65 protein-coding genes and 1 tRNA gene (2 of these 66 cut by a window edge) are annotated in these 53,752 nt (G+C 63.6%); 13 read left to right on the top strand and 53 right to left on the bottom strand.

What is annotated here, in order from left to right; translation table 11 throughout:
• Both dxs and ACY8GK_RS18485 read left to right on the top strand, forming a co-directional pair.
• A protein-coding gene (gene dxs / locus ACY8GK_RS18490; RefSeq protein ID WP_462401771.1) for a 1-deoxy-D-xylulose-5-phosphate synthase crosses the window boundary here: on the top strand, positions 1–1,491 show its 3' portion. The gene continues 408 nt to the left of window position 1, outside the view; the window shows 1,491 of its 1,899 coding nt (coding positions 409–1,899); the start codon falls outside the window, past its left edge; it ends in the stop codon at positions 1,489–1,491.
• Between the two features lie 241 nt (positions 1,492–1,732).
• Complete coding sequence (locus ACY8GK_RS18485; protein ID WP_462401770.1) at positions 1,733–3,613, top strand: TonB-dependent receptor domain-containing protein; 1,881 nt, start codon at positions 1,733–1,735, stop codon at positions 3,611–3,613.
• Here ACY8GK_RS18485 and ACY8GK_RS18480 read toward each other — a convergent pair.
• From ACY8GK_RS18480 to nrdR, 11 genes are all read right to left on the bottom strand, one after another.
• Positions 3,591–4,400, bottom strand: a complete 810-nt coding sequence (locus ACY8GK_RS18480) for a cobalamin-binding protein (protein ID WP_462403041.1) — start codon at positions 4,398–4,400, stop codon at positions 3,591–3,593. The genes ACY8GK_RS18485 and ACY8GK_RS18480 overlap by 23 nt on opposite strands.
• Positions 4,401–4,455: 55 nt before the next feature.
• Positions 4,456–5,073: a GTP cyclohydrolase II gene (gene ribA / locus ACY8GK_RS18475; protein ID WP_196178221.1), complete on the bottom strand. Its 618-nt coding sequence runs from the start codon at positions 5,071–5,073 to the stop codon at positions 4,456–4,458.
• 145 nt (positions 5,074–5,218) lie between these two features.
• The gene (locus tag ACY8GK_RS18470) at positions 5,219–5,965 is read right to left on the bottom strand and encodes a substrate-binding periplasmic protein (protein ID WP_196178224.1); all 747 of its coding nucleotides are present in this window, start codon (positions 5,963–5,965) and stop codon (positions 5,219–5,221) included.
• Positions 5,966–5,980: 15 nt separating this feature from the next.
• Positions 5,981–6,484 (bottom strand): phosphatidylglycerophosphatase A family protein, encoded by a 504-nt coding sequence (locus ACY8GK_RS18465; RefSeq protein ID WP_196178226.1) that lies wholly within the window; start codon positions 6,482–6,484, stop codon positions 5,981–5,983.
• Positions 6,481–7,446 carry a thiamine-phosphate kinase gene (gene thiL / locus ACY8GK_RS18460; protein WP_462401769.1) on the bottom strand — a complete coding sequence of 322 codons (966 nt, stop codon included), beginning with the start codon at positions 7,444–7,446 and terminating at the stop codon, positions 6,481–6,483. Before thiL ends, ACY8GK_RS18465 begins: the two co-directional genes overlap by 4 nt.
• A 17-nt stretch (positions 7,447–7,463) precedes the next feature.
• Positions 7,464–7,964, bottom strand: coding sequence for a transcription antitermination factor NusB (nusB, locus tag ACY8GK_RS18455; RefSeq protein WP_196178230.1), 501 nt, complete (start codon positions 7,962–7,964; stop codon positions 7,464–7,466).
• Entirely contained in the window at positions 7,961–8,437 is a 477-nt protein-coding gene (gene ribH, locus ACY8GK_RS18450; protein ID WP_196178232.1) for a 6,7-dimethyl-8-ribityllumazine synthase, read from the bottom strand. Before ribH ends, nusB begins: the two co-directional genes overlap by 4 nt.
• Before the next feature lie 92 nt (positions 8,438–8,529).
• A complete protein-coding gene (ribBA, locus tag ACY8GK_RS18445; protein WP_196178234.1) occupies positions 8,530–9,621 on the bottom strand; it encodes a bifunctional 3,4-dihydroxy-2-butanone-4-phosphate synthase/GTP cyclohydrolase II in 1,092 nt (363 codons plus the stop codon).
• Positions 9,622–9,639: 18 nt separating this feature from the next.
• A complete protein-coding gene (locus ACY8GK_RS18440) occupies positions 9,640–10,305 on the bottom strand; it encodes a riboflavin synthase (RefSeq protein WP_196178236.1) in 666 nt (221 codons plus the stop codon).
• A gap of 42 nt (positions 10,306–10,347) precedes the next feature.
• Positions 10,348–11,478, bottom strand: a complete 1,131-nt coding sequence (gene ribD / locus ACY8GK_RS18435; protein ID WP_196178238.1) for a bifunctional diaminohydroxyphosphoribosylaminopyrimidine deaminase/5-amino-6-(5-phosphoribosylamino)uracil reductase RibD — start codon at positions 11,476–11,478, stop codon at positions 10,348–10,350.
• Positions 11,479–11,480: 2 nt separating this feature from the next.
• A complete protein-coding gene (gene nrdR / locus ACY8GK_RS18430; RefSeq protein ID WP_196178240.1) occupies positions 11,481–11,945 on the bottom strand; it encodes a transcriptional regulator NrdR in 465 nt (154 codons plus the stop codon).
• Between the two features lie 105 nt (positions 11,946–12,050).
• Here nrdR and ACY8GK_RS18425 point away from each other — a divergent pair, with 105 nt between their 5' ends.
• Genes ACY8GK_RS18425 through trxA form a run of 3 tightly spaced genes read left to right on the top strand, consistent with a single transcriptional unit; the run spans position 12,051 to position 14,067 of the window.
• Positions 12,051–12,503, top strand: a complete 453-nt coding sequence (locus ACY8GK_RS18425) for a YbaY family lipoprotein (protein ID WP_196178242.1) — start codon at positions 12,051–12,053, stop codon at positions 12,501–12,503.
• A complete protein-coding gene (locus ACY8GK_RS18420; RefSeq protein WP_462401768.1) occupies positions 12,504–13,163 on the top strand; it encodes a class I SAM-dependent methyltransferase in 660 nt (219 codons plus the stop codon). It begins immediately after the preceding gene.
• A gap of 31 nt (positions 13,164–13,194) precedes the next feature.
• Positions 13,195–14,067 carry a thioredoxin gene (gene trxA / locus ACY8GK_RS18415; protein WP_462401767.1) on the top strand — a complete coding sequence of 291 codons (873 nt, stop codon included), beginning with the start codon at positions 13,195–13,197 and terminating at the stop codon, positions 14,065–14,067.
• 44 nt (positions 14,068–14,111) lie between these two features.
• Here trxA and ACY8GK_RS18410 read toward each other — a convergent pair whose 3' ends face one another.
• Positions 14,112–14,462: a hypothetical protein gene (locus ACY8GK_RS18410; protein WP_196178248.1), complete on the bottom strand. Its 351-nt coding sequence runs from the start codon at positions 14,460–14,462 to the stop codon at positions 14,112–14,114.
• Between the two features lie 132 nt (positions 14,463–14,594).
• On the opposite strand from ACY8GK_RS18410, the gene ACY8GK_RS18405 reads away from it, so the two are divergent.
• The 5 genes from ACY8GK_RS18405 (at position 14,595) to ACY8GK_RS18385 (ending at position 18,505) form a co-directional block, all read left to right on the top strand.
• Positions 14,595–15,203 (top strand): DUF2796 domain-containing protein, encoded by a 609-nt coding sequence (locus tag ACY8GK_RS18405; RefSeq protein WP_462401766.1) that lies wholly within the window; start codon positions 14,595–14,597, stop codon positions 15,201–15,203.
• Positions 15,204–15,923 carry an ABC transporter ATP-binding protein gene (locus ACY8GK_RS18400; protein WP_196178252.1) on the top strand — a complete coding sequence of 240 codons (720 nt, stop codon included), beginning with the start codon at positions 15,204–15,206 and terminating at the stop codon, positions 15,921–15,923.
• Positions 15,923–17,188 (top strand): ABC transporter permease, encoded by a 1,266-nt coding sequence (locus ACY8GK_RS18395; protein WP_196178255.1) that lies wholly within the window; start codon positions 15,923–15,925, stop codon positions 17,186–17,188. Before ACY8GK_RS18400 ends, ACY8GK_RS18395 begins: the two co-directional genes overlap by 1 nt.
• Before the next feature lie 9 nt (positions 17,189–17,197).
• On the top strand, positions 17,198–17,713 hold the full coding sequence (locus tag ACY8GK_RS18390; RefSeq protein ID WP_196178257.1) for a DUF3299 domain-containing protein: 516 nt from the start codon (positions 17,198–17,200) through the stop codon (positions 17,711–17,713).
• A 108-nt stretch (positions 17,714–17,821) separates the two neighbouring features.
• On the top strand, positions 17,822–18,505 hold the full coding sequence (locus ACY8GK_RS18385; protein ID WP_196178259.1) for an OmpW/AlkL family protein: 684 nt from the start codon (positions 17,822–17,824) through the stop codon (positions 18,503–18,505).
• 48 nt (positions 18,506–18,553) lie between these two features.
• On the opposite strand, the gene ACY8GK_RS18380 is transcribed toward ACY8GK_RS18385, so the two are convergent.
• From ACY8GK_RS18380 to ACY8GK_RS18370, 3 genes are all read right to left on the bottom strand, one after another.
• Entirely contained in the window at positions 18,554–19,498 is a 945-nt protein-coding gene (locus ACY8GK_RS18380) for an NAD-dependent epimerase/dehydratase family protein (protein WP_462401765.1), read from the bottom strand.
• On the bottom strand, positions 19,491–20,375 hold the full coding sequence (locus tag ACY8GK_RS18375; RefSeq protein WP_196178262.1) for a sugar nucleotide-binding protein: 885 nt from the start codon (positions 20,373–20,375) through the stop codon (positions 19,491–19,493). Before ACY8GK_RS18375 ends, ACY8GK_RS18380 begins: the two co-directional genes overlap by 8 nt.
• Positions 20,376–20,500: 125 nt before the next feature.
• Positions 20,501–21,319, bottom strand: a complete 819-nt coding sequence (locus ACY8GK_RS18370) for a helix-turn-helix domain-containing protein (protein ID WP_196178264.1) — start codon at positions 21,317–21,319, stop codon at positions 20,501–20,503.
• 175 nt (positions 21,320–21,494) lie between these two features.
• Here ACY8GK_RS18370 and ACY8GK_RS18365 point away from each other — a divergent pair, with 175 nt between their 5' ends.
• The gene (locus ACY8GK_RS18365; protein ID WP_196178266.1) at positions 21,495–22,949 is read left to right on the top strand and encodes an alanine/glycine:cation symporter family protein; all 1,455 of its coding nucleotides are present in this window, start codon (positions 21,495–21,497) and stop codon (positions 22,947–22,949) included.
• 68 nt (positions 22,950–23,017) lie between these two features.
• Positions 23,018–24,007 (top strand): asparaginase, encoded by a 990-nt coding sequence (locus ACY8GK_RS18360; protein ID WP_196178268.1) that lies wholly within the window; start codon positions 23,018–23,020, stop codon positions 24,005–24,007.
• 11 nt (positions 24,008–24,018) lie between these two features.
• On the opposite strand, the gene ACY8GK_RS18355 is transcribed toward ACY8GK_RS18360, so the two are convergent.
• The 9 genes from ACY8GK_RS18355 to ACY8GK_RS18315 all read right to left on the bottom strand — a co-directional run bounded on the left by ACY8GK_RS18355 (position 24,019) and on the right by ACY8GK_RS18315 (position 35,345).
• Positions 24,019–24,114: transfer RNA gene (locus ACY8GK_RS18355), tRNA-Sec, on the bottom strand.
• Between the two features lie 6 nt (positions 24,115–24,120).
• Positions 24,121–26,040, bottom strand: coding sequence for a selenocysteine-specific translation elongation factor (gene selB, locus ACY8GK_RS18350; protein WP_462401764.1), 1,920 nt, complete (start codon positions 26,038–26,040; stop codon positions 24,121–24,123).
• A complete protein-coding gene (gene selA, locus ACY8GK_RS18345) occupies positions 26,037–27,467 on the bottom strand; it encodes an L-seryl-tRNA(Sec) selenium transferase (protein ID WP_196178272.1) in 1,431 nt (476 codons plus the stop codon). Before selA ends, selB begins: the two co-directional genes overlap by 4 nt.
• A gap of 66 nt (positions 27,468–27,533) precedes the next feature.
• Complete coding sequence (gene fdhE, locus ACY8GK_RS18340) at positions 27,534–28,460, bottom strand: formate dehydrogenase accessory protein FdhE (protein WP_462401763.1); 927 nt, start codon at positions 28,458–28,460, stop codon at positions 27,534–27,536.
• Between the two features lie 4 nt (positions 28,461–28,464).
• Positions 28,465–29,121 (bottom strand): formate dehydrogenase subunit gamma, encoded by a 657-nt coding sequence (locus tag ACY8GK_RS18335; protein ID WP_462401762.1) that lies wholly within the window; start codon positions 29,119–29,121, stop codon positions 28,465–28,467.
• Positions 29,118–30,068 carry a formate dehydrogenase subunit beta gene (gene fdxH, locus ACY8GK_RS18330; RefSeq protein WP_196178278.1) on the bottom strand — a complete coding sequence of 317 codons (951 nt, stop codon included), beginning with the start codon at positions 30,066–30,068 and terminating at the stop codon, positions 29,118–29,120. The genes ACY8GK_RS18335 and fdxH overlap by 4 nt, the downstream gene beginning before the upstream one ends.
• Positions 30,068–33,133: a formate dehydrogenase-N subunit alpha gene (gene fdnG, locus ACY8GK_RS18325; RefSeq protein ID WP_196178280.1), complete on the bottom strand. Its 3,066-nt coding sequence runs from the start codon at positions 33,131–33,133 to the stop codon at positions 30,068–30,070. Before fdnG ends, fdxH begins: the two co-directional genes overlap by 1 nt.
• A 250-nt stretch (positions 33,134–33,383) precedes the next feature.
• The gene (locus ACY8GK_RS18320) at positions 33,384–33,941 is read right to left on the bottom strand and encodes a single-stranded DNA-binding protein (protein ID WP_462401761.1); all 558 of its coding nucleotides are present in this window, start codon (positions 33,939–33,941) and stop codon (positions 33,384–33,386) included.
• Positions 33,942–33,950: 9 nt separating this feature from the next.
• Positions 33,951–35,345, bottom strand: a complete 1,395-nt coding sequence (locus ACY8GK_RS18315; RefSeq protein WP_196178284.1) for an MFS transporter — start codon at positions 35,343–35,345, stop codon at positions 33,951–33,953.
• A 129-nt stretch (positions 35,346–35,474) separates the two neighbouring features.
• Between ACY8GK_RS18315 and uvrA the strand changes: the two genes are divergently transcribed.
• Positions 35,475–38,309: an excinuclease ABC subunit UvrA gene (uvrA, locus tag ACY8GK_RS18310; protein WP_196178286.1), complete on the top strand. Its 2,835-nt coding sequence runs from the start codon at positions 35,475–35,477 to the stop codon at positions 38,307–38,309.
• Between the two features lie 41 nt (positions 38,310–38,350).
• Here the strand turns inward: uvrA and bfr are convergent, their stop codons facing one another.
• The 29 genes from bfr to rplC form a co-directional block, all read right to left on the bottom strand.
• Positions 38,351–38,815 (bottom strand): bacterioferritin, encoded by a 465-nt coding sequence (gene bfr / locus ACY8GK_RS18305; RefSeq protein ID WP_462401760.1) that lies wholly within the window; start codon positions 38,813–38,815, stop codon positions 38,351–38,353.
• Positions 38,816–38,973: 158 nt separating this feature from the next.
• Entirely contained in the window at positions 38,974–40,416 is a 1,443-nt protein-coding gene (locus ACY8GK_RS18300) for a catalase (protein WP_196178290.1), read from the bottom strand.
• A gap of 166 nt (positions 40,417–40,582) precedes the next feature.
• On the bottom strand, positions 40,583–40,969 hold the full coding sequence (gene rplQ, locus ACY8GK_RS18295) for a 50S ribosomal protein L17 (RefSeq protein ID WP_301423155.1): 387 nt from the start codon (positions 40,967–40,969) through the stop codon (positions 40,583–40,585).
• Positions 40,970–41,011: 42 nt separating this feature from the next.
• Entirely contained in the window at positions 41,012–42,013 is a 1,002-nt protein-coding gene (locus ACY8GK_RS18290; RefSeq protein ID WP_196178294.1) for a DNA-directed RNA polymerase subunit alpha, read from the bottom strand.
• A 22-nt stretch (positions 42,014–42,035) separates the two neighbouring features.
• A complete protein-coding gene (gene rpsD / locus ACY8GK_RS18285; RefSeq protein ID WP_181094250.1) occupies positions 42,036–42,656 on the bottom strand; it encodes a 30S ribosomal protein S4 in 621 nt (206 codons plus the stop codon).
• A 15-nt stretch (positions 42,657–42,671) separates the two neighbouring features.
• Complete coding sequence (gene rpsK / locus ACY8GK_RS18280) at positions 42,672–43,061, bottom strand: 30S ribosomal protein S11 (protein WP_060392320.1); 390 nt, start codon at positions 43,059–43,061, stop codon at positions 42,672–42,674.
• An 18-nt stretch (positions 43,062–43,079) separates the two neighbouring features.
• Positions 43,080–43,436 carry a 30S ribosomal protein S13 gene (gene rpsM / locus ACY8GK_RS18275; RefSeq protein ID WP_012316515.1) on the bottom strand — a complete coding sequence of 119 codons (357 nt, stop codon included), beginning with the start codon at positions 43,434–43,436 and terminating at the stop codon, positions 43,080–43,082.
• Between the two features lie 131 nt (positions 43,437–43,567).
• Entirely contained in the window at positions 43,568–43,684 is a 117-nt protein-coding gene (gene rpmJ, locus ACY8GK_RS18270; RefSeq protein WP_002555468.1) for a 50S ribosomal protein L36, read from the bottom strand.
• Positions 43,685–43,712: 28 nt separating this feature from the next.
• The gene (gene secY / locus ACY8GK_RS18265) at positions 43,713–45,044 is read right to left on the bottom strand and encodes a preprotein translocase subunit SecY (protein WP_462401759.1); all 1,332 of its coding nucleotides are present in this window, start codon (positions 45,042–45,044) and stop codon (positions 43,713–43,715) included.
• Entirely contained in the window at positions 45,045–45,479 is a 435-nt protein-coding gene (rplO, locus tag ACY8GK_RS18260; RefSeq protein WP_196178299.1) for a 50S ribosomal protein L15, read from the bottom strand.
• Positions 45,480–45,482: 3 nt separating this feature from the next.
• Complete coding sequence (gene rpmD / locus ACY8GK_RS18255) at positions 45,483–45,659, bottom strand: 50S ribosomal protein L30 (RefSeq protein WP_009397493.1); 177 nt, start codon at positions 45,657–45,659, stop codon at positions 45,483–45,485.
• Positions 45,660–45,661: 2 nt separating this feature from the next.
• Complete coding sequence (gene rpsE / locus ACY8GK_RS18250; RefSeq protein WP_023382626.1) at positions 45,662–46,162, bottom strand: 30S ribosomal protein S5; 501 nt, start codon at positions 46,160–46,162, stop codon at positions 45,662–45,664.
• A gap of 3 nt (positions 46,163–46,165) precedes the next feature.
• The gene (gene rplR / locus ACY8GK_RS18245; RefSeq protein WP_011531893.1) at positions 46,166–46,516 is read right to left on the bottom strand and encodes a 50S ribosomal protein L18; all 351 of its coding nucleotides are present in this window, start codon (positions 46,514–46,516) and stop codon (positions 46,166–46,168) included.
• A gap of 10 nt (positions 46,517–46,526) precedes the next feature.
• Positions 46,527–47,060 carry a 50S ribosomal protein L6 gene (gene rplF, locus ACY8GK_RS18240; RefSeq protein ID WP_196178301.1) on the bottom strand — a complete coding sequence of 178 codons (534 nt, stop codon included), beginning with the start codon at positions 47,058–47,060 and terminating at the stop codon, positions 46,527–46,529.
• A 12-nt stretch (positions 47,061–47,072) separates the two neighbouring features.
• Entirely contained in the window at positions 47,073–47,465 is a 393-nt protein-coding gene (rpsH, locus tag ACY8GK_RS18235) for a 30S ribosomal protein S8 (RefSeq protein ID WP_196178303.1), read from the bottom strand.
• Positions 47,466–47,674: 209 nt separating this feature from the next.
• On the bottom strand, positions 47,675–47,980 hold the full coding sequence (gene rpsN / locus ACY8GK_RS18230; RefSeq protein ID WP_196178305.1) for a 30S ribosomal protein S14: 306 nt from the start codon (positions 47,978–47,980) through the stop codon (positions 47,675–47,677).
• 13 nt (positions 47,981–47,993) lie between these two features.
• Positions 47,994–48,533, bottom strand: coding sequence for a 50S ribosomal protein L5 (rplE, locus tag ACY8GK_RS18225; protein ID WP_003257095.1), 540 nt, complete (start codon positions 48,531–48,533; stop codon positions 47,994–47,996).
• Between the two features lie 20 nt (positions 48,534–48,553).
• On the bottom strand, positions 48,554–48,868 hold the full coding sequence (rplX, locus tag ACY8GK_RS18220; RefSeq protein ID WP_023382629.1) for a 50S ribosomal protein L24: 315 nt from the start codon (positions 48,866–48,868) through the stop codon (positions 48,554–48,556).
• Between the two features lie 11 nt (positions 48,869–48,879).
• Positions 48,880–49,248 (bottom strand): 50S ribosomal protein L14, encoded by a 369-nt coding sequence (gene rplN / locus ACY8GK_RS18215; protein WP_003243907.1) that lies wholly within the window; start codon positions 49,246–49,248, stop codon positions 48,880–48,882.
• A gap of 23 nt (positions 49,249–49,271) precedes the next feature.
• Positions 49,272–49,538 carry a 30S ribosomal protein S17 gene (rpsQ, locus tag ACY8GK_RS18210; RefSeq protein ID WP_043210310.1) on the bottom strand — a complete coding sequence of 89 codons (267 nt, stop codon included), beginning with the start codon at positions 49,536–49,538 and terminating at the stop codon, positions 49,272–49,274.
• Positions 49,539–49,540: 2 nt separating this feature from the next.
• Positions 49,541–49,732 (bottom strand): 50S ribosomal protein L29, encoded by a 192-nt coding sequence (gene rpmC, locus ACY8GK_RS18205; protein WP_002555481.1) that lies wholly within the window; start codon positions 49,730–49,732, stop codon positions 49,541–49,543.
• Positions 49,732–50,145, bottom strand: coding sequence for a 50S ribosomal protein L16 (gene rplP, locus ACY8GK_RS18200; protein ID WP_009397508.1), 414 nt, complete (start codon positions 50,143–50,145; stop codon positions 49,732–49,734). The genes rpmC and rplP overlap by 1 nt, the downstream gene beginning before the upstream one ends.
• Positions 50,146–50,157: 12 nt before the next feature.
• Positions 50,158–50,844, bottom strand: a complete 687-nt coding sequence (rpsC, locus tag ACY8GK_RS18195) for a 30S ribosomal protein S3 (protein ID WP_060392311.1) — start codon at positions 50,842–50,844, stop codon at positions 50,158–50,160.
• 13 nt (positions 50,845–50,857) lie between these two features.
• A complete protein-coding gene (gene rplV / locus ACY8GK_RS18190) occupies positions 50,858–51,190 on the bottom strand; it encodes a 50S ribosomal protein L22 (protein WP_003304070.1) in 333 nt (110 codons plus the stop codon).
• A gap of 11 nt (positions 51,191–51,201) precedes the next feature.
• Positions 51,202–51,477, bottom strand: a complete 276-nt coding sequence (rpsS, locus tag ACY8GK_RS18185) for a 30S ribosomal protein S19 (RefSeq protein WP_090444963.1) — start codon at positions 51,475–51,477, stop codon at positions 51,202–51,204.
• 16 nt (positions 51,478–51,493) lie between these two features.
• Positions 51,494–52,318 (bottom strand): 50S ribosomal protein L2, encoded by an 825-nt coding sequence (gene rplB, locus ACY8GK_RS18180; protein ID WP_196178307.1) that lies wholly within the window; start codon positions 52,316–52,318, stop codon positions 51,494–51,496.
• 14 nt (positions 52,319–52,332) lie between these two features.
• Complete coding sequence (gene rplW / locus ACY8GK_RS18175; RefSeq protein ID WP_003255484.1) at positions 52,333–52,632, bottom strand: 50S ribosomal protein L23; 300 nt, start codon at positions 52,630–52,632, stop codon at positions 52,333–52,335.
• Positions 52,629–53,231 carry a 50S ribosomal protein L4 gene (rplD, locus tag ACY8GK_RS18170; protein WP_009397517.1) on the bottom strand — a complete coding sequence of 201 codons (603 nt, stop codon included), beginning with the start codon at positions 53,229–53,231 and terminating at the stop codon, positions 52,629–52,631. Before rplD ends, rplW begins: the two co-directional genes overlap by 4 nt.
• Positions 53,232–53,243: 12 nt before the next feature.
• Positions 53,244–53,752, bottom strand: partial view of a 50S ribosomal protein L3 gene (gene rplC / locus ACY8GK_RS18165; protein ID WP_196178309.1) — the 3' portion only. Its footprint extends 127 nt past the window's final position; the window shows 509 of its 636 coding nt (coding positions 128–636); the start codon falls outside the window, past its right edge; its stop codon occupies positions 53,244–53,246.

The following is a 53,752-nucleotide window of genomic DNA, read 5'->3' as shown; positions in this document are numbered from 1 at the left end:
GCCCTGGGCATGGCCATCGCCGCCCGGCTGCACAACGATCCGCGCAAGTCGATCGCGGTGATCGGCGACGGCGCGCTGACCGCCGGCATGGCCTTCGAGGCACTGAACCATGCCCAGGAAGTCAACGCCGACATGCTGGTGATCCTCAACGACAACGACATGTCGATCTCGCGCAATGTCGGCGGCTTGTCCAACTACCTTGCCAAGATCCTTTCCAGCCGCACCTACACGAGCATGCGCGAAGGCAGCAAGAAGGTCCTCTCGCGCCTGCCCGGCGCCTGGGAAATCGCCCGCCGCACCGAGGAGTACGCCAAGGGCATGCTGGTGCCCGGCACGCTGTTCGAGGAACTGGGCTGGAACTACATCGGGCCGATCGATGGCCACGACCTGCCGACCCTGATCGCTACCTTGCGCAACATGCGCGACCTCAAGGGCCCGCAGTTCCTTCACGTGGTGACCAAGAAGGGCAAGGGCTTCGCACCCGCCGAGCTCGACCCGATCGGCTACCACGCCATCACCAAGCTCGAGCCTGCCAACGCGCCGGCCACGGTAGCGAAGAAGGCCAGCGGTCCGAAATACTCGGCGGTGTTCGGCCAGTGGCTGTGCGACATGGCGGCCGCCGATGGGCGCCTGGTCGGCATCACCCCGGCGATGAAGGAAGGCTCGGACCTGGTGGCGTTCAGCGAGCGCTATCCGGAGCGCTACTTCGATGTGGCGATCGCCGAGCAGCATGCGGTGACCTTGGCCGCCGGCATGGCCTGCGAGGGCTCCAAGCCGGTAGTGGCGATCTATTCGACCTTCCTGCAGCGGGCCTATGACCAGCTGATCCACGACGTGGCCGTGCAGAACCTCGACGTGCTGTTCGCCATCGACCGCGCCGGCCTGGTCGGCGAGGATGGCCCGACCCATGCCGGCAGCTTCGACCTGTCCTACCTGCGCTGCATCCCGGGCATGCTGATCATGGCCCCGAGCGACGAGAACGAGCTGCGCAAGATGCTCAGCACCGGTTACCTGCATGAAGGCCCGGCTGCCGTGCGCTACCCGCGCGGCAGCGGGCCGAACGCACCGATCAGCGGCGACTTGGAACCGCTGGAGATCGGCAAGGGCGTGGTGCGGCGGCAAGGCCGGGGCGTGGCGTTGCTGGTGTTCGGCGTGCAGCTGGCCGAAGCGCTCAAGGTTGCCGAGACACTCGATGCCACGGTCGTCGACATGCGCTTCGTCAAGCCCTTGGACGAGGCCCTGGTACGCGAACTGGCGGCCAGTCACGAACTGCTGGTGACCATCGAGGAAAACGCCATCATGGGTGGCGCCGGCGCCGCGGTGGGGGAGTTCCTAGCCCGCGAAGCACTGCTCAAGCCATTGCTGCACCTGGGCTTGCCGGACCTCTATGTCGAGCACGCCAAGCCTGCGCAGATGCTCGCCGAATGCGGGCTGGACGCAGCGGGCATCGAGGCGGCGGTTCGAGCGCGGATGGTGGCGCTGGGGATCTGAGGCAGGCTTTCAGCCTGGCAGATTCTGCCGCAGCCTGTAAGAGCGGCCGCCGGGGCGCCGGACCGGCCACGATGGCCCGAGCAGCGGGCCCGATACTCGCCAGGCGACCACTGCTCCATTTCCCTGGCACGACCCGCGCAGGGGCAACTGTCTTGCAGGCCGGCCAGGTTTCGAGGCCACTGCGTGCCCTGTCGCGGCGGGTCCGGTGCTCCTTCCACCTGACTCCCACAACGGACTTGCCATGCACCGTCGTCACCTGGTCACCGCCCTGCTCTGTCTGCCCTCGCCGCTCCTGGCTGCCGAAGCCAGCCGTGACGAAGCGCTCAAGCTTCCCGACATGCTGGTCAGCGCCAGTCGCCAGGTCGAGCAGCGCAATGCCAGCAGCGCCGCCAGCACCGTCTTCACCCGCGCCGACATCGAGCGCTTGCAGCCGAGCAGCCTTGCCGCGCTGCTGACGCGGGTGCCTGGTGTCCAGGTCGCCGCTACCGGCGGACGCGGCAGCTTGCCAGGGATATTCATCCGTGGCACCAAGACCGCGCAGAGCCTGGTACTGGTCGATGGCGTGCGTATCGCCAACGCCACCTCCGCCGACAGCGGCCTGCAGTTTCTCGGGGTCGACCAGATCGAGCGGGTGGAAGTCCTGCGTGGCTCGCGCTCAGCGGTGTACGGCAGCGATGCGATCGGTGGGGTGATCCAGATCTTCACCCGGCGCGGCAACGGCAACGGGTTGCAACCCCGGCTGCGGGTCGCTGCCGGCAGCCAGCGGACTTGGCAGCGCAGCCTGGGCTTGTCCGGCGGGAATGGACAGACCCGCTTCAACCTGGGCGCCAGCCTCGATGAAACGGCGGGCATCGACGACAGCGGGCCGTCTTTCGCCAGTGATGCCGACCACGATGCCTACCGCAACAAGTCGGTGAGCCTCAGTGTTAGCCATCGCTTCGCCGAACGCTTCGAAACCGGGCTCAACCTGCTCGACAGTCATGGTCGCAGGGAATACGACAACCCGTTCGGCGGCTTCGATCCGGTCACCTTCGAAAGCTTCGGGCGCAAGCCCTACACCGATTTCACGGTCAGCAGCATCGGCACTTACCTCGATGGCCAGTTCAGTGAGCAGTGGCACTCCCGCCTGGAGCTGGGCCACAGCGAGAACCGTGACCGCAAACGGGACAAGCTGAGCGAGGAAAACAGCGTGTTCGACACCTATCGCGACCAGGCGACCTGGCAAAACGATCTGCTCGTGGATGAGCGCCATTCGGTGCTGCTGGGGCTCGACTGGTACCAGGACCGTGTACGCGGGACCACGGCATTCGACCAAGCCAGTCGCTGGAACCGCGCCGCGTTCATCCAGCATCGCTTCACGGGCGATGGCTTCTCTACCGAACTCGGCCTGCGCCGCGACCAGAACCAGCAATTCGGCGGCCAGACCACCTGGAGCGGCAGCTTCAGCGTGCCCCTGGACGCGGCCAACGACCTGCTGCTTTCCTACAGCGAAGGCTTTCGCGCGCCAACCTTCAATGACCTGTACTACCCCTCATACAGCAACCCGCAGCTGGACCCGGAGCGCTCCAGAAGCTACGAGCTGCAATGGCGCAGCCAGCTTGGCGCCAACAGCCGTCTCGAGGCCTCGTTGTACCGGACCGACCTGCGCGACGCGATCGTCTTCGGTGAGGGCTCGATCCCGCGCAATGTCGCCTCGGCGCGGATCGACGGCTTCGAGCTGGCCGCGAGCGGGCAATGGGCCGGCTGGCAAGGGCAATTGGGCCTGGCGGTGATCGATCCACGGGACCGCGACAGCGGCCACACCTTGGCGCGCAGGGCCCGACGCACGGTGAGCCTGGACCTGGACCGGCAGTTCGGTCGTTTCGGCGCAGGTATCGGCTGGCAGGCAGTCAGCAGCAGCCATGACGACGAGGCCAATCGCAAGCGCATCGGTGGCCATGGTTTGCTGGGCCTGCGTGGCAGCTGGAAGGCCAATGAGGACGTACGGCTGGACCTGAAGCTCGACAACCTGCTGGACAAGGCTTACCAACGCGCACTCTACAGCCATGACGGCGACGACCACGGTTATCGCGAAGAACGCCGCAGCTGGCTGCTGAGCCTTACCTGGACGCCGGCACTGTAGCCTCCAGCAGGGCGCACAGGCGCGCCGTGGCATCGATCATCTGCCCACTCGGACGCTCCAGCCCCTTGTCAGGCACCACCAGCAAATGCCCATTTGCCACGGCCTTCAGGCTTGGCCAGGCGTTCCAGGCTTCGAGCTGCCTGGCTTCGCCGGCGAGGATGATGTCCGGATCACGCTGCAGGACGGTTTCCACGTTGACTTGCGGTGCCGGCTGGCGCAGGTCGGCAAACACGTTTCGGGCGCCACACACCGCCAGGGCATCGCTGACGATCTGCCGGCCACCGAGGGTATACAGGGGCTGGTCCCAGACCTGATAAAAGACCTGCAAGGGCCGCGCGCGGGCGAAGCGCTGGCGCAGGTGAGCCAGCCGCTCGCGCAGCTGTGCGGTGTACCGTCGGCCTTGTTCCTCCCGGCCGATGCGGCTGGCGATCGCACCAATCTGCTCGATCAACTGCTCCAGGTCGTGCGGCTCGGCGCTGAACACGGCAATGCCCAGGCGCCTCAATTGATCGCGCTGGGCGGGCGTCACGCTGTCGGGCCATAGCAGCAGCAGGTCGGGCTGGAGACTGAGCAGACGCTCCAGATCGAGCTGGCCGTACTGGCCCACCGAAGGCAGCTCGCTCACCGAAGAGGGTCGCGGCCCGGCATCGAGCACGCCTACCAGCAGGTCGGCGGCGCCCAGTTCGAGGACGATCTCGGTCATCGATGGCGCCAGGCTCACCACCCGGGGCGCGGCGCTGGCCACGGTGGCACAGAAAAGAGCGGCCAGCAGCAGCGACAGGCGGATCAAGATGCAAGGCTCGCCAGGCCGCGAGGCTGGTCCAGCGCAGCCCCGCCGCTGGTCACGCCCGCGGCACCTCGCCCTGATGTTCGTTGCCCATCATGTGGCCGAGCTTGCCGGCCTTGGTCGCCAGGTAGTGGCGGTTGTGCGGGTTGTGCCCGGTATGCAGCGGCACGCGCTCGGCCACGGCGATGCCCATGCCGCCCAAGGCCTTGACCTTGCGTGGGTTGTTGGTCATCAGGCGCAGGGATTTCACTCCGAGGTGCTCGAGCATCGGCAGGCAGATGCCATAGTCCCGCTGATCGGCGGCGAAGCCCAGCCGCTCGTTGGCCTCGACGGTATCGGCGCCGCCATCTTGCAGCTCGTAGGCGCGGATCTTGTTCAGCAGGCCGATGCCGCGGCCTTCCTGGCGCAGGTACAGCAGCACGCCTCGACCTTCGCGGGCGATCGCCTGCAACGCCGCCTCGAGCTGCGAACCGCAGTCGCAGCGCTGGCTGAACAGGGCATCGCCGGTCAGGCATTCGGAGTGCAGCCGCCCCAGTACCGGCTCGCCATCGGCCACGTCACCCAGGCTGAGCGCTACGTGCTCGCGGCCAGTCGCCTCGTCGAGGAAACCGTGCATGGTGAAGGTCGCGAAGGGGGTCGGTAGTTTGGAGGCGGCGACGAAGACGACGGGCACGTTGTGCTCCTGATTGATAACTTGGAATTTCACGTGGGGCGATTGTATCAGCAGGTTGCGACCCGTGCGCGGCCTGAATACCGGAGCATCTTATCGAAAGATTCGATAGTCATGCCGTGCCGTCCAGGATACGCGGCGATGGCCGTCAGTATGGCTGGCTGTCGAGCGTGAATGGATAAGGCTGTCGCCAGCGTTCGAAGATCGGTCTGAGCTCGCCGCTGCGCACCAGCGCTTCCATCCGTTGGTCGAACAAGTCGCGCAGCGCCCGGCCTTTTGCATTGTGGCCGAAAGCCAGGTACAGCGGCAGCTCGGCGACGTGGCTGCGGCGGAACATCGATTTGTCGGGCGCCAGCCCGAGGACATGGTCCACTTCGGTCAAGGCATCGATGTAGTAGTCCGCCCGGCCGTGCCGGAGCATCGACACGATACCGTCGCGCCGCTGGATCTCGCGAAACTCCCGGACGTTGGGCAGATACTTGTCGTATTCGTAGCCCCGCACCCAGGCCAGACGGTACTGCCCGAGGGTTTCCAAGGTCGGCTCGGGCCGACTGGCAAGGCCCAGGGCATAGATATGGTCCACGTCGAAGTGCCATCGAGGATACAGGTTGTCGGCATTCTCTTGTCTGTAGGAGCCCACCCAGGCATCCACCTCGCCGCGCCTGACCAGGCCGATGGCGCGGCTGTAGGGCGCACTCTGCACGCTGACGTTCACTCCGGCCGGCTCGAAGACCTTGCGCAGCACATCCCAGGCCAGGCCGGTGCCATCGGCGTTGGTGTAGTCCAGCCACGCTTCGCTGGCCAGGCGGACCTGCTCGTGCAATGCCCGAGGTTCAGCCAGGACGCTGCTGCCAGTCAGTACCGCGACGATGAGCAGCAGCCCCCTGATGAACATGGGTCGCTCCTTGGCTCAGGCAAGCATCCAGACCAGGACCTGCATGCCGAGCCAGGCGAACACGCCAGCCAACACATCGTCGAGCATGATGCCTACCCCACCGTGTACATGCCGGTCGATCCAGCGGATCGGCCAAGGCTTGAGGATGTCGAAGAAACGAAACATGAGAAAGCCCGCCAGCAGCCAGAGCCAGCCTTCGGGAACCAGCCACAAGGTGATCCACATGCCGACCATCTCGTCCCAGACGATGCCTTCATGGTCATGCACGCGCAGGTCGGTGGCCACCTTGCCGCACAGCCAGAAGCCGAACAGCATGGTCAGCCCCAGCAGCAGCCAGTAGCCCCAGTCGGGCAGCATCTGCCACAACGGCACGAACGGCAGCGCCACCAGCGAGCCCCAGGTGCCGGGCGCCTTGGGAATGGTGCCGGAGCCGAACCCGAAGGCAATGAAATGCCACGGGTTGCGCCAGACCGAAGGCGGGACGAATTCCGCGGGCACCTGGTTGGGGTGGTCGGTCATGGTGTCTCCCTGAAATGTTGATAGCCCCGTTGCCTGGGGGTGATGTCCTGGCCCTGATGGTCGCGCAGGCAGACACCCTGCCCGTCGAGGACACGACCGATGACATGCACCGGCCAACCGCCGTCGCGTAGCAAGGATAGCCGGGCCGGCGGCAGGCTGAAGGCCAGCACGTAGTCGTCGCCGCCGCTGAGCGCCGCCTGCAGGGCGCCGGCCTGCCCCAGCAACCCTTGCAGGGCAGCAGACAGCGGCACCTGGTCGGCGTTCACCTCCAGACACACGCCGGAAGCCTTGGCGATGTGCGCGCAGTCGGCCAGCAGGCCGTCGGAAATGTCCAGAGCCGCCGTCGCCTGTCCCCGCAGCACCTGGCCCAGCGCCAGTTGCGGCGTGGGCGACCAGTAGTGGGCGAGCAGCGGATCGGCCAGCACTGGCTCGGCTTGCCGTTGCCCGAGCACCAGCGGCAAGGCGCCAGCGGCGTTGCCCAGTTCGCCACCCACGCACAGCAGGTCGCCGACCCGGGCGCCGCTGCGCAGCAATGCCTGCCCTGCCGGGACGCGACCGAACACGGTCATGGTGATGCTCAAGGGGCCGCGCGTGGTATCGCCACCGACCAGGCGCAGGTCGCAGCGCCGGGCCATGCGGTTCAGGCCATCGGCATAGCGCCGCAGCCAGTCGCTGGCGACCTCCGGCAAGGTCAGCGCCAGGGTGAAACCGATGGGCGTCGCGCCCATGGCGGCAAGATCGCTGGCCGCGACGGCGAGCGAGCGCTGGCCAAGCAGCAGCGGATCGCAGCGCTCGGGAAAATGGATGCCGGCGACCAGGGTATCGGTGGAGACCGCCAGCCGTTCGCCGGCGGGCAATTCGAGCAGTGCGCAATCATCGCCGATGCCCAGCTCCACCCCCTCGCCGCCTTGCGCGCAAGGCGCGGCGGCGAAGAAGAGGCTGATCAGCTCGAACTCACCCATGCCTGGTCAGCGCCAGCTCAGCGCCGCGCAGCCTTGACTTCGACTTCGCGCAGGCGCGGTGCGAGCTTGTCCAGCACGCCGTTGACGAACTTGTGGCCATCGGTGGCACCGAAGACCTTGGCCAGTTCCACGCCTTCGTTGATGACCACGCGGTAGGGAACGTCGATGCGCTTGAGCAGCTCCCAGGTGGACAGGCGCAGGACCGCCAGCTCGACCGGGTCCAGCTCGTCCAGGGCCAGGTCCAGGCAAGGCGCCAGGGCACTGTCGATTTCGCCCTTGCTCGCCGGCACGCCGTGCAGGATCTCGCGGAAGTAGGCGCCATCGATATCGGAAAAATCGTTGTCGACCCGGAACTGCGCTTCGATCTCGTTCAGCGAATGCTTGGCCATGTGCCATTGGTAGAGCGCCTGGGTGGCGAGCTTGCGGGCTTCGCGACGCTTGGCGCTCTTGGACGGCTTGCCGGCATCCGCAGGTTTCGGATCGCGCGGGTTGAAACGATCACTTTCGTCGCTAATCACTTGGCCTCCAACTGCGCCAGCAGGCTGACCATTTCCAGGGCGGACAGGGCCGCTTCGGCGCCTTTGTTGCCAGCCTTGGTGCCGGATCGCTCGATGGCCTGCTCGATGGAGTCGACGGTCAGGACGCCGAACGCCACCGGAACGCCGAACTCCATGGACACCTGGGCCAGGCCCTTGGTGCATTCGCCCGCCACGTATTCGAAGTGCGGGGTGCCGCCACGGATCACCGCGCCCAGGGCGATGATGGCGTCATATTCGCCTTGCTGGGCGACCTTCTGGGCCACCAGCGGGATCTCGAAGGCGCCCGGTGCGCGGATGATGGTGATCTCGCTTTCGTTCACGCCATGGCGAACCAGGGCGTCCACGGCACCGCTCACCAGGCTTTCGACGACGAAGCTGTTGAAGCGGCCAACCACCAAGGCATAGCGACCTTTGGGGGCGATGAAGGTACCTTCGATGGTCTTCAGGGTCATTCCGGTGTTCTCATCTTTAAAGAGCGAGGCCGCCAGCGAGCGGCCTGCGAAAGGTTTCGACACGAGCATGCAATGGCGCCAGGGCGCCGCCGTCACTCGGAGGGCAGGTATTCTACAACTTCCAGATCGAATCCGGATATCGCGTTGAACTTCATCGGCGAACTCATCAGGCGCATCTTGCGCACGCCCAGGTCGCGCAGGATCTGCGAGCCGGCACCGACGGTGCTGTAGGTGGTCGGGGTCTTGGGCTGGGCCTGGCCAGTCGTCTCGCGAATGTGCGCCAGCAGGGCGTCGCCATCGAGCGGGTGCCCCAGCAGCAGCACCACGCCACTGCCGGCCTCGGCCACGGCCGACATCGCCGCGCGCAGGCTCCAGCGCCCCGGGCTCTTGACCAGCAGCAGGTCGCGCAGCGGGTCCATGTTGTGCACGCGCACCAGCGTCGGTTCCTCGGTACGGATCTCGCCAAGGGTCAGCGCCATGTGCACGTCGCCTTCCACCGCGTCGCGGTAGGTGACCAGGTTGAACTGGCCGAGCTCGGTGTCCAGCGACTGCTCGCTCACGCGCTGCACGGTGCGCTCGTGGATCATGCGGTAGTGGATCAGGTCGGCGATGGTGCCGATGCGGATGCCGTGCTCGGCGGCGAAGGCTTCCAGCTCAGGGCGACGCGCCATGGTGCCGTCGTCGTTCATGACCTCGCAGATCACGCCGCTGGGCTCGAAGCCGGCCATGCGCGCCAGGTCGCAGGCAGCCTCGGTGTGGCCTGCGCGGGCCAGCACGCCGCCGGGCTGGGCCATCAGCGGGAAGATATGCCCAGGGCTGACGATGTCCTCGGCCTTGGCGTCCCGGGCGGTGGCGGCCTGCACGGTGCGCGCGCGGTCGGCCGCGGAGATGCCGGTGGTCACGCCTTCGGCGGCCTCGATCGACACGGTGAACTTGGTGCCGAAGCCCGAGCCATTGCGCGGTGCCATCAGCGGCAGCCTGAGCGTTTCGCAGCGCTCGCGGGTCATCGGCATGCAGATCAGGCCACGGGCATGCTTGGCCATGAAGTTGATGTGCTCGGCCTGGCAGCATTCGGCCGCCATGATGATGTCGCCTTCGTTCTCGCGGTCTTCGTCATCCATGAGGATGACCATCTTGCCCTGGCGGATGTCTTCCACCAGCTCTTCGATACTATCGAGCGCCACGCGGCACCCCCTTCTCAATCAGGATTTCAGGTAGCCGTTGGCGGCCAGGAAGCTTTCGGTGATGCCGCTGCCCTTGCTCGGCTCGGCGGCCTTGTCGCCCAGCAGCAGGCGCTCCAGGTAACGGGCCAGCAAGTCGACCTCGAGGTTGATCCGACGCCCTGGACGGTAGTCGGCCATGATGGTTTCGGACAGGGTGTGCGGGACGATGGTCAGCTCGAACTCGGCGCCATCGACCTGGTTGACCGTCAGGCTGGTGCCATCGACGGTGATAGAGCCCTTGTGGGCGATGTACTTGGCCAGTTCCCTGGGCGCACGCACGCGGAACTGGATGGCGCGCGCATTATCGCTGCGCGAGATGATTTCGCCGACGCCATCGACATGGCCACTGACCAGGTGCCCGCCCAGGCGGGTATTGGGCGTCAGCGCCTTCTCCAGGTTGACCCGGCTGCCGCTTCGCAGGTCGTCGAAGGCGGTACGCGCCAAGGTCTCGCGGCTGACATCGGCCCAGAAGCCGTCGCCTGGCAGCTCGACCGCGGTCAGACAGACGCCATTGACGGCGATGCTGTCGCCCAGCTTGACGTCGCCCAGGTCGAGCTTGCCGGTCTGGACATGCACACGGAAGTCCCCGCCCTTGGGGTTCAAGCTGCCGATGGTGCCGATGGATTCGATGATGCCTGTGAACATGAGTCTTCCTCGAAAGCAGGGCGGCGTGCCGCAAGTCTGCGATTATACCGTGCGGGCTGGCAAGGGAATGGCCGTGATCCGCCAGTCATCGCCGACGGCACGCATCTGGGTGATCTTCAACCTCGGCGCCTCGCTCATCCGCTGCAAAGGCCAGTCGAGCAGCGGCCGGGCCTGGGAGCCGAGGAAGGTACCGGCCACGAACAGCTGGTATTCGTCGACCAGCCCCAGGCGGGCGAAGGCACCGGCCAGCCCGGCACCGGCCTCGAGCAATACCTCGTTGACGCCGCGCGCCGCCAGCGTGCGCAACAGTGCCGACAGGTCTACCCGGCCCTCGGCGTCTGGCAGGCTGAGCAGCTCGTGACCGGCTTCGGCGTAGCGCGGGTCGCCATCTTCGGCGGTCGCCACCAGCGCCGGCCCGGCCTGGAAGAACGGCGCCTCGAGCGGCAGCCGCAGGCGGCTGTCGACCAGCACCCGCAGCACAGGACGCGACATGGCCAGGGCGGTGGTCTCAGGATCCAGCCCGAGCTCGGCGGCGCGCACGGTCATCCTGGCCGAGTCGGCCAGCACGCTCGTCGCGCTGGTCAGCACCACGCTGGAGCGGGCGCGCAGGCGCTGCACCGCGGCGCGTGCGGCGGGCCCGGTGATCCACTGGCTTTCGCCGCTGGCCATGGCCGTGCGCCCGTCCAGGCTCATGGCCAGCTTGGCCCGCACATAGGGCAGCCCCTGTTCCATGCGCTTGAGAAAACCAGGGTTGAGCGCGCGGGCCTCGCTCTCCAGCACGCCGCTGCTCACCTCGATGCCCGCCTGGGCCAGGCGCCGCAGCCCGCGGCCCGCGACCTGGGGGTTCGGGTCCTGCATGGCCGCGACGACCCGGCCCACGCCGGCCTGGACCAGCGCCTCGGCGCACGGCGGCGTGCGCCCATGATGGCTGCACGGTTCGAGGGTCACGTAGGCGCAGGCGCCACGCGCACGCTCGCCCGCCTGGCGCAGGGCATGGACTTCGGCATGGGGCTCGCCGGCACGCACGTGCCAGCCTTCGCCGACCACTTCGCCGTCACGCACGATCACACAGCCGACACGGGGATTGGGATGGGTGCTGTACTGGCCCTTGCGTGCCAGCTCGAGGGCTCGCGCCATGTAGTGGGCGTCGAGGATGGCGGTCTGCTGGGTCATGCTCACTCTTTGGCCGGCTCACGGGCCAGGCGATCGATTTCCTCGCGGAATTCTTCCAGGTCGCGGAAGCTGCGGTAGACCGACGCGAAGCGGATATAGGCCACCTCGTCGAGCTTGCGCAACTCGGCCATCACCAGCTCCCCGACCACCAGCGACTTGACTTCGCGCTCGCCTGTGGCGCGCAGCCTGTGCTTGATGTGGGCCAGCGCCGCCTCCAGGCGCTCGACGCTGACCGGACGCTTCTCCAGCGCACGCTGCATGCCGGCGCGCAACTTGTCCTCGTCGAACGGCTGGCGGGAGCCGTCCTGCTTGATCAGTCGCGGCAGGACCAGTTCGGCGGTCTCGAAAGTGGTGAAACGCTCGCCGCAGGCGACGCACTCGCGTCGCCGACGTACCTGTTCGCCTTCGGCAACCAGGCGCGAATCGATCACCTTGGTGTCGTTGGCACCGCAAAATGGACAGTGCATGGTGGCAGGCAACAAAAAAAGGGAAGGCCATGTTAGCGCATCCCACTGGCAAGACAAACCAAAGGGGTTACCATCCAGGCAAATCTGCCCGTGAAGGATCTCCCCATGCATCAGCGCGCGCTTGTCGTGCTCAGCCTCGCCAGCCTGCTCGCCGCTTGCGGCAGCGATCGACCGCAGACCGAGCAGGTACCGGTGGCGGTACCGCCCAAGGTCGTCGAAAAAGCCAAAGGCCCAGGCCCGTTGCCGGCCTACCAGCGAGAGCTGAGCGGTACCTTGCTGGAAGTACCGCCCGGCGCCGAGGTCGAACTGGCGCTGCTGGTGATCGATGGACGCGGCCGCCCGCAGCGCCTGCTCGCCAGCGACACCCTGACTGGCAACGGCCAGCCCTTGCCCTACCAGTTGCGCTTCAATCCCGAAGCCTTTCCGGCAGGTGCCCGGGTCGAGCTGCGTGGGCGCGCCAGCCAGTCGGGGCAACTGATCCTGCACCTGCCTTCGTTGCCGATCACCCAGGCGCAGACTCAGACGACCGGCCCGCTGCGCTTCGAGCGGGCGCCCTGAGTGGCGCTGGAGCACCTGCAACAGGCACTCGACGGCGTGATCGCCCAGGCCCGGTTGGTCGAAAGCTCGCTGCCCGGAAGCGAGCTGAAGCTCTGGCTGATCGATGCGCGCAACATGGACCGCGCCTTCAGTCCCGAGGAGACACGACGAATTCTCGACGAGCCGCCGTACTGGAGCTTCTGCTGGGCCAGCGGCCTGGCCATGGCCCGCTACCTGGCCGAACGGCCCGAATGGGTCCGCGGCAAGCGGATCCTGGACTTCGGGGCCGGTTCGGGTGTCGTCGGCATCGCCGCCGCGCGGGCTGGCGCGCGCGAAGTGGTGGCCTGCGACCTCGATCCGCTGGCACTGCAAGCGTGCCGGGCCAACGCAGCGCTCAATCAGGTCGAGCTAGGCTACAGCCAGGACTTCTTTGCCGAGCACGACCGCTTCGACCTGATCCTGGTGGCCGACGTGCTCTACGACCGGGCCAACCTGCCGTTGCTCGATCGCTTTCTCGAGCGTGGCCGCCAGGTCCTGGTGGCCGACTCCCGGGTACGCGACTTCGACCACCCGCGCTATCGACATCTGGGCATACTGGATGCCTTGACCTTGCCGGATCTGGCCGAGCCACACGAATTCCGCCGGGCCAGCCTGTACCATGCCAGTCGCGAGCCTTTATAGTGGTGTCATCCAAGGATTTGCGAGAATCGCGATGAGCCAAGACACGCCGTACATCTTCGATGCCACCGACGCCAACTTCCAGCAGCTGGTCATCGAGAACTCTTTCCACAAGCCGGTGCTGGTGGATTTCTGGGCCGATTGGTGCGCGCCGTGCAAGGCCCTGATGCCCTTGCTGGCCAAGATCGCCGAGGACTACCAGGGCGAGTTGCTGCTGGCCAAGATCAACTGCGACGTCGAGCAGCAGGTCGTCGCCCAGTTCGGTATTCGCAGCCTGCCGACCGTCGTGCTGTTCAAGGATGGGCAGCCGGTGGACGGCTTCGCCGGGGCGCAACCGGAGTCGGCGATCCGTGCCATGCTCGAGCCGCACGTGCAACTGCCGGCGCCGCCAGCCGCCTCGCCACTGGAACAGGCCAAGGCGCTGTTCGCCGAGAACCGCTTCGGCGAAGCGGAGTCCATCCTGGTAGCCCTGCTCGGCGAGGACAACAGCAATGCCGAGGCGCTGATCTTCTATGCCCGCTGCCTGGCCGAGCGTGGCGAGCTGGACGAGGCGCAGACGGTGCTCGAGGCGGTCAAGAGCGATGAGCACAAGGCCGCGCTGGCCGGCGCCAAGGCCCAGCTGACCTTCCTGCGCCAGGCCGCCAGCCTGCCCGAGGCGGCCGAACTCAAGAGCCGCCTGGCCCAGGACCCGGCGGATGACGAAGCAGCCTATCAGTTGTGCATCCAGCAGCTGGCGCGTCAGCAGTACGAAGCGGCGCTCGACGGCCTGCTCAAGCTGTTCCAGCGCAACCGCGGCTACGAAAACGGCCTGCCGCACAAGGCACTGCTGCAAGTGTTCGAGCTGCTGGGCAACGATCATCCATTGGTCGGCAACTATCGCCGCAAGCTGTTCGCCGCGTTGTACTGAAGGGTCGTCACGGTGCGTCCGGGCCTGCCCGGGCAGCGCCTGGCTCAGCCGAGCCAGTGATACACCGGCGCATCCACGCCGCTTTCCACCCGCACATGGGCACTGTGCCGAAGCCGCACCAGCAAGCGCTTGCCGGCTGCGGTACTGCCAGCCAGGCCTTCGAGGGCTTCGAGCAAGGCCGGGCCATCCATCTGCCTGGCCTGGCGCAGCACCTCGCAGGCCGCCTGCCACTGCCCGTCTTGCTCGCGCACCGCGCTCGTCGGTGCCGATGCCGGCTGGCTGGGCTGGGCCGCCGCGGGCAGCTCCAGCCGACGTCCTAGCTGCGCCCATTCCTCCGGATCCAGCTCGATGGTCAGATCCACTGGCCATGGACCGACTTGTCCGCGAATTCGCACGCCCCTGCTCCTCGATGCAAGCCAAAGATGAAACATGCTCCCATGGCCTCCGGGCAAAGCCAAGCGTGCTGGTATATCACTTAAAAGCTGTTATAACATTACCGAAAATCGCCTAGCCCTGGAGTTTCCCTCATGCGTCGCTCGCTGCTCGCCCTGCCCTTCGCTCTGCTTCCCCTGGCCATGGCCCAGGCTCACGAAGCTCATGATCATGATCATGAACACCAACACGAACATGCCCATGGCAGCCTGGGTGCCCATGAGCATGGTGTCGCCCAGCTCAACGTCGTGCTCGACGGCAAGAACCTGAAACTGGAGCTGGAAAGCCCGGCGATGAACCTGGTCGGCTTCGAGCACCTGGCCAGCAGCGATGCGGACAAGGCCAAGGTCGCCGCCGTGCGCCAGCAGCTGGTCCAGCCCACCAAGCTGTTCGGCTTGTCTCAGGCCGCCGGTTGCAGCGAGACCGCGCAGGAGCTGGAAAGCCCGTTGTTCGCCGACCAGCCGGCCCCTGAGCACAAGCACGAGCACGAGCACGAGCACGCACATGAAAGCGAACACCAGCACAGCGACATCCACGCTCACTACCAGCTCACCTGCACGGCGCCTGGCAAGCTGGCCGGGATCGACCTGACACCACTGTTCCAGGCGTTTCCGGCAACCCGCACGATCAACGTGCAGCTGATCGGCCCGAACGGCCAGAAAGGCGTGGAAAGCACCCCCGCCAAGGCCATGGTCGCGTTCTGAATGAGCCAGCCGCTGATCGAACTGCATGACCTGAGCTTCGCCTGGCCAGGTCAGCGCCCGTTGCTGGAGATCCCCGAGTTCCGGCTGCATGCAGGCGAAACCCTCTTCCTCAAGGGCCCCAGCGGTAGCGGCAAGACCACCCTGCTCGGCCTGCTGGGCGGGGTGAACCGTCCTGACCGTGGCACCGTCCGGTTGCTCGGCCAGGACCTGGCCACCTTGAGCCAGGCGGCACGTGACCGCTTCCGGGTCGATCACACCGGCTATATCTTCCAGCAGTTCAACCTGCTGCCGTTTATTTCGGTCCGGGAGAACGTCGAGCTGCCCTGCCGCTTCTCTCGCAGCCGTGCCGAGCGCGCCGCACAGCGTCACGGCAGCATCGACCAGGCGGCCGCCGCGCTGCTGGCGCACCTGGGCCTGGGCGCTCCGGAGCTGCTGACGCGGCGGGCCGACAGCCTGTCGATCGGCCAGCAGCAACGCGTCGCCGCCGCGCGTGCCCTGATCGGCCAGCCGGAGCTGGTGATCGCCGACGAGCCGACCTCAGCGCTCGATGCCGATACCCGCGAGGTGTTCATCCGCCTGTTGTTCGCGGAATGCCGCGCCGCCGGTGCCAGCCTGCTGTTCGTCAGCCATGACCAGAGCCTGGCGCCTTTGTTCGACCGTGCCCTGTCGCTGGCCGATCTCAATCGCGCCGCCCGGCCAGCCCAGCCCGAGGAAGCTTGATGTACCTGCTCCGCCTTGCCTTGGCCAGCCTGGCCAATCGTCGCTTCACTGCGTTGCTCACGGCCTTCGCCATCGCCTTGTCGGTCTGCCTGCTGCTGGCCGTCGAGCGCGTGCGTACCGAAGCGCGTGCCAGCTTCGCCAGTACCATCAGTGGCACCGACCTGATCGTCGGCGCCCGCTCGGGGTCGGTGAACCTGCTGCTGTATTCGGTGTTCCGTATCGGCAACGCGACCAACAACATCCGTTGGGACAGCTACCAGCACTACGCCAAGGACCCGCGGGTGAAATGGTCGATCCCGATCTCCCTTGGCGACTCTCACCGCGGCTACCGGGTGATGGGCACCACCGGGGACTATTTCAGCCACTACCGCTTCGGCCGCCAGCAGCCCTTGCAACTCGGCCAGGGCCGGCCCTTCGCCGATGATCCTTTCGAAGTGGTGCTCGGCGCCGAAGTGGCCAGAACCCTGCACTACCAACTTGGCGACAAGCTGGTGCTGGCCCATGGCGTGGCCGCCGTGAGCCTGGTCAAGCATGACGATAAGCCGTTCACCGTGGTCGGCATCCTGCAGCCCACCGGCACGCCCGTGGACCGTACCCTGCATATCAGCCTCGCCGGCATGGAGGCGATCCATGTCGACTGGCACAACGGCGTGCCGGCCCGTGGCGCGGGTCGCATCAGCGCCGACCAGGCCCGTGCCATGGATTTGCAGCCGACCGCCATCACGGCCTTCATGCTTGGCCTGAACAGCAAGATCGCCACCTTCAGCCTGCAACGGGAGATCAACGAGTTCCGTGGCGAGCCCTTGCTGGCGATCCTGCCCGGCGTTGCGCTGCAGGAGCTGTGGAGCCTGATGGGTACCGCCGAGCAGGCACTGTTCGTGGTCTCGCTGTTCGTGGTGCTGACGGGCCTGATCGGTATGCTCACGGCGATCCTCACCAGCCTCAACGAACGGCGCCGGGAAATGGCCATCCTGCGCTCGGTGGGCGCCCGCCCGTGGCACATCGCGGGGCTGCTGGTGCTCGAGGCCCTGGCCCTGGCAAGCACCGGGATCGCCGCCGGCCTCGGCTTGCTCTATGCGGGCATTGCCCTGGCCCAGGATCACGTACAAGTCAACTATGGTCTGTATCTGCCGCTGTCCTGGCCCAGCCTGCACGAATGGACCTTGCTGGCGATCATCCTCGGCGCTGCGCTGTCGATCGGTAGCGTGCCGGCCTGGCGCGCCTATCGACAATCCCTGGCCGATGGTTTGTCCATCCACCTGTGAGCCCTTGCCATGTCGCGGATACTGCTGCTTTCGCTATTGCTCGTCGTTATGCCCCTATGGGCCGGTGAACCGCGCGAGCTGGATTGGCAAGCGTTGATTCCCGAAGGGGCACCGCTGATCGAACCACAACTGGCGCCGCTGCATGACCTGTCGCAGTTGGGCGATGCGCTGGCCGGCGAAGCGGCACCGGCCGCGCGCCAGCCAGCGCCGGATGCTCCGGTGGTGAAGGCGCTCGACGGCCAGGCGGTCAAGCTGCCTGGCTACATCGTGCCGCTGGAGGTCAGCGAGGAAGGGCGCGCCACGGAGTTTCTGCTGGTGCCCTACTACGGCGCCTGCATCCACGTGCCACCGCCGCCGGCGAACCAGATCGTGCATGTCTTCAGCGAAATGGGCGTGCGCGTCCAGGATCTCTACCAGCCCTACTGGATAGAAGGACGCATGCGGGTCAGACCGACCAGCAGCGAACTGGCGCAGGCGGGCTATCGGATGGAAGCAGAAAAAATCTACGCCTACGAGCTGAAATGACCGTCCTTGACGCTCGATGACACGCTTCCTTGAGCTGGGTCAAACTTTTCGTTGAAACGTCTCCTTACCATTGGGCTCCTCGATTACTCACGTCCTTTGGGAGCTCCCATGAACAAGTCCTTGCTTGGCGCCTCGCTCGTTGCCCTGGCGCTAGCGGCCCCGGCTGCCCACGCCTACCAGCCGGGTGATTTCATCGTGCGCGCCGGCGCCATCGTCACCGCGCCGAACGAAGACAGCGGCAACCTGAAACTCGACGGCGCCAAGGTATCGGGCACCAAGGCCACCTTGTCCAGCGATACCCAGCTCGGCCTGACGTTCGCCTACATGCTGACCGAGCATGTCGGCGTCGAACTGCTGGCTGCCACGCCGTTCAAGCACAAGGTAGGCGTCAAGGGTCTGGGTGGCGGCCTGGACGGCAAGCTGGCCGACGTCAAGCAACTGCCTCCGACCCTGTCGCTGCAGTACTACCCGATGGACGCCTCGTCGAAGTTCCAGCCGTACGCCGGCATCGGCATCAACTACACGCTGTTCTTCGACGAGGAACTCAGCAGCGCACGCAAGCGGCAGGGGTTCAGCAACATGAAGCTGCAGGACTCGATCGGCCTGGCCGGCCAGCTCGGCATGGACTACATGCTCACTGACAACCTGCTGATCAATGCTTCGGTCTGGTATGCGGACATCAACACCAAGGCCAGCATCGATGGCCCGAGCGCCTTGGGCGTAGGCAAGACCAAGGTCGATGTGGAAGTCGACCCCTGGGTCTACATGGTCGGTATCGGCTACAAGTTCTGATACACCAAGCGCGCGGCGCAGCGTTGCGCCGCGCGTTGCCACGGTTCGTCAGCGCAACTGGCGATCCTGACCGAGCAGGCGAGACAGGCCATCGACCAGAGTGGTCGGCGTCTCGAGCCGCAAGCGCGACGACAGCCGGGCGTTGTCGGCACGCGAATGACGAATGTCACCCGGCCGCGCCGGGCCATTGCTGATGGCCGGCAAACCGCCCAGCACATCCCCCAGCGCATCGAGCAGCTGGTTCAACGAAGTCGCCTTGTTCAGCCCGACATTCATCGCCCCCAGCGGCACCTGCTGCAGCTCGAGTCCCTGCACCAGCAGCTTGACCAGGTCCCCGACATAGAAGAAGTCGCGGGTCTGTTCGCCGTCGCCGAACACGGTAATGGGCAGCCCCTTCGAAGCGCGCTCGGCAAAGATGCTGATCACCCCGGAATACGGCGAGGAGGGATCCTGGCGCGGACCGAAGATGTTGAAGAACCGGAAGACCACCGGCTCCAGGCCGTGCTGCCGACGATAGAAGTCCAGGTACTGCTCGCTGGCCAGCTTGTCCACGGCATACGGCGTCAGCGGCGCCTTGGGCGTGTCCTCGACGATCGCCTGGCCCTCGCCGTTGTTGCCGTAGACGGCGGCACTGGAAGCGAACAGCACCCGCCGGATGCCATGGACACGCATGGCTTCGCAGACGTTGAGAGTGCCGATGAAATTGCTCTGGTGGGTGCGTACCGGATCATCCACCGAAGCCTGCACCGAAGCCACCGCGGCCAGGTGGACGATCGCCTGGCAGCCCTCGGCGGCACGCGCCACCAGCGCCGCGTCGGCCACGTCGCCCTCCAAGAGTTCGAGCCGCGGATGCTGCAGCTGCAGATTCTCGCGCTTGCCAGTGGAAAGATCGTCCAGGATACGCACTGCGTGGCCCTTGCCCAGCAGCGCATCGCACAGGTGCGAACCAATGAATCCGGCGCCGCCGGTAATCAGGATGGGAGCATCAGCCATGTCGATAGAACCGGTCCAGTAGAGGTGGCAAGCCGGCGCGCCAGGCACGGGGCTTGATACCGAAGGTATGAAGGATTTTCTTGCAGGCCAGCACGGCATTCTGCGGTTCTTCGCTGGCATCCGAGCGTGCGGCATGGGCCTGCGCGGTCGGTGCCTGGATCGCCAGCTTCTGCCACTGCGCCGCTTCGCTCAGGATAGCCTGTCCCAGCGCAAGCGGCGTGGTCGCCTCATTGCCCGCGTAATGATAGGTACCCCACAGCGGCGCCGCGCAGTCGAGCTGCTTGAGCACCGAGAGGATTACCCGGGCGGCATCGTCCACTGGCGTCGGATTGCCGCGCCGGTCATCGGCCAGGAACAGCTCGTGTGGTTGCTCGGCCCGCGTGAGGAAACGGCCCAGCAGGCCGTCGCGGCTGTCGTCGAGCAGCCAGCCGAAGCGCAGCAGCACATGCTGTGGGCAGGCCGCCCGCACGCTCTGTTCCATGCGCCAGAGCGCCTGGCCACGCAGGCCGAGCGGCACCGGCTCGTCCTTCTCGCTGTAGGCCGTGGCGCGCGAGCCATCGAACACGCGATAGCTGGAAGGTTGCAGCAGGGTGATCTGGTGATGCTGGCAGAGTTCGGCCAGGCGCTCCACCGCTCGCTCCTGCAAGGCCAGGCGCTGCTCGCTGACCGACTCGGCCTGGAACCAGTCGAAATAGTAGGCCAGGTTTACCAGCGCGTCGGGGCGATGGTCGTCGAGCAATTGCGTCAGGCTGGCGACATCCCAGCCGTGCTCGGGCGGCCTCGGGGCCAAGAACCCGATGTCTTCCTCGGCTCCCAGGCGAATCAGCGCTTGCCCCAGGGCACTTCCACCACCCAACAGCATCAGGCGCATTCGCATAAAGTCAGCAGATCCGAACAGGTTGATTAGGGAAAGCGAGCATTCTGCGGGTTCTTTTCGCACAAGCGCAACCCTGGCACGGCCTGTGCCAGGGCCGTGCCAGGCGGCGCATGCCGGGCTGCCACTCACTCGGTCTCGAACAACCCGTTGCTGATCGGCCCCACGCTCAGCCGCTCGCGAATGTCGTCATCGATACGCGGGTCATCGGGACGGTACAGCCGCACCTGCCGATAGGCATTGATGCGGTTGATCTCGGCGCCCAGGTATTCCCACACCACCCGGGTACAGGCCGGGTTGCGTCGGTCGGCGCTGGACACGCCGGTCTTCAGGCCGTTGAGCCGAGTGATGCGGCTCTTGAAGCTGGGGATGAGGATGGTCTGGCTCATCTCGTTGAAAGTCAGCGACTCGTAGTCGATGAGAAACAGCCGGTCCTGCAGCTGGAAGGCCGCGCCGAGGTAGCGACAACGCACCCAGTCCTCGGCCTGGACATCGGCGCTGCTGGTACGCTCCTGGCGCTCCTGGCGCTCGAACATGAACGCCCCACGCTCTTCTCGCAGGTGCACGAGCGAGAGCAGGATCGAGCCAGGGACGGAGATGCAGTTGGAATACTCGAAGTAGTAGCCGCAATAGCGCGAGAGGTTGCCGGTGTGCTCATGCAGGGGCTTGAACAGCTCGCTGAGCGGATCGCCCTGCCGCGCCGTATCGGCCAGGTGACTTCGCGCCCCGATCAACCGGGCAAACTGTTCCGGAGGAAGGCCCAGCTCGTAGTCCTCGACGCCGAAGAAGTCACCGATGCGCTTGAGGTTGTAGGCCGTGGGACGGCTGTGCCCGCTGAGGTACTTGTTGAACTGCCCGCGGTTGATCGACAGCTGTCGGCAAACCTCTGAAATAGAGCGGTAATGACTGCAGGCAAGCTTCAGGTTGGCAGCGAAATGTTCGCTCATGGATCCGGTCCCGGTGATGCATCAGGCGCCACTATAGCATCAAGTCGCATCAATTCGGCACAACCCGCGAAATTGTAACCTCACTTGTCATGGCCAACCATGCGCCCCATGGCTCCAGCGCGCCCAGCGTTGGCCGACATCTTTCATCGCAAAGAATAAGAATCGAGGTTCTTCCATGCTCGAAGCACTCAACGATTTCCTCTCGGGGAAACTCCTCATCGTGCTGATCGTCGGACTCGGCGGTTACTTCACCATCCGCTCGCGGTTCGTCCAGTTCCGCCACTTTGGCCACATGTTCGCGGTGTTCCGCGAATCGCTGCGTGGCCAGGCCGGCCAGTTGAGTTCGTTCCAGGCCCTGATGCTGAGCCTGGCAGGCCGTGTCGGCGCGGGCAACATCGCCGGTGTCGGCATCGCCGTGACCCTGGGCGGGCCAGGCGCGGTGTTCTGGATGTGGGTCACGGCGCTGGTCGGCATGGCCAGCAGCTTCTTCGAATGCACCCTGGCGCAGGTCTACAAGCGCGCCGATGGCGACGGTCTGTACCGGGGCGGCCCGGCCTACTACATCCAGCACGGCCTGAAGCTCAAGAGCATGGCAGTGGTGTTCTCGATCCTGCTGCTGGTGACCTACGGCTTCGCCTTCATGGGTCTGCAGTCGTACACCGTGACCCACTCGCTGCAAAACGCCTTCGGCTTCGATCCGAGCCACACCGGTATCGCCCTGGCCGTGCTGCTGGCGGTCGTGTTCTTGGGTGGCATCAAGCGGATCGCCGCAGTGTCCGACCTGCTGGTACCGATCAAGACCCTGGCCTACATCGGCGTGACCCTGTATGTGATCGGCACTCAGATCGAACACGTGCCGGCCATGCTGGAAACCATCTTCAAGAGCGCTTTCGGCCTTGACCCGGCGTTTGGCGGGCTGCTCGGCAGCGCCATCGTCATGGGCGTCAAGCGCGGCGTGTTCGCCAACGAAGCGGGCCTGGGCAGTGCGCCCAACGTCGCTGCCGTGGCGGCGGTCAAGCATCCTGGTGCCCAAGGCGTGGTCCAGGCTTTCAGCGTGTTCCTCGACACGTTCGTGATCTGCACCTGCACCGCACTGCTGATCCTGCTGTCGGGCTTCTATACCCCTGGCTTCGAAGGTGACGGCATCGTCCTGACCCAGAACTCACTGGCCGCCGTGGTTGGTGACTGGGGCCGCCTGTTCGTCAGCGTCGCGCTGTCGCTGTTCGTCTTCACCTGCATCCTCTACAACTACTATCTGGGCGAGAACAGCCTGCAGTTCCTCAGCCGCAACCGCATGGTGCTGTTCGGTTTCCGCGCCCTGGTGCTGGTGCTGGTGGTATGGGGGTCGGTACAGGACCTGTCGACCGTGTTCGCCTTTGCCGACATCACCATGACCTGCCTGGCCTTCGTCAACCTGGTCGCCCTGGCCTTGCTGTTCAAGGTCGGCCTGCGGGTGATGCGCGACTATGACGAGCAGCGCCGGGCCGGCATCAAGCAGCCCGTGTTCGATGCCTCGAAGTTCCAGGACCTGGACCTGGACCGTGCCGCCTGGCCGGCCAATCCGCAGGTCGCAGCGACCGACGAGCAGGCTGCCGGCCCGGCTCACGTCCAGGCCCAGGCCCAACGCTGACAGTACTGCTGCCAGCCGCCCCGTCCGTGGGCGGCTGCCGTTCTCCGCTCCTCGCTACGGAATGCGCCATGCGTGAAGTCAAGAATCTCCTCGTCCTCTATACCGGTGGCACCATCGGCATGCTGCAGACCCCTTCCGGTCTCGCGCCGGCCGGCGGCTTCGAAGCCCGCATGCGCGAGCACCTGGCCCAACGTGCCGATGCGCCACGCTTGAGCTGGACCCTGCGCGAGCTGGACCCGCTGATCGACAGCGCCAACATGCAGCAGGCCAACTGGCTGGCGATGCGCGGCGCCATCGTCGAGGCGGTGCAGCGCGACGGCCATGACGGCGTGCTGGTGCTGCATGGCACCGATACCCTGGCCTACAGCGCCGCGGCGTTGTCGTTCCTGCTGCTCGGGTTGCCGGTGCCGGTGCTGCTGACCGGCTCGATGCTGCCGGCCGGGGCGCCGGACAGCGATGCCTGGGACAATCTCGCAGGTGCCCTGGGCCTGTTCGAGCAAGGCTTGCCGGCCGCTGTACAGCTGTACTTCAATGGCCAGCTGCTGCATGGCTGCCGCGCGTCGAAGCTGCGCAGCGAGGCTTTCGACGCCTTTGCCGCCCTGCCCCGCCAGCGCCAGGACGAACGTGCCGATGGCGTGCCGACCGAGCTGGACTACCGTCGACCGCGCCAGCCGGTCAGCCTGGCCGTGATGCCGATGTTCCCCGGCCTGTCGGCCGGGCAGGTACGCGGCGTGCTGGCCAGCGGCGTGCGTGGCCTGTTGCTCGAATGCTATGGCAGCGGTACTGGCCCATCGGATGACCAGGCCCTGCTCGAGGTGCTGCGGGAGGCTCGTCGGGATGGCGTACTGCTCGTTGCGATCAGCCAGTGCCCGGAAGGCGCGGTGCAGTTCGCGACCTATGCCGCCGGCAGTCGGCTGCGTGATGCCGGCCTGGTCAGCGGTGGCGGCATGACCCGCGAGGCAGCGCTGGGCAAGATGTTCGCCCTGCTCGGTGCCGGCCTGGACATCCAGGACGCCGAGCGCTGGTTCGCGCTGGATCTGTGCGGCGAGCGGGCCTGAGCGGAGGAAGGTGGCGGAAGGCAGCGGGAGTCGAACCTGCCCGGGAACGGCTGCCGTCCCCAACCGGGTTTGAAGCCCGGCCGCGCCACCGGGCGCGATTGCCTTCCTTGAATTCATGACCCATGGTGCTGGGCCAGGGCGCTGTCGGTACGGATGTAACGCTGGTCGGCCACCCGGCGGGTAAGGCCCAGGCGATCGAAGTACTCCAGTATCTGGACCGTGCGCTTGCGTCCGATGCCGAGCAGGTCACGATACGCGGCGACCTGTACTATCGGGGATCGAGCCGCCTGCTGCAAGAGCAGATCGGCCATTCGCTGAATCATTTCCTGCGGATAGAACAGGTCGCGCACCACCTGGTGCACCACGCCTGCGCGTGCCAGCTTGCGCAGCAACAGGCGCACCTCGGCCTCGTCATGCTGCTGGGCCGCTGCCAGCGTGCGGACCCACGGCGGGTCGAACTGGCCTTGCAGCAGCGAGGGTTTGAGACGTTCCCACAACGCGGCATCGGCGTCGCCAAGGCGGACCTGATGGTCCGGCAGGTGCAGCCACGGCCCGCTGTTGTCGATCTTCGCCTCGGCGATCAGCGCCTCGAGCAAGGCGATGAACGCAGGCCGCTCCAGGGGCATGGCGGCAAAGCGACGCAGGCGGTCACGATCCGGCCCCAACTGGTCGGGCTCGCGCGCGTGAAACAGCGACAGGCGCTCGAGCAGCTCGGCCTTCAAGGCATGCCAGCGTTGGCCGGCGAACAGCAGCGGCCCTTGCCGGGTGACCACCACCTGTACGTCCTCGGGCAGCTGCCAGCTGTCGCGCGGGCGGTTGAACTGTCGTTCCAGGCGCTGCGGATCGAGCCCCGATGGCGCGCTCTGCAGCAGTCCCGGCAAGGCGTCCTCCAGGCTCGCGCAGCCGGCCAGCACGCCAAGCTGCCGCAGGCGCGCCTCGCTGCGCCGATGGCGGCTCGGCCCGAACGGGTCAAGGACGCGGCCGCCGCCGAGCGTGCGCTGTGCGCGCTGGTCGCGCAACACCAGGCGATCGCCATGCACCGCCTGCAGGGGCGCATCGAGCAGCAACTGGGCGAACATGCGCCGGCCGGGCTGCAGCTTGTCGGCTTCCAGCAGGGCTACCCGGGCGGTGACGTCCTGGGTGCCGAGGTGCACATGCACGGCACTGAAATGTTCGAACGGTCGTGACTCGCCTGGCAGCAGGTAGCATTCGATATCCACCCGCTGGCTGGGCGCATGCAGCCATGCCGGCAATAGCCAGTCGCCACGACGGATCTGCTCCAGCGCCAGGCGCTCGCCAGTAATGTTCAAGGCCACGCGCTGGCCGGCCTCGGCCTGCTGGGCAGGTCGATTCTGGGCGTGCAGGCCGCGCACGCGCACGGGCCTGCCAGCCTTGCCCAGCACCAGGCTCTCGCCGACCTCGGCTTGCCCCGCCAGGGCCGTGCCGGTCACCACGATACCGGTCCCGGCCACCGAGAACGCCCGGTCGACGGCCAGGCGAAAACCGCCTCGCACGCTGCGCCCGCGCACTTGGCCCTGCGCCTGCCACAAGGCTTCGCGCAAGGCTTCCAGGCCCTCCCCGGTGACGCTGGATAGCGCGAACTGCGGCGCGCCGGCATGAGGTCCGGCTGCCAGCAGGCTGGCGACCTGCGCCTGGACTTGCGCCACGCGCCCAGGCTCGACCCGGTCGCATTTGCTGATGGCCACCATGGCCTGGGGGATGCCCAGCAGCTCGATGATCGCCAGGTGCTCGCGGGTTTGGGGCATCACGCCATCGTCGGCAGCCACCACCAGCAGTACCAGGTCGATGCCATGGGCGCCAGCGAGCATGTTGTGGATGAAGCGCTCATGCCCGGGCACGTCGATGAACCCGACCAGCGGCGCGCCCTGGCGCAACGACGCGTAGCGGTAGCCAAGGTCGATGGTCATGCCACGGGCCCGCTCCTCCTGGCGGCGGTCGCCGGTCTGTCCGGTCAGCGCCTGCAGCAAGGCGGTCTTGCCATGATCGATATGCCCGGCGGTACCGACGATCACCGGATCGGCTCCAGGCCAAGCGTGGGCAACTGGGCCAGCCAGCAGGCTTCGTCGTCGAGCTGCCTGAGATCGAGCCAGAGGGCATCGTCGTCGATACGCCCCAGCACCGGCACCGGCAGGTCGCGCAAGGCTCGCTCCAGAGCATGCAGGCTACGCCCACGGAGCTTCTTCGAAACCTGCGCGCGCAGGCACAGCGCTGCGCTTGGCAAACGGGCCACCGGTTGGCTGCCACTGCCGATCATGCCCAGCACCGGCTCGACGTTGACCGACCAGGGCGCCCCGACCACGGCAGCCAGCCCCGGCGCGAGTCGCTCGGCCTGGGCCATGATGTCGGCCTGGGATCGAGTCAGCAGCCTCAGGCTGGGCAAACGCTCGGCCAGTCGGTCTGGATCGCGGTACAGCGCCAGCACGGCCTCGAGGGCGGCCAGGGTCAGTTTGTCGACGCGCAGGGCGCGCTTGAGCGGGTTTTTCTTGATTCGCGCGATCAGCGCCTTGCTGCCGACGATGATCCCGGCCTGTGGGCCACCGAGCAGCTTGTCGCCGCTGAAGGTGACGATGTCGGCGCCGTCGGCGAGCGCCTGGCGCACGGTCGGCTCGGCGGGCAGGCCCCAGCGGCTCAGGTCCAGCAGGCTGCCGCTGCCAAGGTCTTCGAGCAAGGGCAGACCATGCCGATGGGCAATCTCGGCCAGCTCCCGGGTCGGCACCTGAGTGGTGAAACCCTGGATGCTGTAGTTGCTGCAATGCACGCGCATCAGCAAGCCGGTTCGCGGGTTGATGGCCTGTTCGTAATCGCGGGCATGGGTGCGGTTGGTGGTGCCGACCTCGTGCAGGCGCACACCGGCGCGGGCCATGATGTCAGGTATGCGGAAGGCGCCGCCGATCTCGATCAGTTCGCCACGCGAGATGACCCCCTGTTTGCGCGCGCCGAGGCTGTTGAGCGCCAGCAGCACGGCGGCAGCGTTGTTGTTGACCACCGTGACGGCCTCGGCCCCAGTCAGCTCTCGCAGCAAGCCCTCGATCAGGTCGTCACGGTCGCCGCGCTTGCCGGTGGCCAGGTCCAGTTCGAGATTGAGCGGATGGCGCGCCGCGGCCTGCACCGCCACCACCGCCTCCTCGGGCAGCAGTGCGCGTCCCAGGTTGGTATGCAGTACGGTACCGGTGAGGTTGAATACCCGGCGAACCTGGCTGCGCTGGCGGCTGGCCAGGCGCTCGCCGGCTCGCCCCAGCAACACTGGCGGGCAGAGTTCCACGGCGCTGAGCTGACCAAGCAAGGCCGGCTGGCGCAGTTCGTCGAGCAACAGGCGGAGCTCGGCCAGCACCAGCTCGCGCCCGTGGCGCTCGAGCAGTGGCTGGCAGGCAGGCTGGCGCAGCAGCTTGTCGACCGATGGCAGGCGTGCCGGGTTGTCACTGGCAAGGCTCGAGGGCATTGGGATTACCTTGAAGTCCGTTTCGGTCGAGGGCAGACGAGAGGCTTGGAGGTGCAGTGTAGACTGTCAGTTCCCGCCAGGGGCCAGCATCAGGTTGGGTGCCAGGCGCGCGAAGCCCTCCTCGTCCAGCCGCAGATCCAGGGCAAGACTCGCCAGATCATCGGCCAGCGGCTCGGCGCCCGCATCGTTTTCCAGGTAGCTGTGCTTGAGATAACTGTTGCAGCCTGGGCAGCATTCGGCACGCAGCGGCGCCTTGCCGGGCGCATGACGATCGTCCTCGAGACTGCTGTAGCGCAGGTCCTTGCTCGACTCGCAGTACACGCACTTGACCCGCACCACGTGCCATTGGCAGGCGCACAGCGAGCAGGCCAGGTAACGTAGGCCGTTGTGCTTGCCTCGATTGCGCACCACGCCGGCCATCGCTGGCGAGCCACAGGCCGGGCACTGCGACAGGCTGCTGGTCGGCGCCAGCCGGGTACCATCCAGCCTGCTCAGCCAATAGCTCCAGGCGGCCTGCAAGGCCGCGCCGAGCAGCGGCACCAGCGCGGCCGGCACGGCACTGTACTGGCCACTGGTCAAGGCGATGGCCCAGCCCTTGCGACGGTTCTGGTCAGCTTCGTGCAACGTCTGCAAGGCTGCCTGCAAAGGCAGGTTGCCCTGCGTCTCGAAGGTCTCCAGCAGCCCCTGCAACCACGGCAGCCAGGCATCCTGGCGCACCAGGCTGTCGACCGCCAGCGGCGGCAGGCCATGGTCCAGGCTCAGCCGCTGGCGCTCCTCGGCCACCGGCATCTCGCTCGGCGGCTGGTCGAACAGCTGCTGCTGGACGCGCGACAGGCGCGCGACCAGACGCAGGTAGTCGCCCAGGGCATGGCCCTGGGCCAGATGCTCGAGACGTTCGGCACGCCGCGCGAAAAGATCGCCCTCGGGCAGATGCAGGAACGGGGGTGCGCTGGCCGATGCTTCGATCTGGCCGGGTTCGAGTATCGTGCTCAAGGGTTCATCCTTTCTTTCTGCCGGAATGGGTCGGCGTCTGCTCGCCGGTCACTTCGCGATACCACAGCTCATGATGCTTGCGCGCCCAGGCGCGACTGACCCAGCCATGCAGCATGGCGCCGACCGACCCCTTGATCCAGATGCCGGCGTAGACATGCACGATGATCGACAGCACCAGGACGAACCCTGCTGCCGCATGGGCCAGGCTGGCCAGGCGGATGGTGTCGATGTCGAACAAATGGCTGAACCAGGCGCGCCAGATCACCACGCCGCTGAGCAGCAGAACCAGCATGCATGCCAGCAAGGTCCAGAACAGTAGCTTCTGACCGGCGTTGTACTTGCCGATCGGCGGCACGCCTTCTTCCTGGTTGCGCAGGACCCGATCGATGCGCCGCAACCACAGCCGATCGTTGCGGTTCAGGAAGTTGGACCGCCAGAAGCGCATCACCAGACCGAGGAAGAACACGAACATGGCTACTCCCATGAACGGATGCAGGATCCGTGTCCAGGGACCGCCACCGAACAGGTGGCTGAGCCAGAACAGCGCCGGATGGAACAGCGCAAGCCCCGAGAGGCCCGCCATCACGAACAGGATCGCCACCAGCCAGTGGTTGCTGCGCTCGTTGGCGGTATAGCGCAGGATCGGTTTGTCATCCTTCATGGCCGCGGCCCTCCCTCTGCGCCTGGCTGGCGCGGGTCATAGGTATGCACTGCCGGATCCACCTGGCGCACCGCGGGATCCGCAGTGGCGGGCTGCTCTTGTTCCTCGACCCGCTGCGGCCCGACCCGCACGTAATGGAAGAAGCCGGCCACCACCGCCGCGCCCATGGCCAGCAATGCCAGGGGCTTGGTCACGCCCTTCCATAGGCTGACCAGCGGGCTGATCGTCGGTTGGTCCGGCAAGCCGGCGTACAGGCGCGGCGTGTCGGCATGATGCAGTACGTACATCACATGGGTACCGCCGACACCCTCCGGGTCGTACAGCCCTGCCTGCTCGTAGCCACGCGACTTGAGGTCGACCACCCGCTCGGCGGCATGTTCCTTCATCGCCTCCTTGGTGCCGAAGACGATGGCCCCGGTAGGACAGGTCTTCACGCAGGCCGGCTCCAGCCCCACGCTCACCCGATCCGAACACAGGCTGCACTTGTAGGCCTTGTTGTCCTTTTGCGAGATCCTCGGGATGTTGAACGGACAACCGGTGATGCAGTAGCCGCAGCCGATGCAGTGATCCTGGTTGAAGTCGACGATGCCGTTGGCATGCTTGATGATCGCGCCTGGACTTGGACAGGCCTTAAGGCAGCCCGGCTCGGCACAGTGCATGCAGCCGTCCTTGCGGATCAGCCACTCCAGGTCGCCATCGGCCTTCTCGTGCTCGGTGAAGCGCATCAACGTCCAGGTCTGTGCCGTCAGGTCCTGGGGGTTGTCGTAGGTGCCATGGTTGTGACCGACTTCGTCACGCAGTTCATTCCATTCCGAACAGGCGACCTGGCATGCCTTGCAACCGATGCACTTGGTGGTATCGATCAGCTTGGCGACTTCCTGCTGGTGGCGCGCCGAAGGTGGCACGGTCGTGGTCGCCGAACGGGCGATGATATCCTGACTGGCCATCAGATCTTCTCCACGTTGACGAGGAACGACTTCGATTCCGGCGTCTGGGTGTTGCCGTCACCCAGGAACGGCACCAGGGTGTTGGTCAGGTAGCCATGCCGTGCCGAACCGGTGAAGCCCCAGTGCAGCGGGATGCCAACCTGGTGCACGGTCTGGTTGTTGACCATCAGTGGGCGGATCCGCTTGGTCACCACCGCGACGGCCTCGATGTGCCCGCGCTTGCTCGACACCCGCACCCGATCGCCGGCCACGATGCCTTTTTCCTTGGCGAGCACTTCGCCGATCTCGACGAACTGCTCGGGCTGGGCGATCGCGTTGAGTTGGCAGTGCTTGCTCCAGAAATGGAAATGCTCGGTCAGCCGGTAGGTGGTCGCGGCGTAGGGGAAGTCCTTGGCCTGCCCCAATGTGGCCCATACCGAATCGAAGATACGCCCCGCCGGATTGCTCACCGCCTTCTTGTTGCCCGGATGCAGCGGGTTGATCCCGATCGGTGTCTCGAACGGCTCGTAGTGCTCGGGGAATGGCCCCTCGGCCATCTTGTCGAGCGCGAAGAAACGCGCCACGCCTTCCGGGTTCATGATGAACGGATTCATGCCCTGCTCAGGGGGCGAATCGATCTTGAAATCCGGGACATCGGTGCCGCTCCAGACCTTGCCGTTCCACCATACCAGGCGCTTGCTGGCATCCCAGGGCTTGCCCTGGGGGTCGGACGAAGCACGGTTGTAGAGGATGCGCCGGTTGGCCGGCCAGGCCCAGGCCCAGCCCCCTGCCTGCTTCATGCCGTATGGGTCGCTGTTGTCGCGACGAGCCATCTGGTTGCCCTGCTCGGTCCAGCTGCCGGAGAAGATCCAGCAGCCCGAGGCGGTGCTGCCGTCGTCCTTGAGCTGGCCGAAGCCCGACAGCTGCTGGCCGGCCTTGACCACGGTACCGGTGATGTCGGTCAGGTCGGTAAGTGCGGTGCCGTTCATTTCCTTTGCCAGTTCGGCAGGCGAAGGCTCGGCCGGCACCTTGTACGGCCAGTCGAGGTTGAGCAGCGGGTCGGGGAAACTGCCGCCCTCGGTGCGGTAGCGTTCGCGCAGGCGCAGGAACAGCTCGCTCATGATCTGCACGTCGGTGCGCGTCTGGCCAGGTCCGTCGGCGGCCTTCCAGTGCCATTGCAGCCAGCGGCTGCTGTTGACCAGCGAACCGTCTTCCTCGGCGAAGCAGGTGGTGGGCAGGCGGATGACCTCGGTCTGGATGCTGGCCGTGTCGACGTCGTTGAATGGTCCGGCGTTGCGCCAGAACTCCGAGGTCTCGGTGGCCAACGGGTCCATGACCACCAGCCACTTCAACTTGGCCAGCGCTGCGGTAACGCGATTCTTGTCCGGCAACGCGGCGATCGGGTTGAAACCCTGGCACATGTAGCCGTTGACCTTGCCCTGCCCCATCAGCTCGAACATGCGCAGCACGTCATAGGCCGGCACGTCGAGCTTTGGTAGCCAATGGTAGCCCCAGTCGTTCTCGGCGGTGGCATTGGCACCGTACCAGGCTTTCATCAGGCTGACATGGAACTTGCCGTAGTTCTGCCAGTAGGACAGCTGGCCAGGGCGCAGCGCCTTGGGTGCGCGCTTGTCGATATAGGCGGCGTAGTCCTGCTCGGCGTCGCCAGGCAGGGTCAGATAGCCTGGCAGCGAGTTGGACAGCAGGCCCAGGTCGGTCAGGCCCTGGATGTTGGAGTGACCGCGCAAGGCATTGACCCCACCGCCTGGCATGCCGACGTTGCCCAGCAGCAACTGCACCATCGCCGCGCTGCGGATGATCTGCGCGCCGATCGAATGCTGCGTCCAGCCCAGCGCATACAGGATGGTCATGGTCTTGCCAGGCTGCGAGCAGGTGGCGATCTCTTCCCAGATCCTGAGCATGCGGTCCTGAGGCATGCCACAAGTCATGCTCGCCACGTCGGCGGTGTAACGACTGTAGTGCTGCTTCATCAGCTGGAACACGCAACGCGGGTGCTGCAAGGTCGGGTCGACCTTGACGAAGCCATCCTCGCCTATCTCGTAGCCCCAGCCGGACTTGTCGACGTAGCTGCGCTTGGCCGCGTCGTAGCCGCTGAACAGGCCGTCCTCGAAGCCATAGCCTTCCTTGACGATGAACGAGACGTCGGTGTAGTTGCGCACGTATTCGTGCTGGATCCGGTCCTTTTCCAGCAGGTAGTTGATCAGCCCGCCCATGAAGGCGATGTCGCTGCCGGTGCGGATCGGCGCATAGTAGTCGGCCACCGAGGCGGTACGGGTGAACCGTGGATCGACCACGATCAGCCGCGCCTGGTTGTGGGCCTTGGCTTCGGTTACCCATTTGAAGCCGCACGGATGGGCTTCCGCTGCGTTGCCACCCATCACCAGGATCAGGTTCGCGTTGGCGATATCCGACCAGTGATTGGTCATGGCGCCACGGCCGTACGTCGGGGCAAGACTTGCCACCGTCGGGCCGTGTCAGACACGCGCCTGGTTATCGAACCCCAGCATGCCGAGCGAACGGACGACCTTGTGGGTCAGGTAGCCGGCTTCGCTGGACGCAGCGGAAGCGGCGAGGAAACCGGTGGTGAGCCAGCGATTGACCGTCTGGCCCTGGTCATTCTTCTCGATGAAGTTGGCATCGCGATCCTGCTTGACCAGCTCGGCGATGCGGTCGAGCGCCTCGTCCCAGGACACGCGGGTCCATTCGTTGCTGCCGGCCTTGCGTACCTGGGGGTAAAGCAGCCGGCTGGGACTGTGGATGAAGTCCAGCAGGCCCGCGCCTTTCGGACACAGGGTGCCGCGATTGACCGGATGGTCCGCGTCGCCCTCGATGTGGATGATGTTCTGGGCAACGTTCTTTCCTGCATCGCCCTGGCTGTACAGGATCAGCCCGCAGCCGACCGAGCAGTAGGGACAGGTGTTGCGGGTTTCCTTGGTATGCGCCAGCTTGAAGTGGCGTACCTGTTCGGCAAAGGCAGGTGTCGGGGCCATGCCCAACGCCGCCAGGCTCGAGCCCCCAAGGCCGACTGCGGCGACCTTGAAGAACTGCCGACGGTTAAGGTCCATCGTGCACTCCTGATCAGGTGTTCGGGCGCTCGGGACGTTGCCGGGCGCCTCGGGGGTGTCACGGTAATGGCCAATGGCTGGCTATCAGGGGCTACTATAGCCAAGATTTTCAGGAAGGGGGGATGTGGATCAGCAGAGGCAGGAATGCGAGGCGTCATGGAACTGCGAGAAGCGGGGCATGGCAAAAAACGAAACCCCCGCAATGCGGGGGCTCCAGACCTGATCTTTACAAAAATGTATCAGGTAAGTCCTAGAACGGAATATCGTCATCGAAGCTGTCGAAATCAGCCGCTGGCTGCTGGGACGGCTGCTGCGGCGCTGGACGCTGGGGCGCCTGCTGCGGGCGTGGCGCCTGCTGGCGTGGTGGCGCCTGGTTGTAGTTGCCGCCGCCCTGGTTCTGGTTCTGGTTCTGGTTGTAGTTGCCGCCACCCTGGTTGTAGTTGCCACCACCTTCCTGGTTTTGCGGACGGCCACCGAGCAGCTGCATGGTGCCCTGCATGTCGACGATGATTTCAGTGGTGTAGCGCTTGATCCCGTCCTTTTCCCACTCGCGGGTCTGCAGCTTGCCCTCGATGTAGACCTGGGAACCCTTGCGCAGGTATTCGCCGGCGATTTCGGCCAGGCGCCCGAACAGGGCGACACGGTGCCACTCGGTGCGCTCGACCTTCTGCCCGGACTGCTTGTCCGTCCACTGCTCGCTGGTGGCCAGGCTCAGGTTGGTCACGGCATTACCGTTGGGCAGATAGCGGACTTCGGGATCCTGACCGCAGGTGCCGACCAGAATGACTTTGTTAACCCCACGGGCCATAACGTTCTCCTAGGCTTCGCACGCCGCAGAGGCTGGGTTGACCAGACGCTCGAGGGTCGCACGATCCAAAATTTTCGTATCCAGTTTGATATAGATGGCGGCTTCCTCCTCCACCACCACGGCGTCGGTCACACCCGGCACGGCCATTAGGCGCGTGGCCAGCCCCGACTCGCGCAAGGCGGTCGGCGACAGCGGCATGCGCAGGCTGGTCACGTAGGGCGGCTCGTTCATGCCCAGGGCGGCGATCAGCCACAGGACGCACAACCCGGCACAACCGAGAAACACCATGCCCAGGCCACCATGCTGGAACAACCAGCCACCGATGATCCCTCCGAGGGCGGCACCGAGGAACTGGCTGGTGGAATAGACCCCCATGGCCGTTCCCTTGCCGCCCGCCGGCGACACCTTGCTGACCAGCGAAGGCAGCGAGGCCTCCAGCAGATTGAAGGCTGTGAAGAATATCACGGTGCCGGTCACCAGTCCGCGCAAGTTGTCAGCCCACTGCCAGAAGAATACCTCGACCAGGAGCAGTACGCTGACCGCGCCGAGCAGGACACGCTTCATCTTGCGCTTTTTTTCGCCATAGATGATGAACGGTATCATTGCAAAAAATGAGACCAGCAAGGCGGTCAGGTAGACCCACCAGTGCTCTTCCTTCGGCAGCCCGCCGCGCTCGACGAACGCCAGCGGCAAGGCGACGAAGCTGGCCATCAGGATGGCATGCAGGATGAAGATACTGATGTCCAGGCGTAGCAGATCCGGGTTGCGCAAGGTCGGGCCGAGCGCCTGGCGCGCCACCCCGGACTCGCGGTGCTGCATCACGCTGTGGGCCTTGGGCACGACCAGGGCGACCAGGGCGACGCCTACCAGCGCCAGCCCTGCCGTGGCGAGGAACAGTCCGGACAGGCCGAAGGCACGGGTCAGCAACGGGCCGACCACCATGGCCACGGCGAAGGACAGGCCGATGCTCATGCCGATCATGGCCATGGCCTTGGTCCGGTGCTGCTCGCGGGTCAGATCGGAGAGCAGCGCCATCACCGCCGCCGAGATGGCTCCGGCGCCTTGCAGGATGCGCCCGGCGATGACGCCCCAGATCGTATCGGCCTGGGCCGCCAGGAGACTGCCGAGGGCGAACACGACCAGGCCGACGTAGATGACCGGGCGTCGACCGATGCGGTCCGAGATCACCCCGAACGGAATCTGCAGCACGGCCTGAGTAAGACCATAGGCACCGATGGCCAGGCCAATCAGCGCGGGGGTGGCGCCTGCCAGGTCCATGCCATACGTGGCCAGCACCGGCAGGACCATGAACATGCCCAGCATACGGAAGGCGAAGACCAGGGCCAGGCCGCTGGCGGCGCGGGTTTCGCTGCCGCTCATGCGCTCATGGTGAGTATCTTGCATGGAGTAACCTCGTGTGAACCGGCAGGAATTCTATCAGTCCGACAGCTTGACGGCATCTGCGCGACGCTTTGCCGCGTGATGGCCGTGCGCCGTATACTTCGTCGTTTATGCCCGCCAAGCGAGGCCGCAGTGGACAAGATCCTGATCCGTGGGGCACGCACCCACAACCTGAAGAACATCGACCTGACCCTGCCGCGCGACAAGCTGATCGTGATCACCGGCCTGTCGGGCTCCGGCAAGTCTTCCCTGGCGTTCGACACGCTGTATGCCGAAGGCCAGCGGCGCTATGTGGAATCGCTGTCCGCCTATGCCCGGCAGTTCCTGTCGATGATGGAAAAACCCGATGTCGACACCATCGAGGGGCTCTCTCCGGCCATTTCGATCGAACAGAAGTCGACGTCGCACAACCCCCGCTCCACCGTCGGCACCATCACCGAAATCTACGACTACCTGCGCCTGCTCTACGCCCGCGTCGGTACACCCCGCTGCCCTGACCACGACATCCCGCTGGAGGCGCAGACCGTCAGCCAGATGGTCGACCTAGTGCTCGAGCAACCCGAAGGCAGCCGGCTTATGCTGCTGGCACCGGTGGTGCGCGAGCGCAAGGGCGAACACCTGGCGGTGTTCGACGAACTGCGGGCCCAGGGTTTCGTTCGCGCCCGCATCAATGGCAAGCTGCATGAGCTCGATGAGTTGCCGAAGCTGGACAAGCAGAAAAAGCACAGCATCGATGTGGTGGTCGACCGTTTCAAGGTACGTGCCGACCTGCAGCAGCGCCTGGCGGAATCGTTCGAGACGGCCTTGAAGCTGGCCGACGGCATCGCGCTGGTCGCGCCCATGGAGGATGAAGGCGGCGAGGAAATGATCTTCTCCGCGCGCTTCGCCTGCCCGGTCTGCGGTCATGCCATCAGCGAACTGGAACCCAAGCTGTTCTCCTTCAACAACCCGGCCGGCGCCTGCCCGACCTGCGACGGCCTGGGGGTCAAGCAGTTCTTCGACACGCGACGCCTGGTCAACAGCGAGCTGACCCTGGCCGAGGGCGCGATCCGCGGTTGGGACCGGCGCAACGTCTACTACTTCCAGATGCTCGGCTCGCTGGCGAGCCATTACCGCTTCAGCCTCGACGAACCGTTCGGCCAGCTGTCGGCAGACCACCAGAAGCTGATCCTGCACGGCAGCGGCAAGCAAAGCGTCGACTTCAAGTACCTCAACGACCGTGGCGACATCGTCAAGCGTTCGCATCCGTTCGAAGGCATCATTCCGAACCTGGAGCGGCGCTATCGTGAAACCGAGTCGGCCACGGTGCGCGAAGAGCTGGCCAAGTATCTCGGCACCCAACCTTGCCCCGATTGCCGTGGCACGCGCCTGCGCCGCGAAGCGCGGCATGTGTGGGTCGGTGAGAAGACCCTGCCGGCCGTCACCAGCCTGCCGATCGGCGAGGCCAGCGATTACTTCGGCGAGCTCACCCTGACCGGCCGCCGTGGCGAGATCGCGGCCAAGATCCTCAAGGAGATCTGCGAGCGCCTGCAGTTCCTGGTCAACGTCGGCCTCGACTACCTGACCCTGGACCGCAGCGCCGATACCTTGTCCGGCGGCGAAGCGCAGCGCATTCGCCTGGCGAGCCAGATCGGCGCAGGCCTGGTCGGGGTGATGTACATCCTCGACGAGCCGTCGATCGGCCTGCACCAGCGGGACAACGATCGCCTGCTTGCGACCCTGAACCACCTGCGTGACCTGGGCAACACGGTCATCGTGGTCGAACACGACGAAGACGCCATTCGCCTGGCCGACTACGTGGTGGACATCGGCCCTGGCGCCGGCGTGCATGGCGGCCAGATCGTCGCCGAGGGCACGCCCCAGCAGGTCATGGAAAACCCCGACTCGCTGACCGGCAAGTACCTTTCCGGACGCAAGAAGATCGTCGTTCCGGCCAAGCGCACCCCTCGCAACAAGAAACTGTCGCTCAAGCTCAAGGGTGCCCGCGGCAACAATCTGCGCAACGTCGATCTGGAAGTGCCCATCGGCCTGCTGACGTGCGTGACGGGTGTATCAGGCTCAGGCAAGTCGACGCTGATCAACAATACCTTGTACCCGTTGGCCGCCACCGCGCTCAACGGCGCCAGCAGCCTGGAAGCCGCAGCGCACGCCAGCATGGACGGTCTGCAGCACCTTGACAAGGTAGTGGACATCGACCAGAGCCCCATCGGCCGTACGCCACGCTCCAATCCGGCGACCTATACCGGCATCTTCACGCCGATCCGCGAACTGTTCGCCGGCGTGCCGGAGTCGCGCTCGCGTGGCTACGGCCCGGGCCGGTTCTCGTTCAACGTCAAGGGCGGTCGCTGCGAGGCTTGCCAGGGCGACGGCCTGATCAAGGTCGAGATGCACTTCCTGCCGGACATCTACGTGCCTTGCGACGTGTGCAAGAGCAAGCGCTACAACCGCGAGACCCTGGAAATCAAGTACAAGGGCAAGAACATCCACGATGTGCTGGAGATGACCATCGAGGATGCCCGCGAATTCTTCGATGCGGTACCTGCGCTGGCGCGCAAGCTGCAGACACTCATGGACGTGGGCCTGTCGTACATCAAGCTGGGGCAGTCGGCGACCACGCTATCCGGCGGCGAGGCCCAGCGGGTCAAGCTGTCGCGCGAGCTGTCCAAGCGCGATACCGGCAAGACGCTGTACATCCTCGACGAACCGACCACGGGTCTGCACTTCGCCGACATCCAGCAACTGCTCGATGTGCTGCATCGCTTGCGTGACCATGGCAACACCGTGGTGGTCATCGAGCACAATCTGGACGTGATCAAGACGGCTGACTGGCTCGTGGACCTGGGTCCGGAAGGTGGTTCCAAGGGTGGACAGATCATCGCCTGCGGCACGCCCGAGGAATTGGCGAAGATGAAACAGTCCTATACCGGCCACTACCTCAAGCCGCTGCTAGAACGCGACAAGGCCTGAACAGGAAAAACCCCGCTCGGTGAGCGGGGTCCCTGGTGATTCTACATCTGCGACTGCAGGTAGTTCTGCAAGCCGATCGACTTGATCAGGCCCTGCTGCTTCTCCAACCAGTAGGCGTGGTCTTCTTCGGTGTCGGCCAGTTGCAGTCGCAGGATGTCGCGGCTGACATAGTCCTTGTGCAGCTCGCACAACTCGATCCCCTTGCACAAGGCCGCACGCACCTTGTATTCCAGGCGCAGGTCGGCCGCGATCATCTCGGGCACGGTACTGCCGACGTCGAGGTCGTCGGCACGCATGCGTGGCGTACCCTCGAGCATGAGGATACGCCGCATCAGCGCGTCGGCGTGCTGCATTTCTTCTTCCATTTCGTGGTTGATACGTTCGTAGAGCTTGGTCAGGCCCCAGTCCTCGTACATCCGTGAATGAATGAAGTATTGGTCGCGTGCTGCCAGTTCGCCCGTCAGCAACGTGTTGAGGTAGTCGATTACGTCCGGGTGACCTTGCATCGCCCTGCTTCTCCTGTAAAAGCCGATGGCCATAGTGTGAACCAGGTTGGCTTTCAGGTCACTGAAAAAGAGGCAAAAGAGTAGAAATAAGTCGGTAAACGGTAGTGATATTCATTGAAAACCGCCCAGATGAGGGCGGTTCTCCTTATCACTTCGACTCAGGCAAGATCCACGCCGAGCGCCTGGGCAATGCCTTGTCCATAGGCTGGATCAGCCTTGAAGAAATGCTGCAGCTGCCGTTGCACCACCTCTTGGCTGACGCCCGCCATCGCTGCGGCAATGTTCTCGATCAGCAGCCTGCGCTGCTCCTCGCTCATCAGGCGGAACAAGGCACCCGCGTGGCTGTAGTAGTCGCCGTCCTCGCGATGATCATGACGATCCGCGGCACCGGTCAATGCCAACGCCGGCTCGGCGTGACGTGGCGACTGCTTCGGTGCATCGGCATAGCTGTTGGGCTCGTAGTTGGGGGCCGCGCCACCATTGCCGCCAAAGGCCATCGCTCCGTCGCGCTGGTAGCTGTGCATCGGGCTACGCGGCGCATTGACCGGCAGTTGCTGGTGATTGGTGCCAACGCGGTAGCGATGGGCATCGGCATAGGCGAACACACGCCCCTGCAGCATCCGGTCGGGCGAAAGACCGACGCCGGGGACCATATTGCTCGGTCCAAAGGTAGCCTGCTCGACCTCGGCGAAGTAGTTGAGCGGGTTGCGGTTGAGTTCCAGCACACCAACCTCGATGAGCGGGAACGTCTTCTGCGACCAGGTCTTGGTCACGTCGAAAGGGTTTTCCGAACGGCTATTGGCTTGGGCTTCGCTCATGACCTGCATGCAGACCGTCCAGCGCGGGAAGTCGCCACGCTCGATGGCCTGGAAAAGGTCGCGCTGGGCGTAGTCCGGATCGGTACCCGCGAGGCGGGCCGCTTCGGCCGGCAAGAGGTTCTTGATGCCCTGCTGGGTCTTGAAGTGCCACTTTACCCAGGTACGCTCACCGGCACTGTTGACCAGGCTGTAGGTATGGCTGCCAAAGCCGTGCATGTGGCGGTAGCCGTCAGGGATGCCGCGATCCGAGAACAGGATGGTGACCTGGTGCAGCGCCTCGGGCGAGTGCGACCAGAAGTCCCACATCATCTGGGCATTCTTCAGGTTGGTCTGTGGATGACGTTTCTGGGTGTGGATGAAATCCGGAAACTTCAGCGGATCACGGATGAAGAACACGGGCGTGTTGTTGCCCACGATATCCCAGTTGCCTTCCTCGGTATAGAACTTGACCGCGAACCCACGTGGGTCGCGCTCGGTATCGGCCGAGCCACGCTCGCCTCCGACGGTCGAGAAACGCAGGAAGGTCTCGGTCTGCTTGCCGAGCCGCTCGAACAGACGGGCACTGGTGTATCGGGTGATGTCTTGGGTAACGGTGAACGTACCGTAGGCACCCGAGCCCTTGGCATGGACACGCCGCTCCGGAATGTTCTCGCGATTGAAGTGCGCCAGCTTCTCGATCAGATGAAAATCGTCGAGCAGCAACGGGCCACGAGGACCGGCTGAACGCGAATTCTGATTGTCTGCTACAGGGGCACCGCTGGCGGTGGTTAGAATCTTGCTCATGGACGCTCCGCTTGCTCTGAATACCGTCTAATCGGCTCTGGAAACAGTATCGATGAGGCGTTCGAAGAGAACCAATGCATTGATTCTGATAAGTTAATAGCTTTAGACAATTACACCGCATACAAAAAACCGGGCAGAAGCCCGGTTTCTTGTAGCAGACGATGTCTTACTCGGCAGCTTCTACAGCACCGCCGACCGGACGATCAACCAGCTCGACGTACGCCATGGGCGCGTTGTCGCCAGCGCGGAAACCGCACTTCAGGATGCGCAGGTAGCCGCCCTGACGGGTTGCATAGCGCTTGCCCAGATCGTTGAACAGTTTGCCAACGGCAGACTTCGAACGGGTACGGTCGAAGGCCAGACGACGATTGGCAACGCTGTCTTCCTTGGCCAGGGTGATCAGCGGCTCGGCAACGCGACGCAGCTCCTTGGCTTTCGGCAGGGTAGTCTTGATCAGCTCGTGCTCGAACAGCGACACCGCCATGTTCTGGAACATGGCCTTGCGGTGAGAGCTGGTACGGCTCAGGTGACGTCCACTTTTACGATGACGCATGATTCATTCCTTACCAAACACTACGTTCGGTGATTACGACGATCAGGCAGTCGCCTTGTCGTCTTTCTTAAGGCTTGCGGGCGGCCAGTTGTCGAGGCGCATGCCGAGAGACAGACCACGGGAGGCCAGGACGTCCTTGATCTCGGTCAGGGACTTCTTGCCGAGGTTCGGAGTCTTCAACAGCTCTACTTCGGTACGCTGAATCAGGTCGCCGATGTAGTAGATGTTCTCCGCCTTCAGGCAGTTGGCCGAACGTACGGTCAGTTCCAGATCGTCTACCGGACGAAGCAGGATCGGATCGATCTCGTCTTCCTGCTCGACGACGACCGGCTCGCTGTCGCCCTTGAGGTCGACGAACGCAGCCAGTTGCTGCTGCAGGATGGTAGCGGCACGACGGATCGCCTCTTCAGGGTCCAGGGTGCCGTTGGTCTCCAGATCGAGGACCAGCTTGTCCAGGTTGGTACGCTGTTCAACACGGGCGTTCTCGACCACGTAGGCGATACGACGGACCGGGCTGAACGAAGCGTCCAACTGGAGGCGACCGATGCTGCGGCTTTCGTCCTCGTCGGTCTGACGGGAGTCGGCCGGCTCGTAACCACGACCACGAGCTACGGTGAGCTTCATGTTCAGGGCGCCGTTGGACGCCAGGTTCGCGATTACGTGATCGGGATTGACGATCTCGACATCGTGATCCAGCTGAATATCGGCAGCGGTAACCACCCCCGAACCCTTTTTCGACAAGGTCAGCGTAACTTCGTCACGACCGTGCAGCTTGATAGCCAGGCCTTTCAGGTTCAACAGGATTTCAATGACGTCTTCCTGTACACCTTCGATCGCGGAGTACTCGTGGAGTACGCCGTCGATCTCGGCCTCGACTACTGCACAGCCAGGCATGGAGGACAACAGGATGCGGCGCAGCGCGTTGCCCAGGGTATGGCCGAAACCACGCTCGAGAGGCTCGAGCGTGATCTTGGCGCGGGTCGGACTGACAACCTGCACATCGATATGGCGGGGTGTCAGGAACTCATTTACCGAAATCTGCATGGATGCACCTATTTTCTAGCCCTTACTTGGAGTAGAGCTCGACAATCAGGTTTTCGTTGATGTCGGCGGACAGGTCGCTGCGAGCAGGAACGTTCTTGAAAACGCCCGACTTCTTGGCAGCATCCACGTCTACCCACTCAACGCGGCCACGCTGGGCGCACAGTTCAAGGGCTTGAACAATGCGCAGCTGGTTCGACGACTTCTCGCGAACCGCGACCACGTCACCCGGACGAACTTGGTAGGATGGAATGTTTACGGTCTTGCCGTTGACGCTGATTGCCTTGTGCGAAACCAGCTGACGCGATTCGGCGCGAGTCGAACCGAAGCCCATACGGTAGACGACGTTGTCCAGACGGCACTCGAGCAGTTGCAGCAGGTTCTCGCCAGTGGCGCCTTTCTTCGAGGCAGCCAGCTTGTAGTAACCGCTGAATTGACGCTCCAGAACACCGTAGATACGACGGACTTTCTGTTTCTCGCGCAGCTGGGTACCGTAGTCGGACTGACGGCCACGGCGCTGACCGTGGATACCCGGAGCTGCTTCGATGTTGCACTTCGATTCCAGAGCGCGAACGCCGCTCTTCAGGAACAGGTCAGTGCCTTCACGACGAGACAGTTTGCATTTTGGACCAATGTAACGTGCCATTTATCTGTCTCCTGATTACACGCGACGCTTCTTCGGCGGACGGCACCCGTTGTGCGGGATTGGCGTCACGTCGGTGATGCTGGCGATCTTGTAGCCACAGCCGTTCAGAGCACGAACAGCCGACTCACGACCTGGACCTGGACCCTTGACGTTCACGTCGAGGTTTTTCAGACCGTATTCCAGCGCAGCTTGACCAGCGCGCTCGGCAGCGATCTGGGCTGCGAACGGGGTGGATTTGCGCGAACCACGGAAACCGGAACCACCGGAAGTCGCCCAGGACAAAGCGTTGCCCTGACGGTCGGTGATGGTCACGATGGTGTTGTTGAAAGACGCATGGATGTGGGCGATGCCATCAACCACTGTCTTTTTGACTTTCTTACGAGGACGAGCAGCAGGTTTTGCCATGTCTATATTCCTGGGCGATTACTTGCGGATCGGCTTACGCGGGCCCTTGCGGGTGCGTGCGTTGGTCTTGGTACGCTGACCGCGGACCGGCAGACCTTTACGATGACGCAGGCCGCGGTAGCAACCCAGGTCCATCAAGCGCTTGATCTTCATGTTGACGTCGCGACGCAGATCACCTTCGGTGGTGAACTTGGCGACTTCGCCACGCAGGGTTTCGATTTGCTCGTCGCTCAGATCCTTGATCTTTGCGGCTGGGTTGACGCCAGCGTCCGCACAGATTTTCTGCGCGGTGGTGCGACCGACACCATAGATGTAGGTCAGCGAGATAACAGTGTGCTTGTTATCTGGAATGTTTACGCCTGCAATACGGGCCATTCAGTGGGACTCCAATTGACAGCTACCTACGCCCCGGAAGCCAAGAAATAGGGCGCGAGATAATATCGCTGTAGAAACGAATAATCAACCCAGCAGCGCACTAGCTGCTGGGTTTGAAGCGCAGATCACACTCAGCCTTGGCGCTGCTTGTGACGCGGTTCCGCGCTGCAGATAACTCGCACGACACCTTCGCGGCGAATAATCTTGCAGTTGCGGCACAGCTTTTTCACCGATGCACGAACTTTCATCACCAACTCCTCGAACCTTAGGGGACTATCAGCGCAGCAGACCGCTGCCACCGTAGCCTTTCAGGTTGGCTTTCTTCATCAGGGATTCGTACTGGTGCGAAACGAGGTGCGATTGTACTTGGGACATGAAGTCCATCACAACCACCACCACGATTAGCAACGAGGTCCCGCCAAGGTAGAACGGAACGTTTGCTGCCACCACCAGGAACTGGGGCAGTAGGCAGACGGCCGTCATGTAAAGAGCACCGAACATGGTCAGACGGGTCAGAACGCCATCAATGTAGCGCGCCGACTGCTCACCAGGACGGATGCCCGGAATAAAGGCACCGGACTTCTTCAGGTTTTCCGCTACGTCTTTCGGGTTGAACATCAACGCTGTGTAGAAATAGCAGAAGAAGATGATCCCTGCACTAAACAGCAGAATGTTCAACGGCTGACCAGGAGCGATCGACTGCGAGATGTCCTGCAACCAGCCCATACCTTCGGACTGACCGAACCAGGCACCCAGCGAAGCCGGGAACAGCAGAATGCTGCTGGCGAAGATGGCCGGGATGACCCCTGCCATGTTCACCTTGAGCGGCAAGTGGCTCGTCTGCGCGGCGAAGACCTTGCGGCCCTGCTGACGCTTGGCGTAATGAACGGCGATACGACGCTGACCACGCTCGATGAACACCACGAAACCGATGATCGCTACTGCGAGCAATCCGATCGCGACCAGGGCGAAGATGTTGATATCGCCCGTGCGTGCAGACTCGAAGGACTGCCCGATCGCTCTCGGAAGACCGGCCACGATACCCGCGAAGATCAACATCGAGATACCGTTGCCCACACCGCGCTCGGTAATCTGCTCGCCCAGCCACATCATGAACATCGCGCCCGCCACGAAGGTGGCGACAGCGACGAAATGGAAGCCGAAGCTTGCAGAAAACGCCACGCCCTGGTTGGCCAGGCCAATGGACATGCCAATGGCCTGAACCAGCGCGAGCACCACGGTGCCGTAGCGGGTGTACTGGCTGATCTTGCGACGGCCAGCTTCACCTTCCTTCTTCAACTGCTCCAGCTGCGGGCTGACCGCGGTCATGAGCTGCATGATGATCGATGCCGAGATATACGGCATGATCCCCAGCGCAAAGATGCTCATGCGCTCCAGCGCACCGCCGGAAAACATGTTGAACAAGCTAAGAATGGTCCCCTCATTCTGTCGGAACAGTTCCGCCAGCCGGTCCGGGTTGATGCCTGGTACTGGGATGTGAGCGCCTATCCGGTAGACGATGATCGCCAGGAACAGGAAACGCAGACGACCCCAGAGTTCCGACATCCCGCCCTTGCCGAGCGAAGAGAGAGCACCTTGCTTAGCCATTTATTCCTCGAACTTGCCGCCAGCTGCTTCGATAGCCGCACGTGCACCCTTGGTGACGGCGATACCCTTGATGGTGACTGCGCGAGTGACTTCGCCCGACAGCATGATCTTCACACGCTGCACGTTCTGGTTGATCACGTTGGCGTCCTTGAGGGACTGAACGGTGATCAGGTCGCCTTCCACCTTGGCCAGCTCGGACAGACGCACTTCTGCGCGGTCCATGGCCTTCAGGGAAACGAAGCCGAATTTCGGCAGGCGACGATGCAGCGGCTGTTGACCGCCTTCGAAGCCCGGAGCGATGGAGCCACCGGAACGGGAGGTCTGACCCTTGTGGCCGCGGCCACCGGTCTTGCCCAAGCCGCTACCGATACCACGGCCCGGACGATGCTTTTCGCGACGGGAACCCGGCGCTGGACTCAGATCATTGAGTTTCATCGATTAACCCTCGACGCGCAGCATGTAGTAAGCCTTGTTGATCATCCCGCGGTTCTCGGGAGTATCCTGGACTTCTACGGTGTGACCGATGCGACGCAGACCCAGACCCTTCACGCACAGTTTGTGGTTGGGCAGGCGGCCGGCGGTGCTTTTGATCAGCGTTACTTTAACGGTTGCCATGATCAGATGATCTCCTCGACGCTCTTGCCACGCTTGGCAGCAATGGATTCAGGAGATTGCATGGCCTTCAGACCCTTGAAGGTGGCATAGACCACGTTCACCGGGTTGGTCGAACCGTAGCACTTGGCCAGGACGTTCTGGACGCCAGCAACTTCCAGGACAGCACGCATTGCGCCGCCCGCGATGATACCGGTACCTTCGGAAGCCGGCTGCATGTAGACCTTCGAGGCGCCATGGGCAGCCTTGGTGGCGTACTGCAGGGTGGTACCCTTCAGGTCGACCTGGATCATGTTGCGACGGGCAGCTTCCATGGCTTTCTGGATCGCGGCCGGAACTTCGCGCGACTTGCCACGGCCGAAGCCTACGCGGCCCTTGCCATCACCTACCACGGTCAGCGCGGTGAAGGTGAAGATACGGCCGCCCTTGACGGTTTTTGCAACGCGGTTAACTTGAACCAGCTTCTCGATGTAGCCTTCGTCGCGCTTTTGGTCGTTATTTGCCATAACTTAGAACTCCAGCCCGCCTTCACGAGCAGCATCAGCCAGCGCCTTGACGCGGCCGTGGTACTTGAAGCCAGAACGGTCGAAAGCAACTTGAGAAACGCCAGCGGCTTTCGCGCGCTCGGCTACCAGCTTGCCAACCTTAGTGGCCGCGTCGATGTTGCCGGTGGCGCCATCACGCAGTTCTTTGTCCAAGGTCGAGGCGCTTGCCAGAACCTTGCTGCCGTCGGCCGAAATGACCTGGGCATAGATGTGCTGCGAGGAGCGGAACACGCACAGACGCACGGCTTCGAGCTCGTGCATTTTCAGGCGTGCCTTGCGAGCGCGACGCAGTCGAGTAACTTTTTTGTCGGTCATTTGCTAGGCCCTACTTCTTCTTGGCTTCTTTACGACGGACTACTTCGTCCGCGTAACGCACACCCTTGCCCTTGTAAGGCTCTGGCGGACGGAAGTCGCGGATTTCAGCGGCCACCTGACCTACCAGCTGCTTGTCGATACCCTTGATGAGGATGTCGGTCTGGCTAGGTGTTTCAGCGGTGATACCGGCTGGCAGTTCGTAATCCACTGGATGCGAGAAGCCCAGAGCCAGGTTCAGGACATTGCCCTTGGCCTGCGCCTTGTAACCAACACCGACCAGCTGGAGCTTGCGCTCGAAGCCTTGGCTCACGCCCTGGACCATGTTGTTGACCAGAGCGCGGGTGGTACCGGCCATGGCACGAGCTTGCTGGTCACCATTGCGGGCAGCGAAACGCAGCTCGCCGCTTTCTTCGGTAACTTCAACAGAGGAGTGAACGTTCAGTTCGAGGGTGCCCTTGGCACCTTTCACCGAAAGCTGTTGGCCGGCGAACTTGATTTCGACACCGGCTGGCAGCTTAACGGGGTTCTTAGCGACGCGAGACATGCCTATCCCCCCTTAGAACACTGTGCACAGAACTTCGCCGCCGACACCGGCAGCGCGCGCAGCACGATCAGTCATCACACCCTTGTTGGTGGAGACGATGGACACGCCCAGGCCGCCACGTACTTTCGGCAGGTCTGCGACGGACTTGTACTGGCGCAGGCCTGGACGGCTGGCGCGCTTGAGTTCCTCGATGACCGGACGGCCTTCGAAGTACTTCAGCTCGATCGACAGGGAGGGCTTGACTTCGCTGGTGACCTGATAGTCGGCGATGTAGCCTTCATCTTTGAGAACTTTGGCTACCGCAACCTTCAGGGACGAGGAAGGCATGCTTACGACGGACTTTTCAGCCATCTGGGCATTACGGATGCGAGTTAGCATGTCCGCTAACGGGTCCTGCATACTCATGGGCTAGATGCTCCTGATACAAGAAATATTAGCCTCTCGGCTATCACAACCACCCGATCGCGCAGGGCAAAAACCCAGGCTCAGGTGAGCCGGTCATTCTAGACACAAGCCAGAAACGAAACAAGCCCCGTATAGGGGCTTGTTTCGTTGCGAGACCGCCGGCGGTCGGAAGATCGCTCCTCCGGCTGCCGGCGACACGCGACCGGGACTTACCAGCTGGCCTTGACCAGACCTGGAACGTCACCACGCATTGCAGCGGCACGCAGCATGTTGCGGGCCAGGCCGAACTTGCGGTAAACGCCGTGCGGACGACCGGTCAGGCGGCAGCGGTTGCGCATGCGCGCAGGGCTGGCATCGCGAGGCTGCTTCTGCAGTGCGACGACCGCGGCGAAACGCTCTTCAGGAGAGGCGTTCAGGTTGACGATGGTCGCTTTCAGCTCGGCACGCTTCTTGGCGTACTTGGCTACCGTGAGCTGACGCTTCAGCTCGCGGTTCTTCATGCTCTTCTTGGCCATTATCCTACTCCAGTCAGTTGCGGAACGGGAATTTGAAAGCGCGCAGCAGGGCGCGGCCTTCGTCATCCGAACGAGCAGTGGTGGTCAGGGTGATGTCCAAACCGCGCAGAGCATCGATCTTGTCGTAATCGATTTCCGGGAAGATGATCTGCTCTTTCACGCCCATGCTGTAGTTGCCACGACCATCGAAGGACTTGGCATTCAGGCCGCGGAAGTCGCGGACCCGAGGCAGGGAGATCGCCAGCAGGCGGTCCAGGAATTCGTACATCTTGTCGCGACGCAGGGTCACCTTGACACCGATCGGCCAGCCTTCACGGACCTTGAAGCCCGCGATGGATTTACGAGCGAAAGTCACGACCGGCTTCTGGCCGGTGATCTTTTCCAGGTCGGCCACAGCGTGCTCGATGACTTTCTTGTCACCGATCGCTTCGCCCAGACCCATGTTCAGGGTGATCTTGGTTACGCGCGGAACTTCCATCACGTTCGACAGCTTAAGCTCTTCCTTAAGCTTGGGAGCGATTTCGTTCCGATAAATCTCTTTCAGTCGTGCCATTGTCTTCTACCTAGCAGTGTTCAAGCATCAACCGCTTTCTGGGTCGACTTGAAGACACGAATTTTCTTGCCGTCTTCGACTTTGAACCCAACACGGTCAGCCTTGTTGGTTTCGCTGTTGAAGATGGCAACGTTGGAAGCGTGCAGAGGCGCTTCTTTCTCGACGATACCGCCCTGTACGCCCGCCATCGGGTTAGGCTTGGTATGACGCTTGACCAGGTTCACACCACCGACGACCAGACGGTCGTCAGCGAGGACCTTCAGCACCTTACCGCGCTTACCCTTGTCTTTGCCGGCGATCACGATGATCTCGTCGTCACGACGAATCTTTTGCATGTCGGATCTCCTTAGAGCACTTCAGGGGCGAGCGAGACGATCTTCATGAACTTCTCGGAACGAAGTTCACGGGTCACTGGCCCGAAGATACGAGTGCCGATCGGCTCCTGCTTGTTGTTCAGCAGAACAGCAGCGTTGCCGTCGAAACGAATGATGGAACCGTCGGCGCGACGGACACCGTGACGGGTGCGCACGACGACCGCGGTCATCACCTGGCCTTTCTTGACCTTGCCGCGCGGAATCGCTTCCTTCACGGTGACCTTGATGATGTCGCCGATGCCGGCGTAGCGGCGGTGGGAACCGCCGAGCACCTTGATGCACATGACGCGACGAGCGCCGCTGTTATCGGCCACATCGAGCATGGATTGAGTCTGAATCATAAAATTTCTCCGACCCTTCGCCCTTAGACTTCAACAGCGCGTTCGATAACTTCAACCAGGGCCCAGGACTTGGTCTTGGCCAGCGGACGGGTTTCACGGATGGAAACCTTGTCGCCGATCTTGCACTGGTTGGTCTCGTCGTGCGCGTGCAGCTTGGTCGAACGCTTAACGTATTTACCGTAGATCGGGTGCTTGACGCGACGCTCGATCAGAACGGTGATGGTCTTGTCCATTTTGTCGCTGACGACACGGCCAGTCAGCGTACGGACGGTTTTTTCAGCTTCAGCCATGATCACTTACCTGCCTGCTGGTTGAGCACAGTTTTCACGCGAGCGATGTCACGCTTAACTTGCGAGAGCAGGTGCGACTGCCCCAACTGGCCAGTTGCCTTCTGCATGCGCAGATTGAACTGGTCGCGCAGCAGGCCGAGCAGTTGCTCGTTCAGCTGCTGTGCCGATTTTTCACGAAGTTCATTCGCTTTCATCACATCACCGTCCGCTTAACAAAGGAGGTGGCGAGTGGCAGCTTTGCAGCAGCCAGGGCGAAGGCCTCGCGCGCCAGCTCTTCAGAAACACCCTCGATCTCGTACAGGACCTTGCCTGGCTGGATCTGGGCAACCCAGTATTCCACGGAACCCTTACCTTTACCCATACGAACCTCGAGAGGCTTCTTGGTAACCGGCTTGTCCGGGAATACACGGATCCAGATCTTGCCGCCACGCTTGACGTGACGGGTCAGAGCACGACGTGCCGACTCGATCTGGCGGGCGGTGAGACGACCGCGGGCAACAGCTTTCAGGGCGAATTCGCCGAAGCTGACCTTGCTACCGCGCAGGGCCAGACCACGGTTGTGGCCGGTCATCTGCTTGCGGAATTTTGTACGCTTTGGTTGCAACATTTGGCGTACCCCTTACTTAGCAGCTTTTTTACGAGGCGCTGGTGCTTGCGGCTTGAGTTCTTCCTGGCGACCACCAATCACTTCGCCCTTGAAGATCCAAACCTTGACACCGATCACACCGTAGGTGGTGTGAGCTTCGTAGGTGGCATAGTCGATATCGGCACGCAGGGTGTGCAGTGGCACACGACCTTCGCGATACCATTCAGTACGTGCGATCTCGGCACCGCCGAGACGACCGCTCACCTGGATCTTGATGCCCTTGGCACCAATACGCATGGCGTTCTGCACGGCGCGCTTCATGGCGCGACGGAACATTACGCGGCGCTCCAGCTGCTGAGCTACGCTTTGCGCAACCAGCATGGCGTCGAGTTCCGGCTTGCGGATCTCTTCGATGTTGATGTGCACAGGCACACCCATCTGCTTGGTCAGGTCCTGACGCAGCTTCTCGACATCCTCACCCTTCTTGCCGATAACGATACCGGGACGAGCGGTGTGGATGGTGATGCGTGCAGTTTGAGCCGGACGATGAATATCGATGCGGCTTACGGACGCGCTTTTTAGTTTGTCTTGGAGGTACTCACGCGTTTTCAGATCCTTCAACAGGTAATCTGCGTAAGTAGCGCCGTCTGCATACCAGACGGAGGTGTGCTCCTTGACGATTCCCAGGCGAATGCCAGTGGGATGTACTTTCTGACCCATCTGATCGACTCCGTTACTTGTCCGCAACCTTGACAGTGATATGGCAAGACCGCTTGACGATGCGATCAGCGCGGCCTTTGGCACGCGGCATGATGCGCTTCAGCGAACGCCCTTCGTTGACGAAGACGGTGGAGACCTTCAGGTCATCAACGTCCGCGCCTTCGTTGTGTTCGGCGTTGGCTACGGCCGACTCGAGGACTTTCTTCATGATTTCAGCGGCTTTCTTGCTGCTGAAGGCCAACAGGTTGAGCGCGTCGCCCACCTTCTTCCCGCGGATCTGGTCGGCGACCAAGCGGGCTTTCTGGGCGGAGATGCGAGCGCCCGACAACTTAGCGGCTACTTCCATTTCCCTACCCCTTAACGCTTGGCTTTCTTGTCGGCCACGTGCCCGCGATAGGTGCGGGTGGCGGCGAACTCGCCCAGTTTATGGCCGACCATGTCTTCGTTCACGAGAACCGGGACGTGCTGGCGACCGTTGTGTACGGCGATGGTCAGACCGACCATCTGTGGCAGGATCATGGAACGGCGCGACCAGGTCTTGACTGGCTTGCGATCGTTCTTTTCCACCGCCACTTCGATCTTCTTCAGTAGGTGAAGATCAATAAAAGGACCTTTTTTCAGAGAACGTGGCACTGTCGTATCCCTCTATTTACTTGCGACGACGGACGATCATGTTGTCGGTACGCTTATTACCACGAGTCTTCGCACCCTTGGTCGGGAAGCCCCATGGCGATACCGGATGACGACCACCGGAGGTACGACCTTCACCACCACCGTGCGGGTGGTCAACCGGGTTCATGGCAACACCACGAACGGTTGGGCGAACGCCACGCCAGCGTTTTGCACCAGCTTTACCCAGCGAACGCAGGCTGTGCTCGGAGTTCGAGACTTCGCCCAGGGTCGCACGGCACTCGGCCAGCACTTTACGCATCTCACCAGAGCGCAGACGCAGGGTCACGTAGACGCCTTCGCGAGCGATCAGCTGAGCCGAAGCACCAGCGGAACGAGCGATCTGTGCACCCTTGCCCGGCTTCAGCTCGATGCCGTGAACGGTGCTACCAACTGGAATGTTGCGCAGCTGCAGGGAGTTGCCGGCCTTGATCGGAGCCAGGGCACCTGCGATCAGCTGGTCGCCAGCGCTCACGCCCTTGGGCGCGATGATGTAGCGACGCTCGCCGTCTGCGTAGCAAAGCAGGGCAATGTGAGCAGTACGGTTCGGGTCGTATTCGATGCGCTCGACGGTGGCCGGAATGCCATCCTTGTCGTTGCGACGGAAATCGACCAAACGATAGTTCTGCTTGTGGCCGCCACCAACGTGACGAGTGGTGATGCGACCATTGTTGTTACGACCACCAGACTTCGATTTCTTCTCGATCAGCGGTGCGTGAGGAGCGCCTTTGTGCAGCCCCTGGTTGACCACCTTGACCACGAAACGGCGGCCAGGGGAAGTCGGTTTGCATTTAACGATTGCCATGATGCACCCCTTCCTTACTCAGCACTGCTGCTGAAATCGAGATCTTGGCCTGGCTGAAGCGAGACGATCGCCTTCTTCCAGTCATTGCGCTTGCCCAGACCACGTGCGGTACGCTTGGTTTTACCCAGGACGTTTACGGTCGACACGTTTTCAACTTTCACGTTGAACAGGCCTTCGACAGCTTTCTTGATTTCCAGCTTGGTTGCATCGGTAGCAACCTTGAATACGAACTGGCCTTTCTTCTCAGCCAGAACGGTAGCCTTCTCGGAAACGTGCGGGCCAAGGAGGACTTTGAATACGCGTTCCTGGTTCATCCCAGCAGCTCCTCGAATTTCTTCACGGCCGAGACAGTGATCAACACTTTCTCGTATGCGATCAGACTGACCGGATCGGAACCTTGCACGTCACGTACGTCGACGTGCGGCAGGTTGCGAGCAGCCAGGTACAGGTTCTGATCGACAGCGTCGGAAACGATCAGTACATCGTTCAGACCCATGCCGTTCAGCTTGTTCAGCAGATCCTTGGTTTTCGGTGCTTCGACGGCGAAGTCCTGAACCACGACCAGACGATCGCTACGCACCAGCTCGGAGAGGATGGAGCGCAGGGCTGCGCGATACATCTTCTTGTTGAGCTTCTGCGAGTGATCTTGAGGACGAGCTGCGAAGGTGACACCACCGCCACGCCAGATCGGACCACGAGTGGTACCGGCACGAGCTCGGCCAGTACCCTTCTGACGCCATGGGCGCTTGCCGCCACCGGCCACGTCGGAACGGGTCTTTTGCTGCTTGGTGCCCTGACGGCCGCCGGCCATGTAGGCCACGACTGCTTGGTGAACCAGCGTCTCGTTGAATTCGCCACCGAAAGTCAGTTCGGAAACTTCAATCGCCTGAGCGTCATTTACATTGAGTTGCATGTCAGTTTCCCCTTAACCGCGAGCCTTGACAGCCGGACGTACAACCACGTCGCCGCCAGTAGCGCCAGGAACGGCACCCTTGACCAGCAGCAGGTTGCGCTCAGCGTCTACGCGTACTACTTCCAGGGACTGAACAGTCACGCGCTCGGCGCCCATGTGACCGGACATCTTCTTGCCCTTGAACACACGACCAGGAGTCTGGCACTGGCCGATGGAACCTGGGACACGGTGCGACACGGAGTTACCGTGGGTGTTGTCCTGGCCACGGAAGTTCCAGCGCTTGATGGTACCGGCGAAGCCTTTACCTTTGGACTGACCAGTAACGTCTACCAGCTGGCCTGCAGTGAAGAGTTCAGCTTTGATCAGATCGCCAGCCTGGAAATCGCCTTCTTCAAGACGGAACTCCCAGACACCGCGACCAGCGGCAACGTTAGCCTTGGCGAAGTGACCTGCCTGAGCGGCAGTCACGCGCGAAGCACGACGCTCGCCGACAGTGACTTGCACTGCACGGTAGCCATCGG

The sequence above is a fragment of the Pseudomonas sp. Marseille-QA0332 genome (assembly GCF_054950175.1).
The sequence above is the reverse complement of the archived record's forward strand: the minus strand, read 5'-3'. Positions and strand labels throughout refer to the sequence as shown.

What these genes read in the sequence shown, in the direction of transcription:
- ACY8GK_RS18485 (WP_462401770.1), top strand. Translation starts at nt 1,733, where the DNA reads ATGCACCGTCGTCACCTGGTCACCGCCCTGCTCTGTCTGCCCTCGCCG.
- ACY8GK_RS18470 (WP_196178224.1), bottom strand. Translation starts at nt 5,965, where the DNA reads ATGTTCATCAGGGGGCTGCTGCTCATCGTCGCGGTACTGACTGGCAGC.
- ACY8GK_RS18465 (WP_196178226.1), bottom strand. Translation starts at nt 6,484, where the DNA reads ATGACCGACCACCCCAACCAGGTGCCCGCGGAATTCGTCCCGCCTTCG.
- thiL (WP_462401769.1), bottom strand. Translation starts at nt 7,446, where the DNA reads ATGGGTGAGTTCGAGCTGATCAGCCTCTTCTTCGCCGCCGCGCCTTGC.
- ribH (WP_196178232.1), bottom strand. Translation starts at nt 8,437, where the DNA reads ATGACCCTGAAGACCATCGAAGGTACCTTCATCGCCCCCAAAGGTCGC.
- ACY8GK_RS18440 (WP_196178236.1), bottom strand. Translation starts at nt 10,305, where the DNA reads ATGTTCACAGGCATCATCGAATCCATCGGCACCATCGGCAGCTTGAAC.
- ribD (WP_196178238.1), bottom strand. Translation starts at nt 11,478, where the DNA reads ATGACCCAGCAGACCGCCATCCTCGACGCCCACTACATGGCGCGAGCC.
- nrdR (WP_196178240.1), bottom strand. Translation starts at nt 11,945, where the DNA reads ATGCACTGTCCATTTTGCGGTGCCAACGACACCAAGGTGATCGATTCG.
- ACY8GK_RS18425 (WP_196178242.1), top strand. Translation starts at nt 12,051, where the DNA reads ATGCATCAGCGCGCGCTTGTCGTGCTCAGCCTCGCCAGCCTGCTCGCC.
- trxA (WP_462401767.1), top strand. Translation starts at nt 13,195, where the DNA reads ATGAGCCAAGACACGCCGTACATCTTCGATGCCACCGACGCCAACTTC.
- ACY8GK_RS18405 (WP_462401766.1), top strand. Translation starts at nt 14,595, where the DNA reads ATGCGTCGCTCGCTGCTCGCCCTGCCCTTCGCTCTGCTTCCCCTGGCC.
- ACY8GK_RS18400 (WP_196178252.1), top strand. Translation starts at nt 15,204, where the DNA reads ATGAGCCAGCCGCTGATCGAACTGCATGACCTGAGCTTCGCCTGGCCA.
- ACY8GK_RS18395 (WP_196178255.1), top strand. Translation starts at nt 15,923, where the DNA reads ATGTACCTGCTCCGCCTTGCCTTGGCCAGCCTGGCCAATCGTCGCTTC.
- ACY8GK_RS18390 (WP_196178257.1), top strand. Translation starts at nt 17,198, where the DNA reads ATGTCGCGGATACTGCTGCTTTCGCTATTGCTCGTCGTTATGCCCCTA.
- ACY8GK_RS18385 (WP_196178259.1), top strand. Translation starts at nt 17,822, where the DNA reads ATGAACAAGTCCTTGCTTGGCGCCTCGCTCGTTGCCCTGGCGCTAGCG.
- ACY8GK_RS18380 (WP_462401765.1), bottom strand. Translation starts at nt 19,498, where the DNA reads ATGGCTGATGCTCCCATCCTGATTACCGGCGGCGCCGGATTCATTGGT.
- ACY8GK_RS18375 (WP_196178262.1), bottom strand. Translation starts at nt 20,375, where the DNA reads ATGCGAATGCGCCTGATGCTGTTGGGTGGTGGAAGTGCCCTGGGGCAA.
- ACY8GK_RS18370 (WP_196178264.1), bottom strand. Translation starts at nt 21,319, where the DNA reads ATGAGCGAACATTTCGCTGCCAACCTGAAGCTTGCCTGCAGTCATTAC.
- ACY8GK_RS18365 (WP_196178266.1), top strand. Translation starts at nt 21,495, where the DNA reads ATGCTCGAAGCACTCAACGATTTCCTCTCGGGGAAACTCCTCATCGTG.
- ACY8GK_RS18360 (WP_196178268.1), top strand. Translation starts at nt 23,018, where the DNA reads ATGCGTGAAGTCAAGAATCTCCTCGTCCTCTATACCGGTGGCACCATC.
- selA (WP_196178272.1), bottom strand. Translation starts at nt 27,467, where the DNA reads ATGCCCTCGAGCCTTGCCAGTGACAACCCGGCACGCCTGCCATCGGTC.
- ACY8GK_RS18335 (WP_462401762.1), bottom strand. Translation starts at nt 29,121, where the DNA reads ATGAAGGATGACAAACCGATCCTGCGCTATACCGCCAACGAGCGCAGC.
- fdxH (WP_196178278.1), bottom strand. Translation starts at nt 30,068, where the DNA reads ATGGCCAGTCAGGATATCATCGCCCGTTCGGCGACCACGACCGTGCCA.
- ACY8GK_RS18320 (WP_462401761.1), bottom strand. Translation starts at nt 33,941, where the DNA reads ATGGCCCGTGGGGTTAACAAAGTCATTCTGGTCGGCACCTGCGGTCAG.
- ACY8GK_RS18315 (WP_196178284.1), bottom strand. Translation starts at nt 35,345, where the DNA reads ATGCAAGATACTCACCATGAGCGCATGAGCGGCAGCGAAACCCGCGCC.
- bfr (WP_462401760.1), bottom strand. Translation starts at nt 38,815, where the DNA reads ATGCAAGGTCACCCGGACGTAATCGACTACCTCAACACGTTGCTGACG.
- ACY8GK_RS18300 (WP_196178290.1), bottom strand. Translation starts at nt 40,416, where the DNA reads ATGAGCAAGATTCTAACCACCGCCAGCGGTGCCCCTGTAGCAGACAAT.
- rplQ (WP_301423155.1), bottom strand. Translation starts at nt 40,969, where the DNA reads ATGCGTCATCGTAAAAGTGGACGTCACCTGAGCCGTACCAGCTCTCAC.
- ACY8GK_RS18290 (WP_196178294.1), bottom strand. Translation starts at nt 42,013, where the DNA reads ATGCAGATTTCGGTAAATGAGTTCCTGACACCCCGCCATATCGATGTG.
- rpsD (WP_181094250.1), bottom strand. Translation starts at nt 42,656, where the DNA reads ATGGCACGTTACATTGGTCCAAAATGCAAACTGTCTCGTCGTGAAGGC.
- rpsK (WP_060392320.1), bottom strand. Translation starts at nt 43,061, where the DNA reads ATGGCAAAACCTGCTGCTCGTCCTCGTAAGAAAGTCAAAAAGACAGTG.
- rpsM (WP_012316515.1), bottom strand. Translation starts at nt 43,436, where the DNA reads ATGGCCCGTATTGCAGGCGTAAACATTCCAGATAACAAGCACACTGTT.
- rpmJ (WP_002555468.1), bottom strand. Translation starts at nt 43,684, where the DNA reads ATGAAAGTTCGTGCATCGGTGAAAAAGCTGTGCCGCAACTGCAAGATT.
- secY (WP_462401759.1), bottom strand. Translation starts at nt 45,044, where the DNA reads ATGGCTAAGCAAGGTGCTCTCTCTTCGCTCGGCAAGGGCGGGATGTCG.
- rplO (WP_196178299.1), bottom strand. Translation starts at nt 45,479, where the DNA reads ATGAAACTCAATGATCTGAGTCCAGCGCCGGGTTCCCGTCGCGAAAAG.
- rpmD (WP_009397493.1), bottom strand. Translation starts at nt 45,659, where the DNA reads ATGGCAACCGTTAAAGTAACGCTGATCAAAAGCACCGCCGGCCGCCTG.
- rpsE (WP_023382626.1), bottom strand. Translation starts at nt 46,162, where the DNA reads ATGGCAAATAACGACCAAAAGCGCGACGAAGGCTACATCGAGAAGCTG.
- rplR (WP_011531893.1), bottom strand. Translation starts at nt 46,516, where the DNA reads ATGACCGACAAAAAAGTTACTCGACTGCGTCGCGCTCGCAAGGCACGC.
- rplF (WP_196178301.1), bottom strand. Translation starts at nt 47,060, where the DNA reads ATGTCTCGCGTCGCTAAGAACCCCGTTAAGCTGCCAGCCGGTGTCGAA.
- rpsH (WP_196178303.1), bottom strand. Translation starts at nt 47,465, where the DNA reads ATGAGTATGCAGGACCCGTTAGCGGACATGCTAACTCGCATCCGTAAT.
- rpsN (WP_196178305.1), bottom strand. Translation starts at nt 47,980, where the DNA reads ATGGCCAAGAAGAGCATGAAGAACCGCGAGCTGAAGCGTCAGCTCACG.
- rplE (WP_003257095.1), bottom strand. Translation starts at nt 48,533, where the DNA reads ATGGCACGACTGAAAGAGATTTATCGGAACGAAATCGCTCCCAAGCTT.
- rplX (WP_023382629.1), bottom strand. Translation starts at nt 48,868, where the DNA reads ATGCAAAAGATTCGTCGTGACGACGAGATCATCGTGATCGCCGGCAAA.
- rplN (WP_003243907.1), bottom strand. Translation starts at nt 49,248, where the DNA reads ATGATTCAGACTCAATCCATGCTCGATGTGGCCGATAACAGCGGCGCT.
- rpsQ (WP_043210310.1), bottom strand. Translation starts at nt 49,538, where the DNA reads ATGGCTGAAGCTGAAAAAACCGTCCGTACGCTGACTGGCCGTGTCGTC.
- rpmC (WP_002555481.1), bottom strand. Translation starts at nt 49,732, where the DNA reads ATGAAAGCGAATGAACTTCGTGAAAAATCGGCACAGCAGCTGAACGAG.
- rplP (WP_009397508.1), bottom strand. Translation starts at nt 50,145, where the DNA reads ATGTTGCAACCAAAGCGTACAAAATTCCGCAAGCAGATGACCGGCCAC.
- rpsC (WP_060392311.1), bottom strand. Translation starts at nt 50,844, where the DNA reads ATGGGTCAGAAAGTACATCCCACTGGCATTCGCCTGGGAATCGTCAAG.
- rplV (WP_003304070.1), bottom strand. Translation starts at nt 51,190, where the DNA reads ATGGAAGTAGCCGCTAAGTTGTCGGGCGCTCGCATCTCCGCCCAGAAA.
- rplB (WP_196178307.1), bottom strand. Translation starts at nt 52,318, where the DNA reads ATGGCAATCGTTAAATGCAAACCGACTTCCCCTGGCCGCCGTTTCGTG.
- rplW (WP_003255484.1), bottom strand. Translation starts at nt 52,632, where the DNA reads ATGAACCAGGAACGCGTATTCAAAGTCCTCCTTGGCCCGCACGTTTCC.
- rplD (WP_009397517.1), bottom strand. Translation starts at nt 53,231, where the DNA reads ATGCAACTCAATGTAAATGACGCTCAGGCGATTGAAGTTTCCGAACTG.